The following is a 44,173-nucleotide window of genomic DNA, read 5'->3' on the forward strand; positions in this document are numbered from 1 at the left end:
TCGCAGGATAATTTCCCGGTCTGAGTACGAAGTGTAGTTGTAGGGGATTTCACGCAGGCGCGGCGTGTCGTTGTTGCGTGCCTGGGCAGCCAGGTGCTTGCTTGCAATGGGGGCGTTCATGGCGATAGTTGGCAAGGCCCGTCAAGGGCGGCTCAGCGAGGAGCAGATAGGCAAAAGACAAGTGTATACGAATCGTAGCCGGGCTGCCCCCTTACTACAGGGCCAAGTCAGGGTTAAGGGGGCGTTTGCGGCCAGTTTGCTGCAAATTACCAACCCAATTTGGGGAAAATCCACAGCAGACCAGCGGTCATGGTGATATAGCGCGCCAGTTTTCCCACCGCCATGTAAAACACGCTGGGCCAAAATGGCAGGCGTAGCCAACCGGCTACGGCACACAGGGGGTCGCCTACCACGGGTAGCCAGGACAAGAGCAGGGCGGGCGGTCCCATGCGGGTCAGCCAGCGCTGCCCCAGCTCGTGCCAGCGGCCTGCTGCCTTGTTCTTGGGAGTTGCGCCGTCTTCTGTGTGTTGCGGGTGCTTCTCGCGCCAGGCTTCGTAGGCTTTCTCGGCGCCCAGACCCATGGCATAGCTGATGGCCCCACCTGCCGTATTACCCACAGTGGCAACCAGCACGGCGGGCCAGAACATATGTGGAGCCAGATTGATATAGGCGAATACGGCGGGTTCCGAACCCAGGGGGAGCAGGGTAGCCGAGACCAGGCTGATGATGAAAATGGCGCTCAAGCCCACTTCGGGCAGAGAGAGGGCGGCCAAGAGCCACGAAATAAGATCAGAGATCCAGGCTTGCATAAGTAAAGTGGACGGGTTTTGTAGGGAATAATGGACGCCAGTTAGGGCATCCGCCTATGGTATTCTGTTTTTCTTTTCCGGTGAGCGGTCTCAGGCAGGGGCCTGCGGCTGGCCTTGGTGGCAAAACCGGTTGTTATTAAAAGCTGAGTCATGTCGAACGATTACCTAAAGCGCATTCTGACCTCGAAAGTGTACGATGTTGCCATCGAAACACCACTTGAACCCGCTCCCCAGGTATCGGCACGAATTAGTAACACGGTCCTGCTCAAGCGCGAAGACTATCAACCTGTTTTTAGCTTCAAGCTGCGCGGTGCCTATAACAAGATGGCCAATCTGTCGGCCGCGGAATTAAAACGGGGTGTATTGGCCGCTTCGGCGGGTAACCACGCGCAAGGCGTGGCCATGGCAGCGCGCAAGCTGGGTTGCCGTGCCGTTATCGTCATGCCAACCACCACCCCGCAAGTGAAAATTGATGGTGTACGTAATCTGGGCGGCGAAGTGGTCCTGGTGGGCGAGAGCTATTCGGATTCCTACCAGCACGCTCTGGAACTGCAAAAGAACGAAGGCCTGACTTTTGTGCACCCTTTTGACGATCCTGATGTGATTGCCGGGCAGGGCACCGTGGCCATGGAAATTCTGCAACAGCACCCCGGTCCGATTGAAGCGGTCTTTGTCGCGATTGGCGGCGGCGGTCTGGCGGCGGGCGTGGCCACATACATCAAGTCCTTGCGTCCTGAAATCAAAGTGATCGGCGTACAGACCGAAGATTCCTGTGCCATGGTGCGCAGTATCAAGGCCGGGCGTCGTGTGAATTTGTCGGACGTGGGCCTGTTCTCTGACGGTACTGCCGTCAAGCAGGTGGGCTCCGAAACTTTCCGTCTGGTGCGTCAGTATGTGGATGATTTTGTCATCGTGGATACGGACGCGATTTGTGCGGCTATCAAAGATGTGTTTCAGGACTCGCGTAGCGTGCTGGAACCGGCGGGTGCCCTGGCTTTGGCGGGTGCCAAGCGCTACGCTGCTCAAAACAAGCTCAAGAACAAGACCCTGATTGCGGTCACGTCCGGCGCGAACATGAACTTTGACCGTATGCGCATGGTGGCGGATCGTGCAGATGTGGGTCAGGCTCGTGAAGCTTTGTTCGCCCTGACGATCCCCGAGGCAAAAGGCAGCTTCCGCCGCCTGTGCGATGCCCTGGGCACTCGCTCGGTGACGGAGTTCAACTACCGCATGTCCAATCCTGAAAAGGCGCATGTCTTTGTGGGTATGTCGATTTCCTCGGAAGCGGAGATCGAAAAGCTGGAAGAGCGTTTCGTGAAGAAAGGCTTTGGTACCTTGAACCTGACGGGCAACGAACTGGCCAAGACCCACGTACGTCATATGGTGGGTGGGGTGTCCAGCCAGGCTACGGACGAAGTCCTGCTGCGGTTCGAGTTTCCAGAGCGCCCCGGTGCTTTGCGTAAATTCCTGTCCAGCATGAACCAGGACTGGAATATCAGCTTGTTCCACTACCGGAATCAGGGTGATGACTACGGTCGTATTCTGATTGGAATCCAGGTGCCGCCTTCCGATAAAAAGGAATTCAAGGCTTTCCTGGGCAATCTGGGTTACCCGCACTGGGACGAAACGGATAACCCGGCTTACAAGCTGTTTTTGTAAGTCTATGGACGGCGCACGGCATTCGCTGTCTTGCGTCAGACCAAATGAAAACACCTCGCTTGAAAAAGCGAGGTGTTTTTTATTGGGGCTTGAATGTGGTGGCTGTCGTTGGAGCCGTATTGAGCCTGGGAGCCAAGAGCAGTGGGTGTTTGCTCCTGAGTTCGTCATGGGGGATTGGTTCAAGCCGCCTTACTGCCTTTGCGGCCTGATGGCCTGTTTGGCCATACGAATGTGCGATAAGGCCAGATGCCCGTTAGTACGGTGGTGTCTTAACACGCTCTATGCCACACACTGTTTTAGAGCCTGCCGCAAAGGTTCCAGGCTGTCATTCAGACGTGCAAAAGCCTGCTCCTGACGGGCAGCCAGTGCATGGGCCTGTTCTACCGTCACCACTTCAAAACTCAGATTCTGACCGGGCAAGCGCTGGGCAACTTGAGCCAGATCCACGCTGATGACTTGTCCGATGCGTGGATAGCCGCCTGTAGTTTGCCGGTCTGCCATCAACACAATGGGCTGGCCATCGTTGGGGACTTGAATCGTGCCAAAGCAGGTGGGGGCGGACAGCAGTTCTTTTGGCGACTTGCGCTGCAAGGGCTGGCCTTCCAGGCGATAGCCCATGCGTTCTGAAGCCGGGCTGATGCGGTAGTTTTGGCTTTGGAACAGTTCCAGTGATTCGTCGGTAAACAAATCGGCCTGATCCAGCATGACGCGCAGGCGTTCCCGTGGAGCCAGGGCCAGGGCGGCGGGCATGTAAATGCGCAGCTCATCCAGCTCGGCTTGCAGACGGTTCAAGGTCGTTTCGTCATTGGGTAGTGGTCGAGCCAATGCGATCTGGTCGCCTTTCTTCAAGGCGCGGCCTTCAAAGCCGCCCAAACCGACTCGCATATGCGTGCTTTGACTGCCCAGCAAGGATTCGACCTGAAAGCCGCCGTAAACAGACAGGTAGCTACGGGCACCTTGGCCGGGTTTGGCGGACTGCATCGTCAGGGTTTGTCCGGCACGCGCCAGAGTAGGGCGCAGGACCGCCACGGGCTGGCCGTCCAGGCTGGCGTTCATGTCCGCGCCCGTCAGGACAAACAGGGCGGGTTCTGCAAAGCTCAGGCTGGGGCCTTGCACCGTGATTTCCAGGCTGGCCAGATCCTGCTCTGCGGCATTGCCTGCCAGCAAATGGGCCAGTCGGTGGGCACGTTCGTCCATGGCACCGCTGGGCGAAACCCCCAGGTGCTGATGTCCATAACGGCCTCGGTCTTGCAGGCTGCTCATCATGCCTGGTTTGAGGATATGCACCGTCATGCGGGTGTCCAGTGATCAAACTGCTCGTGAGGCAGAGGCACAAAGCGCACTTGGTCGCCGGGGGCGAGCAGGGCGGCGGGCGAGCGCCGGGCATCGAATAAATTAACCGGCGAGCGGCCAATCAGATGCCAGCCGCCGGGGGATTCGTTGGGGTAAATAATGGTTTGCTGGTTCGCAATGGCGACCGAGCCTTTGGGCAGCACGGTACGTGGTGTGGCGCGGCGCGGCACATTCAGTTGCTCGGGCAAGATGCCCATATAGGGAGCGCCGGGGGCAAAGCCCACCATGAATACCAGTTGCACCTGGCTGCTGTGCAGTTCGATGACTTGTTCCTGGCTTAGCCCCAATTGCTCGGCAATGGCAGGCAGGTCCGGACCGAAGAGGCCGCCGTAGCACACGGGAACATCTACCAGTGCGCCGGGAGCGGCCTGGTCCTGGCTGGCATCCAGCTCGGCCAGGGCTTGATGAACATAGTCGTGCAAACGAGCAAGCTGGTCGCTGCTGCCATCCGGGTAAAAGTGGATGGCGACTGCGGTAAAGCTGGGGACCAGATCACGGACACAGGCGGGGGCGTGGTCGCGCAGCAAGCGGGCGGCGCGAGTACAGCGCAAACCGGTGTCCAGAGAAAGCGTGCCGCTGAACTGCACTAGCAGACAGCGGTCGCCTTGCTCGTTAAGTTGCCAGGATTTGTGCATCTTTATTTGGCGAAAAGCGAATCCAGGCTATTGAAGGCCTTGAACTCCAAGGCGTTGCCCGAAGGGTCCATGAAGAACATGGTGGCCTGTTCGCCGGGCTCGCCCTTGAAACGGATATAAGGTTCGATAACGAATTTGGTGCCAGCGGCAACCAGCTTGTCAGCCAGGGTCTGCCAGGTGGGCATGTCCAGCACGACGCCAAAGTGGCGCACGGGCACATTATGGGCATCCACCGCGCTGGTGGCGTTGCTGCCACACTCTGAAGGGGCCAGATGAGCCACGATCTGGTGGCCGTAGAAGTTGAAGTCAATCCACTGATCCGAGGATCGGCCTTCGGGACAGCCCAGTGTCTGTCCGTAGAACTGGCGTGCAACGGCCAGATCATGGACCGGAAAAGCCAGGTGGAAAGGGCGCAGCTCGTTGGTATGGGACATGCTTGGCTCCTGTGCGGCATAAGGCCGCCAACGTGGTCTTCAGAGCCGTTTATTGTAGGGCCAATATGGCCCCACATGTTCTAGCTGTCCTGGAGTCGAACCCGGCTCTTGGGGAAACGCAACATAAACACGCTGCCCACACCCAGACGGCTCTGGATTTGCAGGTCGGCGTTATGTCGCACGATGATGTGTTTGGTGATGGCCAGGCCCAGACCCGTACCGCCAGTGGAGCGGGAACGGCCCTTGTCTACGCGGTAAAAGCGTTCGGTCAGGCGGGGAATATCCTGGGCGGCAATACCGATGCCCGTGTCTTGCACCGAATAACAGGCCTCACCATTGTCATTCAGATACCAGCGCACGGTGATGGTGCCATCCTTTGGGGTATAGCGCACCGCGTTGGTAATCAGGTTGGAGACAGCCGAGCTCAGTTCGGTTTCCATGCCCTGAATGGCAATGCGAGGGTCCAGATCTGTGACAAAGCTATGCTGGCCGCCAGAAATAGCCTCGCCTTGTTTCAGCGCGCTTTCAATCAACTGGCTGACCTGTACTGTCTCCCCTTCCACTGTGGGTGAGGATTCCAGCGTGGATAAGGTCAGCAAGTCGGACACAATCGACTGCATGTGGCGGGTCTGCTCCAGCATCATCTGCTCGTAGCGTTGACGCTGTTCCAAAGGCAAGCTTTCGGGCGGCATGTCCTGCAGAGTTTCCAGAAAACCCAGCAAGACGGTAAGTGGTGTGCGCAGTTCATGGGAGACATTGGCCACAAAGTCCTTGCGGGTGGTCTCCAGCATTTCCACCTGGGTGACATCACGCGTCACGATCAGGAACTGGCCCAGGCCATAAGGGGTTAATTGCAGCAGCAAGGAGCGCTCACGTCCGTCTTTGCTCAGATGCAGCAGCAAAGGTCCATCCCATTGAGGCTGACGGGCGTAACGAGAAAACTCGGGTTCGCGCAGGATATTGAAGATGCTGTGATGGCGGTCCGTGGCCAGATTCAGGCCTATGTGCTCACAGGCGGTCTGGTTGCACCATTGCAGTTCCATCTCCCCATTCAGGGTAATGGCACCGTCGGGCAGGGCCTCGGCGGCCATCATGATGCCGTCTACGTAACGATTCAGATCCTGAATTTCCTGGCGATCACGGCGCAGTTGGCGGTAGATGGGAGCCAGAATGGCGTCCCAGGGGCCAACCGCGGGGGGCGGAGGATCATTCAGGTTGCGGGTCCAGCGTTCAACGCGGGAAAGCTGCAGGGTGCTGATGACAACCAGCAATAACAGGCCACCACAAAACAAGGCCAGACCGGTGAATGGCCCTAGCCACCAGCCGATCAAGCTGCCCAACAGGGCCCAGATAACAATAGACGTAAATATGCTGAACATGGGATCAGGCGGTCGGCGCCTTTTCCAGTGGGGAAAGGGCAAAACGATAGCCCGAGCCACGAATCGTTTCAATATGTTTGTCGTGTCCGCTCGGTTCCAGCGCCTTGCGCAAGCGACGAATGTGCACGTCTACTGTACGTTCTTCCACAAATACGTGGTCGCCCCACACCTGGTCCAGCAACTGGGAGCGGGTGAATACGCGTTCGGTGTGTGTCATGAAGAAATGCAGCAGACGGAACTCGGTAGGCCCGATGGTCAGCGCCATGCCCTGGCTGGACAGACGGTGCGTGCTGGGGTCCAACTGCAGGTTGCCAATGGAGATCACATCGTCAGTTAGCTGGGGAGCGCGGCGGCGCAACACGGCCTTGATGCGGGCAATCAGTTCTTTGGGCGAGAAAGGCTTGGTGATGTAATCGTCCGCACCGGCTTCCAGGCCATCGACCTTGTCCTGTTCCGAGCCTTTGGCGGTCAGCATGATGACCGGAATATGACGGGTACGTTCGTCCGAGCGCAGTTTGCGGGCCAGATTGATGCCCGAGGAGCCGGGCAGCATCCAGTCCACCAGAATCAAATCAGGCAGTTCCGCGCGAATGAGGATCTGGGCTTGTTCGGCATCGAAGGCGCGCAGCACTTTATGGCCGGCAAAAGACAGATTGACAGAGATCAGTTCCTGGATCGCAGGCTCATCTTCCACGACTAATATGCTTGTACTCATTGTTAGCTTCAGACTGGTCCGATAAAAAATAATAGAGGGTCAGGCTGGCTGTCTGTATTGTGCTTGGGCGCGGGGCCTGCTGTTGCCATCAGGCGGCTCAAGGGCAATACGGCAGGCGCTTCAAATCCCTGACTGCACGTAATAGCGCCATCATATGGCGTTAATGTTTCAGGTTTGTGAACGTGTAAAAAAGGGGAGCACCCAGCGAGCCGGATTTTCGTTTCTGTACCGGGAAATCTGCGTTACGATTATGCACTATGGAAAAACAGCGTCCTCAAACCTCCTCCGCCCAGAACGCCGATACGCACTTCGGTTTTCAAACCGTGGCCGAAAACGAAAAAGCGGGCAAAGTAGCCCAGGTTTTTCATTCGGTGGCTAACAACTACGACATTATGAACGATCTGATGTCGGGCGGCCTGCACCGTATCTGGAAAGCCTTCACGATCGGTCGCGCAGCAGTGCGTCCCGGCATGAAAGTGCTGGATATTGCCGCGGGTACGGGTGATTTGACCAAGACTTTTGCGCGTCAGGCTGGTGCGGACGGCGAGGTCTGGCATACCGATATCAATAGTTCCATGTTGCGCGTGGGTCGTGATCGTCTGCAGGACAAGGGCATCATCACGCCCGTTACGGTCTGTGATGCCGAGCACCTGCCTTTTCCTGACGGCTATTTTGATCGTGTCTCGGTGGCCTTTGGTTTGCGCAATATGACGCACAAAGACCGCGCGCTGGCTGAAATGAAGCGGGTGTTGCGTCCGGGCGGCAAATTGCTGGTGCTGGAGTTTTCCCGCGTGGCCAAGCCCTTGCAGGCCCCGTATGACTGGTATTCCTTCAATATCCTGCCCCGTATTGGCAAGTTTGTGGCCAAGGACGAGGAAAGCTACCGCTATCTGGCTGAATCCATTCGCATGCACCCCGATCAGGAAACCCTGGCCGACATGATGCGCGAAGTGGGCCTGGAGCGCGTGCAGTATTTCAATCTGACAGCCGGCGTGGCCGCGCTGCATGAAGGCATCCGCCTGGATTGATGCCGGGCGTTCCCTCTCTATATACAGCGGCACCTTTAGGTGCCGTTCGTTTTTTGTCTGTAATGAACGGTAAAAAAAACATGGTGCATGAGAACTTGTCATGTTAATGTTCAGCTTATCGTAAGTTTTCTTGAATAATCGACTGGGATGGCATGGCCGGGGGCGTCAAAACCCTGTGTGTTAAACGCTTGTTCTGGTCAGGAGTTTGTGACTATGTCTGGACGGCTTTCTCGTTATTTCATGGCCGCTGTATTGGCTTTTAGCACCGGCGCCTTGCTGACCGTTTCTTATGATGCGGAAGCACGACGCATGGGTGGTGGCTCCAGTTTTGGCCGCCAATCCTCCAACATCACCAGCAACCGCTCGGCAGCGACGCCTCCTGCTGCAGCGAATAACGCGACTCGCTCGGCTACGCCTGCTGCGGGTGCCGCTGCTGCCGGTACGGCTGCGGCTGGTACCGCTGCCAAGTCGGGCATGTCCCGCTTCCTGGGCCCGATCGCCGGCATCGCCGCTGGTCTGGGTATTGCCGCCTTGCTGTCCAGCATGGGTCTGGGCGGTGCTTTCCTGGAAATGATGTCCAGCCTCTTGCTGATCGGTCTGGTGATCTTCGCCGTTCTGTTCATCGTGCGTCGTCTGCGTGGCTCGGCCGCTCGTCCTGCCATGCAACAGGCCGGTGGCCAGTCCATGATGCGCAATGCTGATCCTGCTCCCAGCCCATGGAAGCAGCCCCAAGCTGCGCCAGCCCCTATGCCTGCTGCCGCTCCAGCTGCTCAGCCTGCTGCCGCCGCCGCTGTTCCAGCGCCGCCTGTAGACGAAAGCTGGTTCATCCCCGGTGATTTCGACACGCCTACGTTCCTGGCCAATGCCAAGACCCAGTTCGTGGAAATCCAGAAACTGTGGGACAAGGGCGACGTGGAACAACTGCGTACCTTCCTGACCGACGACCTGCTCAAGGAAGCCGCTCCTCAAATCGCTCAGCGCCAAGGCGAGAACGTGACTCAAGTGGTACTGCTCAATGCAGAGCTGCTGGGTATCGAAAAAGTAGCCGACGGCCACCTGGCCAGCGTGCGCTACTCCGGTATGCTGCGTGAAGAAGTGGGTGCAGAGGCTTTCCGCTTTGAGGAAGTCTGGAATCTGTTCAAGGCCGACGGCGCAGGCTGGCTGCTGGCTGGTATTCAGCAGATCCCGGTTGACCCCAACGCTTGATCTCTATCTATACAGACAGCCGCCTTCTTACCCAGGCGGCTGTTCTGTTATGAGCGCACCCGTTTCGCTGTGATCCCATCTGCCCGTGTTCCTGTCGCCCTGTACATCCGGCCGTGTCTGTGTCGGGTTAAACTGGCTGTTTTAATTGGACTGGTTTACTCGCCCCGGCAGTAGACTTGCATGGACATGCTTGGTATCCCTTCATTCCTAGAACCTGGCGCCGTGGGCGTGCGTTTGCTCAATGCCTTGCTTGATCGCGAGGATTGGGCGCGTGAGCGTTTGTGCAGCCATGCAGGCAAAACCGTGTCGCTGATTGTGGGCCGTTTGCAACTGGTCTACACCATCAGCTCTCAAGGAAAGCTGGAGCAAGGCCATCCTGCCGTCGTGCCGGATGTCACGTTGACACTGCCTCAGGACAAGCTGCCTGAACTGCCACAAATTCTTCAAGATGGCGATTTCAGTCGTGTCGCCCAGTTAATGCATGTGCAAGGCGAGGCCGGCCTGGCCAATCTGGTGTCGGACCTGGCGGCCAATCTGCGCTGGGATGCCGAACACGATCTGGCCAGAATCGTGGGTGATGTCATGGCGGTGCGCCTGTTCAGCGGGGCGCGTCGGGCCTTTTCCGGGTTAAGGGATCTGGGCCAGCGTCTGGCAGGTAATGCCAGCGAATACCTGACTGAAGAAAGCGCCTTGCTGGTTACCCGCCCCGAACTGGAACGGATGCGCGAGCAATCGGCTGGTTTGGTCCAACGCCTGGACGAACTGGACCAGCGTTTGAAACGTCTTGACGCGCGTCGGCGGGAGTCCTGAGCATGTTCTCCTTGTGTCGTCTGCTGACCATTTTGCTGGTTGTATTCCGTTATCGCCTGGACGAGCTGGTGCTATCGAGCATCCGCCACCCTTGGGCATCACGTATGTTGCGCATTGTGCGCCTGGGTCGCAAACCCAAGCTGCCACGTGGCGTACGTTTACGGTTGGCCCTGGAAAGTCTGGGGCCCATCTTCGTTAAATTCGGCCAGGTGCTCTCCACTCGCCGGGATTTGATCCCGCTGGATATTGCCGAGCAACTGGCGTTGCTGCAGGACCGCGTGCCGCCATTCCCTTCGGAGGTGGCGGAAGCCACAATTCAGAAGGCCCTGGGTGCTTCGCCTTACGAACTGTTCCAGAAGTTTGATCGCGAACCCATCGCTTCGGCGTCGATTGCGCAGGTTCACTTTGCCGAGCTGCATAATGGCCGCGAAGTAGCCGTGAAGGTGTTGCGCCCTGGCATGCGCGAGGTCATCCATAAAGACTTGCGTCTGATGCGCGTGCTGGCTGCGTTCATGGAACGGCTGGGCCCGGATGCCCGTCGCCTGAAACCGCGCGAAGTGGTGGCCGAGTTCGACAAGTACCTGAACGACGAGCTGGACCTGATACGCGAAGCCTCCAACTGCAGTCAGCTACGCCGCAACTTCACCAAAGATGTAGAGCGTACCCAGCTGTTGATCGTGCCTGAAGTGCATTGGGACTATTGCGCCTCGACCGTGTTCACCATGGACCGCATGAAGGGCATCCCGGTCAACCAGATTGATCGCCTGCGCGCCGCCAATGTGGATTTGAAGGATCTGGCCCGCAAAGGGGTAGAAATTTTCTTCACCCAGGTGTTTACCGACGGTTTTTTCCATGCCGACATGCACCCCGGCAATATTTATGTCTCGGATGCACCGGAGAGCTTGGGCCGTTATATTGCCCTGGACTTTGGCATTGTGGGTTCGCTGTCCGAGTTCGACAAAAACTATCTGGCGCAAAACTTCCTGGCTTTTTTCCGGCGCGATTACCGCCGGGTGGCTCAATTGCACATCGAGTCCGGCTGGGTGCCACCTGAAACCCGTGAAGAGGAGCTGGAAGGCTCGGTACGCGCGGTATGTGAACCGTATTTTGATCGGCCCTTGTCCGAGATCTCCCTGGGGCAAGTGCTGTTGCGCCTGTTCCAGACCTCGCGCCGGTTCAATGTAGAAATTCAGCCGCAGCTGGTGCTGCTGCAGAAAACCCTTCTGAATGTGGAAGGGATGGGGCGGGATCTGGATCCGGAGCTGGATCTGTGGGATACCGCCAAACCTTATCTGGAAAAGTGGATGTACCAGCGTATTGGTCCATCGGGCTTTTATTCGCGTTTGAAACAGGAAGCAGGGCAGTGGGCCCAGATCATGCCGCAGCTTCCGCGTCTGGTGTATTCCGCTTTGAATAGGCCAGAGACAGGGCAGGCGTTGAACCAGGAACTCAAGCTGCTGCGCCAGTCGCAGCAGCAGACCAACCGATTATTGACTGCCTTATGTGCTGTATTGGCGGTTGCGGTCGGGGTGGCCATCTGGGCTTTGGTGGGGCGATAAGTGTGACGACCCCGCAACGCGTCAGTTTTTTTGTGGCTGACATATTTCTGATAACTGCAGGTTCTACGATAGACGCAGGTCCGCCAGCTGATTGCTAAGCTGGCGCTTTCCGGCGCCTTCCGGACGGTGAATGGCCGCCCTCAAGGAACCGCTTGATTCTTTTTAGGAATCGTTATGCTTTACCATGACTTATTTAAATCCATGGAAGCGGTGCGCTGGAATTTTGCGCATGACATACCGTGGGATGACTTTGATGGCAGCAAGCTTACAGACGAGCAAGCCTACACCATCAAAATGAACGCCATTACCGAGTGGGCAGCCTTGCCTGCTACCGAAATGTTCCTGCGTGACAATAAAGATGACAGCGATTTTTGCGCCTTTATGTCCGTGTGGTTCTTTGAAGAACAAAAGCACTCGCTGGTTCTGATCGAATACCTGCGCCGTTTCCGCCCCGAGCTGATGCCTACCGAAGAAGAACTGCACAAGGTGCGTTTTGACTTCGATCCGGCCCCGGCCATGGAAACGCTGATGCTGCACTTTTGCGGCGAAGTGCGCCTGAACCACTGGTACCGCCGTGCTGCCGACTGGCATACCGAGCCGGTGATCAAGGCCATCTACAAGATCGTGGCTCAGGACGAGGCTCGTCACGCCGGTGCTTACTTGCGCTACATGAAGCGTGCCCTGGTGCACAAGGGCCAGGAATTTGGCCTGCAAGCCCGTCTGGCTTTCTCCAAGATTGGCGTTCTGATGGCTTCGGCCCATCGCACCGCTCAGGCGCTGCATCCCACCAACTTGCACGTGAACAAAGCCATGTTCCCCGAAGATACCGTGCAGTCCAAGCTGCCATCGCCCGGCTGGCTGGAAAACTGGCTGGATACGCAGATTCGTTTCGACAAGGAATGGGAGCACAAGGTCAGCTCGCGCATCTTGCACAATATGTCGCTGCTGATGGGGAGCTCGTTCGAGACCGTGCAGGAACTGAACCGCTACCGCAAGGATCTGGCACGTCAGGTCGGCTCTGATTCGACGTTGGTGCAGGCTTGATATGAGCGCACGTTTCGAGGCCAAGGTGATGGGTCTGGATGCCTTGCGTGAAGCGGTGGAGCAGGGGCGCCTGGCGCGCCCGCTGGTCTTTACCAACGGTGTGTTTGATATTTTGCACCGTGGGCATGTCAGCTACCTGGACGAGGCTGCCCAATTGGGTGCCTCGCTGATTGTCGGTGTGAATACCGATGCCTCGGTGCGCCGTCTGAACAAGGGGCCGGAGCGCCCCATCAATCCCGAGCAGGATCGCGCTGCCTTGCTGGCTGCGCTGGCCTGCGTGGATGCGGTGGTCTTGTTTGACGAGGATACGCCCGAAGCCCTGATCGCAGCACTGCGCCCGGACCTGATCGTCAAGGGTGGCGACTACGATATGGAAGCCTTGCCTGAAACGGCCTTGGTGCGTAGCTGGGGTGGTGATGCTGTCGCAATTCCCTTCGAGTTCCAGCGTTCCACGACAGCACTGGTCAAGAAGCTGCGCGACTAAAAGCACAGGACAAATTGATGTGTTGAATCCCGGCTTGGTCCGGGATTTTTTTTGCTTCTAAGTCGTGAGCTCGAGGTTCTGCTGATGCCCAGGATTGCATGGCGTTTGAGATATGCCGGGGCATTGGGCCCAAGCCAGACCGGGTTGCTAATGCCACTGTCAGTGCCCGGACCAGGTTTGATGTGACCCTCTTGCTTGATCGGGCTTGCTTGGCGTGTCTGTCTCAGAGGCAGATATTGAGCATATTTCGGAGATACTAAATCTGGCTGGAGAGGTCTCGCTTTAAAGGCCAGATTGCGGTGCCTAGTCTGTATTTTTTGCCAGCGCAGGCTTCAGGATGCCGGTTCAAGCAGATCGTTGACAGCACGCAGATCGTTTTCGTTCAAGGTGCCGCTGGCTGCTTTCAGGCGCAGGCTGTTCATCAGAACTTCGTAACGCGCTTGGGCCAAGCTACGTTGCGCTTCATACAACTGCTGTTGGGCATTGAGTACATCGATGTTTACACGTACACCGACCTCGTAAGCCAGCTTGTTGGCCTCCAGGGCGTCCTGACTGGATTTGGTGGCTGCTTCCAGTGCCTGCACACGGACCAGACCTGTGGTGACGCCAGAGAAGTACTGGCGCGTCTGCTGGATGGATTGCTGAATAGCGAACTGATGATCGTAGCGGGCCTGTTGCAGGCGCGAGCTTTGTTCGCGTACTTGCGAGCTGGTTTCACCACCACGGAAAATCGGGATGCTTAACTCCAGACCTAAAGCGCTGTTCAGCGAACGTGGGCCACCGCCCGCTTGGCCAAACAGAGTCTGGTCGCTACCGCTGCCGGTTTGGGCTTTCAGGGCCAGGGTGGGTTCGTGCAGGGCCTGGGTGCTTTTCAACTGCTCTTCGGCAGCACGGGCCTTGATATCAGCCAGTGCCACGGTCAAGCCGGATTGGCTGGACTGATCCAGCCAGTCTTGCAAATTCGCAGGCTGCGGGGCGGGAAGGCGTAAAGGCTCACGCAGGCGCGCCAGCGTGTCATAACGCTCCAGCGTCAGCGCAGCCAGCTTGTCCTGAGCCACCTGCAGGGCATTTTCAGCCTGCAAGACGCCAGCCCGGGTCAGGTCCAGGCGCGATTTGGCTTCGTAGGTATCGGTAATCGTGGTGCCACCCAGCTGAAAGTTCTGATCAGCAGCACGTAATTGCGCGTCAATGGCGGCTTGCTGGGCTTTCAGGGTAGACAGCGTATCTTGCGCAGCCAGCACATCAAAATAGCTTTGGCTGACGCGCAGCATCAAATCTTGCCGATCCAGCGTCAGTTGAATATCCGCGCCCTGCGCCAGTAATTGGGCGCGTTCGTAACGGGCCCAGGCATTACGGTTGTACACGGGTTGGCTCAGCGTCAAGGTCCAGGCAGCTCGGTCACTGGAATGCTGATTGGACAGCTTGCTGGTTTGACGACGCTCCTGCAGTTCGGCTGTGCCGATGGCGCTGATCTGTGGCAACAGCTGTGCCCGGCTTTGGGGTACTTGTTCCTGATCGGCTTGATGCGCAGCTTGCGCAGCGCCAAACTGCGGTTCATGTGCCAGGGCCTGGTTCCAGGCCTGCAGCAGATCTTGCGACTGGGCGGTGCTACTTAAGGCAAGCAGCGAAAGCAATGCCAGGCGCAAGGGAGTCATGAACCGCATATGTGCTTAAAAGCGGAATTGCGAAACGGCGGTGCCGCGCAACGGTTTGATCCAGGTGTCGAACAGGGGTGTAGTCTCGAAGCTGGCCGCGCTGGTGCGAGTAATACGTACAGCCGTCATGACCGGGTTTTGACCGACCACTACAACCAGACGGCCGCCGATACAGAGCTGGTACTTCAAAGCATCAGGAATGGTGGGCACGGAGCCGGTGACCAGAATGGCGTCGTATTCGGTGGTGCCCCAGCCTGCGTGCGCGTCACCCACTTCAACCTTGACGTTGCGCACATTGTTGCGCTGCAGGTTTTCCTGGGCGAAAGCGGCCAGTTTGCTGTCAATTTCGATGGAGGTAACTTGTTGGGACAGGTGAGCCAGCAAAGCAGCCTGGTAGCCCGAGCCGGTACCAATTTCGAGCACACCGTCGCTAGGCTGCAGCAGCAGCTCTTGAGCCAGACGGGCTTCGACTTTGGGCGAGAGCATGGTCTCGTGCGTGTCCACGGCATTGATGATCAGTGGCAGCTCGGTGTCCGAAAAGGCCGAAGGGCGCAAGGACGAGGGAACAAAGCGTTCGCGCTGGACCTCGACCAATGCTTGCAGCACTTTTTCGTCGGATACGTTCCAGGGACGGATTTGTTGTTCCACCATGTAGTAACGGGCACGTTCGAGTTCAGACAGCGCAAAATGGTTCATAGCTTCCAGAAAACTAAAGGCTTGGGTAGGGTAGGAACGATCCATTGCTGGATCATCCCCCCCTAAGAACCGGACTTGCGACTTTCACCGCATCCGGCTCAAGCACAACACGTCCAGCAGAAAAAGGATTTTCAGATTATATCTCTGATCACCTTTTCCGTCTGGATTCGAAGCCCTTATCGGGCCGGTTTCGCTACCTGCAAACCAAGGGTATGCACCCGTATGTGACAGACCGGGTGCAAAAGCACTCGGTTCGAGAGGGCGTCTGACCCACCATCCATCCGATAAACCAGGTGGTGGTCATGCCATCCGCTTTCGTAGTCCAGAGGTTCCCCGCACAAGGCGCAGCGCCCTGCTTGGGACACATATAGTTTTGCAGTCTCGGTTCGATAGGCGATGCGTTTAAGCAGTCGCTTCGTCCTTAACTGTTCACCATAGACCTCCCACGATGAATCAAACGGGTTGTACTCTCCCTTGATCTTCTCGTGCCTCACGATCTCTGTATCAGCGAGCCTCAACAGGGTGATCGGGAAGGAGCCTTCTTCTGTCCATATTGTTGCAGCAAACTCGTTCCGACCTGCGATGCTTTGCCAGTAACGGCGGTGGCACCAGGGTCGAGACTTATTCGGATGTCGTCGTCTCGTCCAGCGCACGAGGCGCCAGTAGATCAGATTATCCATCCGACTAAAGGTTTCTTTCGCCACCACCGGTTGGTGGTACTGCGCCCAGCCCCGTAAAACGGGGTTGAGCTTGGCAATGAGATCCTCCTGTTTCACCATCAAGTGCGTTTTTACGATCTCTCTGACCTTACGGTAGAACGCTTGCACGTTCTTCTTGCTGGGCTTGATGAGCAACTTTCCTTTGTACTTGCGAAAGTTCCATCCCAGAAAGTCAAAGCCTTCGTCTATGTGTACGACTTTCGTCTTTTCCGGCGATAGTCGCAGTCCTCGTTGTGCAAGGAAGGTTTCTATCCACGGCCTGATTTCAGCCTCCAGCAATTCTTTCGAATTGCCGGTGATCACAAAATCGTCGGCGTACCGGATCACATTGACTTTCAGCTTCGTGGCTTTCGTCTTTCCATATTGCGCACCGAGGTACGCTTTCAGGTCTGATTCGAGCCCGTTTAAACACACATTTGCCAACGTGGGCGAGATGATTCCGCCTTGCGGCGTCCCTTCTTCGGTTGGCGAGAGGCGGCCCTTGTGGACAACCCCGGCTTTCAACCACTTGCGCAGGACGACCTTGTTCATGGGAACATGGTCAACCAGCCATTGGTGGTTAATGTGGTCAAAACAGCCTTGAATATCCGCCTCCAATACCCATTGGGCCGAAGCCTTTTTGGATGTGCAGACAAATATCTGTCCCATTGCATCCGCCGTTGAGCGTTGTTTCCGAAAGCCGTAGCTGTTCGGGTCGCTCGTGGTTTCTGCCACGGGTTCAAGCCCCAGCAAATGCAAAGCCTGCATTGCCCGGTCGAACAGCGTGGGAATGCCCAAGGGGCGTTCTTTACCGTTCGCTTTGGGGATATAGACCCGCCGCAAGGGAAGAGGCTTATAGCCTCTTTGCTGCCTTAACCTGCCTATCGCCGCCCGTTTCAGGGCAGGAGTTTCCCAAAGCTGACGATCGACACCGGCCGTTCGCTTGCCTTGGTTTTCAGTAACCCGTCTTACCGCCAAGGCTCTGGCGGAAAACGAGTGGGTTAAAGAGCGTTGCAGGGCCTTGACCCTGCGCCAATCATTATCCCGCGTCGCCTTCGCGATACGTTGCTGCGTTGTTCGCACGAATTGCTCGACTCGACGCCAGTCAATGGCGTGCCAGTCTTGCGGCTCGTGTGAGGACGCAGAACCACGGGGAGTGGTCTTTCTCATGCTTTCCTCTTTCCGGTTATCCCGTTAAAAGGACGCACAACGTCCCCGAAGGGATGGTGTACATCCCCTCGGGGTGGTTTGAACGTTTGCAGTCGTCTTGCGACGGTTGCACCTAGTGGAAGTGGGCGTGCTTTCGCACCGGAGCAGAGCCCTATGCCACCCATTACAGGCGGCCATTCGCTTTTTCCACTTTCCCATACCCCCTCATCCAACAGCTCTCCTTGCGGTTTGCCTGCCAAGGGTGTTTACACACCTTGGCGGATAGTGGGGCTTACCACGTTCCCTGATCTACCGACTGATTACGATTTACATCGCAGTCGGACTCTCCGTTTAGGGCTCATCTCTCCTGGGACTGCTTTATTGACGACGTGTGGGAATCTTTGACTTCCACAGCCAGCAGCACACCTTTTGGTTATGGCTTGTCAGCAGATTTAGCCATTCAATCGTTACCCAGGTTCAAGCGATGATTCACATTACGTTGCCCATGCGGAACTAGCCTAGCCCCTTAACCGCCTTTCTGCTGGCAGTGTCCACCCTGACCCTCACAGGTCAGAAGTGCCGCTTACGCGGGGGTACGTTGTCTGGTGAGCTTCGCACCCGCCCATTACTGGTCGAGCACGTCACCGTAGGCTACGTGTGGTCGTACACACGGTTATGGCACTTCCTTTCAGAAGGCATAACAAGGCAGATCAGAGCTTGCGCTCTGCGGTTTCACGTTATCCAAGTCAGCTAGTTTTACGCACACAAAGAGTTCCATTCGGTATCGCAAGGATGCCGTATGGATTACTCGGGTTTGGAGTGTCTAGTTACCCAGTTGGGCAGTCTAGGGGGCGTAAGAATACGGACGAGCGTTTGATAAACGTCGCCGTAAGGCAGAGTCTCTTCCGTAGAAGTGTTTCTATCGTTTGAGACACCAGCCAAGGCTGGGTCGTTGACTTGTGTCAGGCACCGGGGTGCGCTGACTGATAGCAGTGAAGTAATACCCTGAACCTGCTCCTTGGGGGAGTAGGTCGTTCGGTTCTCAAGGGTTGAACCGACGCAGAAGCGACATCTACGTGTCGCACCAAAGAGCCGATTATAAGCCAGCACATCGATAAAGATGCGCAGTTGGGCTTAGCAGGACGGCACCATTGCATGGAGCAAGGTGCTGGCGTTGTTGACGGCAATGGGCAAGAAGGTATCAAAATCCATGTGCGCTTCACTGTTAGCATTGTCTGAAATACTGCGTATGCAGACAAAAGGTACCTTGTTCAGATAGCACACCTGGGCAATGGCGCCACTTTCCATTTCGCAGGCTAAAGCGTTGAAGGTGGCGCTTAACCACTGTATTTTATCGTTACATGCGATAAATTGGTCGCCGGTAACAATTCGGCCCGTATGAACCTGGTGGCCTTCGATCTGCTGGGCGGCGGTTTGAGCCACGGTCAGCAGGGCGGGATCGGCGGGGAAATCGAAGGTATCCAGACGGAAAACCTGTCCCGGCGCCAGACCCAGGGCTTTCAGTTCCACATCGTGCTGGACCAGGGTATCGGCAATGACGATATCGCCCGGCCGGATGCTGGGCTCAACCGCACCCGCAATGCCGATATTGATAATGCTGCCCACGGCAAATTCCGAGATCAGCATCTGGGTGCAGGCGGCGGCGTTGACCTTGCCCACGCCGCAAACCACGGCCACAACGGGCTTGCCCAGATAGCTGCCGCGATGAAAATCCATGCCGGCGCGCTGGATGGTCTGGGGCTCTTGCAAGCGCTCCAGCACAATCTCCAGCTCTTCGCGCATGGCGACAATAATTCCAAGTGTAGACATAAGACAGGGGCCTTCAAGCGGCCCGATCAAACGGCACGTATCAGGACGATGGCCACAGTTTATGGAAGTGATGCACCGGACCGTGTCCGCTGCCCACTGTCAGTTCACCCGAACGGGCAATGGCTTCGTACAAGTACTTTTTGGCAGCCAGAGCAGCGTCAGGCACATTGCTGTATTGGGGTAGCAGGGCGGCCAGCGCAGCCGACAAGGTGCAGCCGGTGCCGTGCGTATTGGCAGTATCAATACGCTTGGCGGGCATTTCGATCATCTTGTCGCCATCGTGTAGCAAGTCTATGCAGTCCGAACCGGGCAGGTGACCGCCTTTCAGGAAGACCCAGCGTTGATCGCTGTGATTCATCAGGCGACGCAGACGCTCGGCAGCCTGACGCATTTCCTTGACGGTTTCTACCGGGCGGGCGTCCAAAAGGACACCGGCTTCGGGCAGATTGGGCGTGATCATGGTGCACTGGGGCACTAACTGTTCACGCAGGGCATGGACGGCCGACTTTTCCAGCAGATGATCGCCGCTTTTGGCGATCATTACCGGGTCCAGCACCAGATGCCTGGGTTTGAAGTGAGCCATGCGCTCGGCCACCACGGTGGTGACGGCCTCCTGGCCCAACATGCCGATCTTGACACCATCAATGCGCACATCGGCAAACAGCGTATCAATCTGCTGGCGCACAAAGTCGGCAGGAACCGGGCTGATACCGGTTACCCCTTGAGTATTTTGTGCCGTCAAAGCGGCAATCACAGCGGTGGCATAAGCACCCAGGGCGCTCATGGCTTTGACATCAGCCAGAATACCGGCGCCGCCGGAGGGGTCAACCCCGGCAATGGTCAGCGTGTTGGGAATCATGTCTCAATCAGGTACGGGAGTGAATCAGCCCTTCAGTGGGGGAGCTGGGGTCGGCATCGTAGTATTTGCGGGGCACACGGCCAGCCAGATAAGCCTGACGACCGGCTTGTACAGCCAGGTTCATGGCGCTGGCCATCATCACAGGCTGGCGGGCACCGGCAATCGCGGTGTTCATCAGGACACCATCACAGCCCAGTTCCATGGCAATAGCCGCATCCGAGGCTGTACCGACACCGGCATCGACCAGCACAGGCACCTTGCTCTGATCGATGATCAGGCGCAGGTTCCAGGGGTTGATGATGCCCATGCCCGAACCGATCAGGGAGGCCAAGGGCATGATGGCTACACAGCCAATATCTTCCAGCATACGGGCCTGGATAGGATCGTCGGCGCAATACACCATCACATCAAAGCCTTCATCCACCAGGGTTTTGGCGGCTTTCAAGGTTTCGGGCATATTGGGGAACAGATTGCCGGAGTCGCCCAGCACTTCTAGTTTGACCAGTTTGTGGCCGTCCAGCAGTTCGCGGGCCAGACGCAAGGTACGCACGGCGTCCTCGGCGGTATAGCAACCTGCGGTGTTGGGCAGCAGGGTGTATTTGGAGGGGGGCAGGTAATCGAGCAGATTGGGCTCGTTGGCGTTCTGGCCGATATTGGTGCGGCGAATGGCCACCGTCACAATTTCAGCGCCGCTGGCTTCAATAGCCTGACGAGTTTCATCAAAATCTTTGTATTTACCGGTGCCTACCAATAGCCGGGATTGGTAGCTGGTTCCGGCCAGGATAAAGGGATCGTTGTTCACTGTTTGGGTCATGGTGGTGCTTTGTTGCGCATCCGTCTTTGTTGACGGATAAAGAATTGGTTTTTTGCTGGGCAAACACTGCAAGAATAATCCATTTGGCCGGTGCCCGCAGGAAAACCCGTATGCCGGCTTGCTGGTGTGCGGTAGGGATTTGGCTCGGGCAGGGGGCTGGCCACGGATGCGAGCCTGATTGGCCTGTGGCTGTGGCAAATATATACCTTGGCATATTCGCCTTATGTTTAAGGCCATGCGCAAGGCCCCAATGCAGGCTGGCCCTGCCAGAGTTGCGATGCGAAAATTCTGTTGTTCCTCAAGAACGGGATTTTTCTTGAGGGATCCGTAGATTTCATCCGTTCTTTCTGTTTTATCGCTCGGACACAAGCCTCAGGTGCTGATGTACCTGGGGCTTGAGTTCGATTGGCATTGTTTGATTGTTAAAGGAGCACGTTCTTGGGCCCTGACCCTGAATCTGAAAGACGCACATTTGCGTTGCGCCCCGCGTTTCATGTCCGCATGAAACCCCATTGCGAATTGAGCACCGGCTCCAGGTTCCTCACGGTCTAAGACGTGTGGGGCGCTTCTGTGGCCGTGTGCCCAGGAGAATCTCATGCTGTTTTCCCGCCCCCACGATAGCTTGCAGCGCGCTTTGCGTATGGCTGTCGCCACTTACCGCCCTGTCGCCGTGTGCGACTTGCTGGCCTCGCACGGCACCCTGGCTTTTGCCCAGGCCTTGCCCGAGCTTTCGGCTCGTGTCCGCGCCGATGTTCTGGCCATGCTTCCCGAGTTTGATCGCAGTCAGGTCTACAACGCCATGCATACCGGCGTGCGAGTAGGGCATTTGGGTCGCCGCCGCACTCATGGCCCGTCGCCCAGCCTGTTCACCCTGTTCCCGCACCGCTACGGCACGCAGGACTGGCTGCGTGAGTATCGCCAGCCCCAGCGCTCTTGAGCACTGGACCCTACCCCTTTTCTGTTCAACCTGTCACAGCAGACCAGCCCATGCGGGGTTCGCACCGTCATGGACGGCTGCTGTGGCTTTCATCAACCCAAAAGAGTGCTATGCCGCAAACCATTCCCTCTTCCTTGAGCAGCAAACCGTATCAGGACAACTCGCTGGCCGCCCAGGTCTGGACCCGCTCGGCGCGTCGCCCCAGTGTTGCACCGCTCAAGGGTCGCAAGCGTTGGTCGCGCTACGAGCGTCTGTCCTTTTCCATGCTGCTGTCTTCGTGGGGCATTTTGATTGTGGTGGTGAGCTGGCTGTTTTTCAGCAACTCGCACCTGGAAACCCGGACCAGTTCTACCTCCGGCTCGCATTCCAGCTTTTACATGGGTACCACGACGCCGTCGCCCGATGCGTCCAGCACCCAAGAGACCCGTTCTGATGGAGATCAACAATGACGGACCAAGGTAAAACGCCGCCGCTCTTTGGCAACGACGGCCAGCCCAATAACTGGATGCGCATCAGCATCCATGCCACCGAGCAGATCAGTGGCCTTCGTAAAAAGCTGGGCGTGGAAATTCCACAGACCTTGCAGAACAGTCCCACACAGGAAGGCCCCTTCAGCTTTGTGCCTGTGACGTTTCTGAACGTGGACAAGGGTCAGAAGAAAGCCAGCCGTGTGGTGTTCATCCTGAGCCGCGAAGCCTTGGTGTCCATTGAACCTGATCCCAGCCCCAAGCCACTGGCCCAGGCCCTGCAGCGCTTGCAGCGTGATGGTCGCGAGAACGACGCCTTTGAAAGCTTTGCGGTGATTTTGCAATCCATTAACGATGCCACCGATGAACTGCTGGACTCCCTGAGCCACGATCTGGGCAAGGTGCTGACTCAGACCAACGCCGTGCTCAACAGCCTGGAAACCAAGGACCGGGACTTTGGCGTCAGTGATGTGGTCTCCACCCAGATGGATTTGAGCGAAGTAGAAGAACTCTTGTCCGACTGCCTGGAAAGCCAATTGCAGCTGGCCATGGCTGCTCGTCATGCCCTGGCGCGTTTACCCGCAGATCAGGAAAAACTGAAGCCTGTTTTTCATACCCTGATCGACGACATCGAGGCCGTGGAAAAGCAGGTGAACTTTGTGCACGATCGCGTCCGCCTTTTGCAGACCACCAACAATATGGCGCTGAACGTGAAGCAGAACCAGATTGTGAAAGTGTTCTCGGTGGTGACCGCCGTGTTCCTGCCCGCCATGCTGATTTCAACCTACTACAGCATGAACTTTGCCTATATGCCGATTCTGCAATGGGAGCACGCCGAGATAGTGGGGATTATTTCCACCGCCTTGTTCTCCATGTTGCCGCTGATCTATGTGAAACACCGGGGCTGGCTGCGCTAGAGCGCGCTGCCTTTGATACTTAAATGAATGGGAAGAATTTCGTATGTTGAACACACTGAAAAGCAGTACCGAGGTGGCATCGGCAGGCTCGGATAAATTACGCGGACTGGTTTGGAATGAAGACTTGAGCCTGCAGTCGGACTCCAACGCGGCCGTCCAGCAGCGCCGTCAGGCCATTGACCGGGCGCGTGCCAACCGCCCACGCACCGCGCATATCGAGCGCGAAATCATGATTGCGGTGGTGGTGCTGTACATCCTGATTCTGGGCAGTTTTGCCGGTCTGCATTTGTATGGCCACTACATGGTTTCCCCGGAAGCGGAACAGGTACAAAGTGAGGACTAAGCCATGACTGAAAAAAAACAGGGGGGCGCGGTGGTGTCCAGCCTGAGCGACAAGCGCGGGCAAAAAACGGCATGGTTGCAGCTGTCGGCCAGCCGGCACGATGAACTGGCCGAGGCGCAAGCCAAACTGGGCCTGGACCTGAGCGTCAAACGGGGCCGTGCTGCCGCGGAAGAAGCGGGCTTTATTCTGATTCCCGTGGAGATGGTGATACGTCAGGGCCAGCAGTACCGCGAAACCAGCCTGCTGTTCGCCTTGAGCAAGGACCGCCTGATCAGCGTGGAGCAGGACGTGCGGGTTGATACTTTGGAGCGAGTCAGCCAGCAGTTGAACGCCAGGGCAGAGGCCGGACAAGCTGCGCCCAGCCCCGCGTCAATTCTGTTCATGATCCTGCAGGCTCTGAACGACCAGGCTCGTGCCACGATTTCCGATATTGCCGGGCGTCTGGACGAGCGCAGCGATACGGTGGCGGCAGCCAGTGGCGGCTTTGATACCTCCGGCCGTCAGGCCGGGGTAGCGGATATTGCCAGTACCGCTATCGGTCTGGGTGAGGCCGAGGAACTGGTCGCCAAAACCGTGGAAGGGCAATTGATGCTGGCTCGCGCAGGTCGTTGGCTGCGTCGTACGCCCGGTGGCGAAAGCGCAGAGAACCTGTCCATGTTGCTCTCGGATATTCAAAGCTTGCGTCGCTATGCCCGCTTTCAGCACGACAAGATCCGCAACTTGCAGCAGTCCTTGATGACCACGCTGGATTTGAAGCAGAACCAGGTGATCAAGGTCTTTACAGTGGTTACTGCGGTGTTCTTGCCGCCTACGCTGATCGCGGCGTTTTACGGCCAGAACTTTGCCAATATGCCCGAGCTGGAAATTATCGGTGGCGAGTGGCTGGTTATGGGCATGACCGCCGTATTTGCCTTGGCTCCCTTGGCCTATGTAAAGCGTAAAGGGTGGATGCGATGACGGCCCGTTTCAAGGATATGGCTTCCTGGCGGCGCTTGCAGGCCCCTGACCGTCAGGCGCTGGAAGATCTGGGCAAGTTGTATCGCGTGGATTTGCTGCCACAAGCCCAGGCCAGCCTGGGGATGGCCACACGCATACGCTGTGTGCGAGTGAGTGACGAACAGATGCAGGTGTCTGACCTGATCTGGTGTTTGGGGCAGGACAATCAGCCTTTGTATACCGTGGAAACTGGCCATCGTCTGCTGCGTCCCGGCCAGGCTCTGGAGCGCTTGAGTGCCCAGGAAATGTCCTTGGCCAGCTCCCATGCCCTGGCTTTGACTTTGCTGTATCAATTGCTGGCGCAGACCTCGCAAGTGCTGGACCGTATTGATCAGGGCCTGAGTGTCTCGACCCTGTCCTTGCGCGGCTTTCTGTCCAATGTCGGCACGGACTATTCGCGCGGTGCCGAGGACATGATTGATCTGGACAGCCATATGGCAACCCTGCACAAACCGCTGTCTCATGTGATGCATTCCATTGACGATCTGGAGCAGGCCGCACAACGCTTGCGCCGCTGGGTGTATCAGGAAAAAAGCCTGGAGTTGAGCCGAGTGGACGAGCTGATTGCCGCCATTGAAGGCATGCAGCGCCGTGCGCATTTCGCCATTGAACGCCAGCGTTTTCATTGGCGTGCCGCCGGAGAGTCCGTGGCCATGAGCGACCTGAACGTGACCAAGGTCTTTACGGTGCTGTGGGCCTTGCTGGTGCCCGGTACAGCCTTGATCAACTGGTACGGTCAGAACTTCCATGTCATGCCCGAGTTATCTTGGGAGGGCACCATGTGGGTGCAGTTGGTGACCGTGTTGGTGTTGACGGCGGTACCGATCTGGACAATCAAGAAATCGGGCGCGTTGCGTTAAGGGGGAGTGCTGTGTGCTGGCCCGGTTAGGCGCTAACTCCTACCCGAATCAATTCGCGATTTTTGTCTTTCCACTGCGACGGTAAACACATCCTTAGCTTTTCAGAGCGGGGTGGCCGTCCCTGTACCAATGTGTAGAGGTCCCCATGAATGCAAGCCGGTTTTTCCATCCCGATCACAGCGCCGTCGTACACCAGAGCCCGGTGCGTCTGGTACGCCGCGCCCACTGTGCGCTGAGCTACTACGCCACCCGCAGCGTGCCACAAGTGTTGCAAGCCTTGAGTACCCAGCGCCATGGCCTGGCCTTTGATGAAGTGTTGCGCCGTCTTATACAGAACGGCCCCAATCAAGTACGGGTACTGCGTTCCAGCCCTGCTGATCTGACCCAAGTGGTCCAAACCATGAAAAAACAAACCTGTCAGGTGCGCCGCGATTTGACCATGTACGATCTGGCACGGGATCACCAGTCCCGCGTGCCGGCTCGTATGCTGGTGACTGGCGATATCGTGCTGTTGTCTGCCGGTGATTACGTGCCGGCGGATCTGCGCTTGATCCATCAGGATCACCTGATTCTGAACCGCGCCATTTTGCAGGCTGCTCCCGATACATGCGCCATGGGCGACCAGGTTGTGGCCGGGACCGCACAAGGTGTGGTGGTGGCGACGGGTAATCAAACCTTGTTAGGAGTTCTGATGCGTGAACCTGTTCCTGTGGCCTGCGGCTGGCGTCGTGTGCTGGAGTGCAGTCCTTTTCAATTGAGCAAAGCCGCTTCTTTGGCAACTGGCGTGGCCCTGTTTGGTCTTGCAGGAGCGCTTATGATGCCCAGCCACAGCCATGCTGAAACCTCGGTGCAGCTCTATGGCACTTTGGATGCCGGTTTGGGTTGGACTCGCGTGAGCGGTGAAGGCTCGCAGCGCGACGTATTAAGCGGTGGGCAGACGGACTCGCTGTGGGGGATTCGCGGCCATGAGGATCTGGGCGATGGGCTGCGTGCCACCTTCAATCTGGAAAGCGGTATTGATCTGGCTACAGGCCGGGCCGAGGATTCCGGGCGTCTGTTCAACTATCAGGCCTGGCTGGGTCTGGGCAGTGATAACTGGGGCGAGCTGCGTTTTGGACGCCAGTACACCGTGGGCCAGGAATTTGTCTCTGCCATTGAAGTAGGTTCCTGGAAAGACTTTGGCATGGGCGCTTTGATGCGTGCCTCGGACAACTACCAGATCTCCAATCAGTTCAGCTGGCGCAGCCCGGAATGGGCGGGTATGCAGTTAGGCGCCAGCTATAGCGCGGATGTGGGCGAGCAGGGCCTGGGAGGGTCTCGCAGCAAACTCTATAGCCTCGCTTTGCGCTATGAGGACGGCCCCTGGCTGTTGGGGGCCAGTTACGAGAGCTTGAGTCGTGTCGAGTCCCGTCGTCCTACGGCCTGGCAATTGGGTGCGAGCTATGACTTTGAGGTAGCCCGTCTTGCAACTGGCTGGAGCCGTCAGAGCAATGGCTTTGTGGGCCTGAATGGTGATGATGGTCCTGCCCATCTGCAAGACAAGGGCTTGGAAGGCTTGGGCCCGGCGGAGTTCATCAACGGTGGCCGACTGGACACCTGGTATGTGGGCACGGCGATTCCTGTAGGCAAGGGCGAGTTCCAGCTGCAATGGTCTTTGGGCCGTCCGAACTGGACCTGGGAGGATACCGATGAGCGCGCACGTCGCATTCAGGTGATGTCTGTGGGCTACGTGCATGCCTTGTCGCCCCGAACCAGCGTCTATGCCTTTGCGGCTCAAGGACGTCGCTTTGATATGGAAACGGCAGCCAGTGCCAGCGAACCGCGTAGCAGCCGTGTGGCTTTGGGTGTGACGCATCACTTCTAATGAAATGGCCGGTTTCCTGCACCTGAGTCCGTGTTCTCACTGGCCCTGGCGCAGGAAGGTCGGGCAGGGCTGAGTGCTTGTGGGGACGGTTCAGGAGACATATCCCTAAGTATAAATTTGATGTCTGCAAGGCGATGGAACGTGTGCCAATGCCTGGCGGACAAGCCCACACTCAGATGCGAAAATACTGTTGGTGCAAAAACCGTTGCACCTTCTTTTTTAACTACTCACGTTTAAAAGTAAATGGACCCTGATCCTTCTTTATGGCTTTGTTCCTGTAAAGGACAAGCCTCCTTAATGACCAGTCAATTGGACACTGGACCACAAAGCGGGCCCCTCTGATGAGGTGAGCACTCTTTCTGGACCCCTGTGTCCGAAGGAGAATGCTATGTTCCGCCTCAACCTGTTTCGTTCCACCCCACACAACAACGCTCTGCAAGACGCTCTGCGCCTGGCCGCATCCCGCCAGCGTCAAGGCTACCTGCTGGAGCTGCTGCAAACCCACGGTGCTCGCGAGTTTGCTTACGCACTTAATGACCTGTCCGGTCGCACCATCGAAAACGCACTGTCCACACTGCCCACCGTGGAGCGCAGCCAAGTCCTCAAGCATCTGTCCCGTCGTGCCAAAGCCCGTCTGAACGATGTAGAAGGCTTTCGCTACCAGCCCACTCATGCCGTGCTGACACTGCCTTCTTTTGTGATGTAAGAGCTTGGCAGATGCCCCTGACATTCGGGGCGTACTCCGGCGCCGCGGCAATGATCTGTGCAGAGATCGTTGGGCGGGCATGGCTTTATAGCTATGCCCGCCTTTTTGATTGCAGCCTGAACGCACTTCTTTTTTTTACGGCCCTGCAGGGCGAACAGTTGTTTTCATCGATGATCTGTCGTGAGCAGACGACGCTTGCGACGCTCGCAATCAGAATCCCTGCCTTTTCATGTCATAATTTTGGAATGAGAATGATTATTGATTAGTTTAATCAGGGTCTATGGACTATTCGTCAGCGCCCATAGGGATGGGAGATTTCTATCAAGATCACCGTAGCTGGTTGTTGCGGTGGTTGCGCGCGCGTCTGCATTGCAGCTTTACGGCGGAAGATCTGGTGCAGGACACCTTTGTGCGTCTGCTGTTGGCCCCCTCTACCGTTCATCATTTACGTCATCCTCGTGCGTTTCTGGCTACCACGGCCAGAAGGCTGTTAATTGATCGCAGCCGACGCATGGCTGTTGAGCAAGCCTATCTGGAAGCCTTGGAGGCGACCTTGGCCGAAGGGGCGCAAGCACCCTCGGCAGAGCAGTGCGCCCAAACCCTGGAGGCGCTGGCCTTGTTGGCTCAGGCTTTGGACGAGTTGCCCGCGCGGGCTCGCATGGTGTTCCTGAGCTGCTATCTGGATGGGGAAACGCAATCAAGCGTGGCCAAGAGCTTGGGGGTTAGCGAACGCACTGTGCGTAATGATCTGGTGCAGGCTTTGCTCCATGTTCAGACCTTGATTCCAGCTTGAGCCCCATGTCCAACGAGGAGATAGAGCGACAGGCCGCCCAATGGGTTGTGCTCTTGTCTGATCCCGAACAATTCACCGAACAGGCCCAAGCCGAATTCATGGCCTGGCGTGCGCAGGACCCGCGTCACGAAGCGGCGGCTGCAGGTATGGAAGCGGTCTTGGGCAGAGTCAGAAAACTGGCGGTACAGGCCAATACCACCCCTGGCCGTAGTGCGCTGGATGCAGGATTGTCGGCGCGTCCCAAGCTGTTGCGTGATTGGCGTCAGGGCATGATGCTGCTGCTCTGGGCTGTGGTGTTTATCTTGCCGATTCTGGCCTTTGTATTGCCCTGGTCCAATCAGTCCGTACAGACCGCTGCCGGAGAATGGCGCAGTGTGGTGCTGGAGGATGGCACTCGTTTGGAGTTGGCCGGAGCATCAAAGGTCAAGATTTTGTATAGCAAGCAGTACCGGGATATTGAGCTGCTGGAAGGGCAGGTCCGGGTGGTGGTAGCCAAGCAGCCGGATCGACCCTTGCGGGTCTTGAGCAGCCAGGCGGTATCGCAAGCCTTGGGAACTGAATTTATTGTGCAGGAACAGCCGCAAGGCACGCTGTTGACGGTGCTATCTTCTCGGGTGCTGGTTTATCCGCGCCCCCAGGGCCCGCAAGCCGCTCGCGAGTTGGGGCCAGGCGATCAGGTGCAGATCAATGCGCAAGGCCTGGGGGCGAACCGCCAGACCGATGTAAGCCGTGTCATGCGCACTTGGGACCAGCGGCAGTTGCTTCTGGAGCATGTGCCTTTGACGCAGGCTCTGGAGCAGATCACTCGCCAGTACTCCGGCAAAACACAGATCAAGCCGCAAGGCATGGAAGGCTTGACGGTCAGCGCTGTCTTGCCTGCCGACAAGCCCTTGTCGGCTCTGGCTTTGCTAAAGGACTTGTATCCCCGATTGCAGGTGCAGAACATATCAGACCAGGGATTGATGATTAATTTCAGGCCTTGATTGCCGCTTTTTTGAGCTCGTGCGTCTTTAATAGATAGACCTTGCCAAAGAAGGAGAGATTTCATGGTCCCGAAGAATGCGCCGCCTTTGGCGCTTGTGAAGACGCCGTTCATGCCCAATACCTGCCGCCGCCTGCTGGGCTTGGCCTTTGTAGGGGCCTTGATGCTGAGCGTGGCGCCGGCTTCGGCCCAGACGACCCAAGCCTACGCGCTGGAGGCCGGGGATCTGGCCAGCCGCTTGAGCCAGTTCGCTCAACAGGCCGGGGTAGCGCTGGTGATGGATTCCTCCCGATTGCAAGGTTTGCGCGCTCCGCGCTTGCAGGGACAGTATTCCGTGCAGGAAGGCTTTGCCGCCTTGCTGGCTGGGCAGCCGTTTCAGGTGCAAAGCCGGGATCAGGGCTATGTCTTGATTGCCTTGCCCGATAGCGACACCTTGGCGGACGACGCCAGTGTGCAGTCTTTGGCCAGTATTGAAGTGCGTCGCAATGCGCTGGGCGACATTACCGAAGGTTCAGGCACGTATGCAGCGGGCACGATTGCCACGGCAACCCGCTTGCGTCTGACTCCGCGTCAGACGCCGCAGGCCATCAGCGTGACTACACGCAAGAAGATGGACGACTTCAACCTGACCAGTATTGATGACGTGGTGCGCCATACGCCGGGCGTCAGCATCATTACTTACGATAGCGAGCGTACCGCCTACGAGGCCCGTGGCTTCGATATCAAGAACTTCCAGTACGACGGTATCCCCACCTTGCGGGATTCGCCTTACTCCGCCGGTAATACGTTAAGCGATATGGCGATTTATGACCGCGTTGAAGTCTTGAAAGGGGCCTCTGGTCTGTTGACCGGCAGTGGCAACCCCGGCGCCACGATCAATATGATTCGCAAAAAACCGACGCAAGAGTTTCAGGGCCACGCCAGCGCGGGTGCGGGGACGTGGGACAACTATCGTGGTGAAGTGGATTTCTCCGGTCCTTTGAACGAGACAGGGTCTATACGTGGCCGCATGGTCGGTGCCTATCAGGACAAGAAAAGCCAGCTGGACCACTACCAACGTCAGACTTTGGTGCTGTACGGCATTATGGAAGCCGACCTGACTCCAGACACCCGCCTGACGCTGGGGGCGGATTTGCAGGATAACGACCCCAAAGGCTCGACCTGGGGCGGCATCCCGATTTATGACGCGCAAGGCAACTTCAACGATATGGACCGTTCTTTTAATAACGGTACGCGCTGGAGTCGCTGGAACCAGTACACCCGTTCGGCCTTTGCCACTTTGGAGCATGAGTTCGACAGTGGCTGGATGGCCAAGGTGCAGCTCAATCACCTGATCAACGGTTATGACTCCGAATTGGCGGCGGTGGCGGCTGGCAATCCCGATCCTTTGACGGGCAAAGGCACCTCCTTATGGTCCGGGCGCTACGTGGGCAAGACGGTCTCGAACACGGCGGACTTCTATGCGACCGGCCCCTTTGAACTGTTCGGACGCGAGCATGAGTTGGTGGTTGGAGGCGGCGTATCGCGTCGTCGCTGGACCAATGCGTCTTACGGTGAAAACAGTAATACCGATGTCTCGAATTACTACGAATGGGATGGTCGCTGGCCGCGCATGAACTGGAAGCACCTGGGCGACGATCGTGAAGTGACACGAGAAAATGGCTTGTACGTCAGCACGCGCCTGAACCTGCGTGATGACTTGAAGCTGCTGCTGGGTACACGCTATGCCAACTACAACAAGCTGGATATGCGCGAGACAGGTGTATGGGTGCCTTACTTTGGGGCTGTGTATGACCTGAACGACAACTTCTCGGTCTATGCCAGCTACACCAATATCTTCCAGCCCCAAGATTTGCAAGACGAGGGCGGCCGTACTCTGGACCCCTTGCGCGGCGATAACTACGAGGTCGGTGTCAAAGGCGAATTCATGGGCGGCCGTTTGACGTCCAGCCTGGCTTACTTCCAGCTGCGTCAGGATAACTTTGGCAAGGAAACGGGGGGGCGCACACCGTCGGGGGGTATCGCTTATGAGGCCACTCAAGGTGTGCGTACTCATGGCGTAGAACTGGAAGTGGCTGGTCAATTAACGCCGCAATGGCAGATGCATGCAGGCTATGCCTACAAGCTGTCGCGCCGCGATGGTGAAAAGGTGTCGACCTTATCACCTGAACATCAATTCAATATCTACACCACCTACGACTTTGAGGGCGACCTGAATGGTCTGACCTTGGGCGGTGGTGCACGTTGGCAAAGCAAGACCTGGGGGGATGTCAGTCGACCTGGATCGCCGGGTAAGGTGCGGCATACGGTCTCGGGGTACTGGCTGGTAGATGCGATGGCGCGCTATCGCTTCAACAAAAATTTGTCGGCCACTTTTACCGTCAATAACTTGTTCGACAAGCGCTATTACTCCATGTTCTCCTGGTATAGCACCTATACCTGGGGCGAACCGCGCAACATGATGCTGGCGGTGAAGTATCAGTTCTAAGCCGAAGTAGGAAACCGCTCAGGATACCTGGGCTCGATAGCGATCCAGTTGCTCGCATAGTTCGCGAGTCGCCTCTATCAGCCTGGGGCCGGGGCGGTACAGCGCATCCGGGTTCAGGTTCAGCAAGGCGTGGGGACTTAGCCCCAGATGCTTTTCCCAGAACAGGTGGCGGGCGCGTAGTTGGGCCGGATCACGGTAGGCCATGATGACCACTTGCGGGCGCTTGTGCAGCACGTCTTCCAGACTGATGGTGGGGGCGACGGCAGCATGGCGAGCGTAGATGTTTTGCGCTTTGCAGGTGGTTAGCACATCTTGAATCAATGGATCGCGCGCCAAGGTGTACAAAGGCTCGGAGCCGATTTCCAGAAACACGCTGACCGTCTCGCCCAAGCGGCTGTTCTGGCGCAGGGCGGCAATCTGATTGTCCAGCAAAGCAGCCATCGGCACGGCCACCTCCGCCGTATCCAGGCTGTCTCCTGCCAGACGGACAAAGGCGGGAATATCGTCCAGTTTTTCAGGGGCGGCAAAGATCAGGCTGATATGGGTTTGCTGTAGCTGGCGCTGTAATTCAGGGCCGATCTGGTTGGCTTGCCAGGCCCAGACCTGATCAGGCTTTAGCTCCAGCAGCCGTTCCGGGTTTACGCGCAAGGCGTCCCCAATGCGGGGCAAATCCTTGGCGGCAGGCGGGTAGTCACTGGAACTGTCTACGGCGATCAAGTGCTCTTGGGCACCGGCGGCAAACAGAATTTCAGTGATGTGAGGGGCCAGACTAATCGCGCGGGCTGGAGCGACAGTTTGTGGGGGTTGGACTGCTTGCTCTGTCGCGGCTTTTTGTATTGTTTTATCTTGCTGCTTGCTCTGTACTTCTTGAGTGCTTTGCTCTGTGCTTGTCTGTGTCTGTGTCTGTGTCTGTGTCTGTGTCTGTGTCTCGGGCTGTGCTTGAGTCTGCGCCTGTGACAGCAGCGGGTCTTGCTCCTGCGCTTGCGTCAAGATGGGCAATCCCAAAAGCAGGGCGAACAGGCAAAGCAAACCCCATAGCCCCAATCCGCTCCAGACAGAGAGCTTTGAGTGCTGAAGACGACAAGTCGCAGGCAAAGAGGGCATCGTGCGCCTTTAAGTAAATGGCGCGGCTCTTGTGCAGATCCGCGCCAAAATCAAGCAAAGCTGATTTTACTGATTACATGCGCCAGGCAAAGTTCAGGAACACGCTGGAGCCGGCGTTGTTATAGCCCAGACGAGCCAGGGTGTAGTCCTTGTCCAGCACGTTGTTCCAACGCAGTTGGGCTTCCAAGCTGGAGGTCAGCGGGTAGCTGGCGGTCAGGTTCAACAGGCCGTAACTGCCCAAGCGTTCAGTGTTGTCGCTGTTTGCAAAGCGGTGTGAGGCGAATAAATATTCCGCCCCAGTTTTCAGCGCTCCAAACTTTTGCTCCACGGCCACTTTGTAGTTTTGCTTGGCACGGCGCACCAATTGCTTGTCGGTGTTTCTATCTTTTGGGTTAGTGAAGTCAGCACTGGCGCTCAGTGTGGTATCGCCCAGTTGTGTCATAGCCGTTAAGGTCAGGCCAGTGATACGTGCTTTTTCAGTGTTTGTCGTCGTGCAGTCGAAATTGGCATCACAGGCATAGGTATTGATCAGGTCGTTGATGCGGTTTTGGTAGACCACCAAACCCAGTTCAGTGGTGTCATCCGTGTAGCGGATATGACCTTCCACGTTGCGGGATTTTTCCGGTTTGAGGTTGGGGTTGCCCGAAAAACTACCGACCGTATATGCCGCGTAAGGGGTGTAGAGGTCTGCAAAAGTTGGTGCACGAAAACCTGTGTTAGCGGCCAGACCCACTGTCCAGTTGTTGGTGATATCCAGGTCGTAGCCCAGACCACCTGTTACTTTATGGCCATATCCGCTGATATTGTCATTACGTACGCTAGCTTGCAGGTGGTGTTGATTAATATCTCCACGGTAAATCAGAGCAAACGCGTTGGTGTTGCGCTGGTCATTATTGTGTACGGAGGTGTGTGTCATGCGCTCTTCCAGACGCTCGGCCAGCAAGGAGACAGTGTGACCTTGCGCAAACATTAGGTCATTCTGCCAGCTGTATTGGCGTTGCAGTGTGGAGTAGCGAGCAGCATAGGCGCGGTTTTCTACCGTCTCTTTGCTCAGTGAGGCGCTTAGACGGCTGGTCCACAGTTCAGTCAATTTGTTCGTGCTAGTCAGGCCGTAGGCTTGCTGACGTGTTTGGGTGCTAGGGGTGCGGGAAGTGAACGTCCCGTTGTCAAACTGGCCGTCCATGTAGCTGTTGATAGCGGTTAGGCCCAGATGCTGGCCTTGTGCCCACTCGTAACCCAAGGAACCGCTGAGCCCGTGTTGGGTGTAGCCGTTTTTGTCTGGGTTGTAGGTGTAAATACCTGCAAGTGGATTAGTAGCATTAAAGCCATCGCTTGTGCCGTAGCTGGAGGCCAGGCTGTAGTCCCAACCTTGAGACGCACCCGAAAACCCGGCGCTCGCTTTGAAGGTGTCTTGCGACCCAATGCCAACATTCCCCCAGGCGCTCAAGGCACGGTCACCGCCACCTTTTTTGGTGATGATGTTAATGACACCACCAATAGCATCTGCGCCATACAGGCTGCTACCTGCTCCACGCACAATTTCAATACGTTCGATTAACGCTGGGTCCAAGGCTTGCCAGTTCACCGAACCACTGGTGGAACTATTGATGCGCATACCGTCTATCATGACGCGCGTATGTTGTGGGTTGGTGCCGCGTAAATAGACCCCACTAACGGTTTGAGGGCCGCCCTCGGTGTAAATCTCCACCCCAGGCTGACGCTGCAAAATTTCGGCCACACTGCTTTGACCCGCTTTCTGCAAGGTTTCCTGATCAATCACCGTCACGTCACCCACCACGTTTTTCAGTGGCTGAGCCATGCGGCTAGGGGTAACAACAATTTGATCCAGTTTGGCGACAGGGGCAGTTTGGGCCGTGGCGATCAAAGGCAGGGCGCCCGCCAGGGCGACCATCAAAGGTCTGATGGACAGTAGTGTCATGGAGATTCCTGTGAGATGTGCGTCCCCGCACATCAGTAAGCGAAGCCGCCCACCGTGGGACGGCCATGAATTCAGGGTCGAGAAGCAGGCTGGTGTCGGGCTTTGCGCGTAGCAGGTACCGTTGCGGGGGCAGCACGTTTGGCAGTTCCGGGGCGGAACCGCTCACGTTTCCCATTTGACTTTCCCAGGCCCAAGGCTGCATGGGCCGGAAAGCACCTCTTTCCGAGCGGAAAATGTTACATGCCGCCGGGGCAAAGGTTAAGTGTTTAGGGTGGATTCGCTGTACAAAGCGCTACAATTGTGGCGCCAATCCACCATTCTCGCGGCTCTTGCTGTCAGATGCCGTCAACGTCCCGTTTCGTGTTACGGAGCTTTTAGTGTCCTATCCTGCTTTGCCTTATCCGATCTCTGCCTATACGCGTGGTACCGAGTTTGCGCGCCGTTTGGGGCAGCAAATTCTGATTCTGGATGGTGCAATGGGCACCATGATTCAGCGTTACAAATTGGGCGAGGCCGATTTCCGGGGCGAGCGCTTCGCGAATCACCATAAGGACGTCAAAGGCAATAACGAATTGCTGTCGCTGGTACGCCCTGACATCATTCGTGAAATTCACGAGAAATATCTGTCTGCCGGTGCCGACGTCATCAGCACCAACACGTTTGGTGCAACGGATATTGCCCAGGGTGACTACGATTTGCAGGGCATCAGCTATGACCTGAACCTGGCTTCTGCCCAACTAGCCTGTCAGGCGCGCGATGCCTTCAGTACACCCGAGTGGCCGCGTTTTGTAGCCGGTGCCTTGGGCCCGCAGCCCAAGACGGCTTCTATTTCCCCGGATGTGAATGACCCGGCCGCCCGTAACGTCACCTTTGAGCAACTGCGTGTAGCGTATACGGAGCAGGTTCGAGCCTTGCTGGATGGTGGCGTCGATATTCTGCTGATCGAAACCGTCTTTGACACGTTGAATGCCAAGGCGGCTGTTTTTGCTCTGGAAACGGTCTTTGATGAACGCGGCGAGCGCGTTCCGGTGATGGTGTCGGGCACGGTCACGGATGCCTCGGGCCGTATCTTGTCTGGTCAGACCGTGGAGGCCTTCTGGAACTCCATGCGTCATGCCCGTCCTATTACGATTGGCCTGAACTGTGCCTTGGGCGCTGCCTTGATGCGCCCTTACGTGGCCGAGCTGTCCAAGATTTGTGACACCTATGTGTGTGTCTACCCCAACGCCGGTTTGCCCAACCCCATGGCGGAGACCGGCTTTGACGAGACGCCTGCCGATACCTCCAGCCTGCTGCAAGAATTCACGCAAGCCGGTTTGGTGAATATGGTGGGTGGCTGCTGTGGCACAACGCCAGAGCACATTGCCGCCATTGCCGAGCTGTGCCGCAAGCTGCCTCCCCGCATTGTTCCTGAAGTTCCTGTCAAAACCCGTTTGTCGGGTCTGGAACCACTGAATATTGACGAAGAAACCCTGTTTGTGAACGTGGGTGAACGTACCAACGTCACGGGCAGCAAGGCTTTCTTGCGCCTGATTCAGCAAGAAAACTACGAAGAAGCCTTGTCGGTGGCCCGTCAGCAGGTGGAAAACGGTGCACAGATTATCGACATCAATATGGACGAAGGCATGCTGGACTCGGCAGCCTGTATGCATCGTTTCCTGAACATGATTGCCTCCGAGCCGGATATTGCCCGCGTGCCCATCATGATCGACAGCTCCAAGTGGGATGTGATCGAAACGGGTTTGCGTTGCGTTCAAGGCAAGGCCATCGTGAACTCCATTTCCATGAAAGAGGGCATTGAGCCTTTCCTGGAACATGCCCGTCTGTGTCGTAAATACGGTGCCGCCATTGTTGTGATGGCGTTTGATGAGCAAGGTCAGGCTGATAGTTACGAGCGCCGGGTGGAGATTTGTGAGCGCGCTTATCGCTTGCTGGTGGACGAAGTCGGTTTCCCACCTGAAGACATTATTTTCGACCCCAACGTCTTTGCTGTTGCAACCGGCATGGACGAACATGCGACTTACGGTCTGGACTTTATTCGCGGTGTTGGCTGGATTCACAAGAATCTGCCGCATGCACGCTTGTCCGGTGGTATTTCCAACGTCAGTTTCTCCTTCCGCGGCAACGAAGCCATGCGCGAGGCTATTCACACCGTCTTCCTGTACTACGCTATTCAGGAAGGTCTGACCATGGGTATTGTGAATGCCGGTCAGTTGGGTGTGTACGCCGATATCGAACCGCATCTGCGCGACTTGATCGAAGACGTGATCCTGAATCGGGCCGAGCCCAAAGGGAAAACCGATCCGGCTGACGAACGCACCCCCACCGAGCGTCTGGTGGAAATGGCCGAGAGCGTCAAAGGCTCCGGCGCCAAGAAAGAGGAAGACCTGAGCTGGCGTGAAACCACCGTCGAACAGCGTCTGATCCACTCTTTGGTGCATGGCATTACCAGCTTCATCGTGGAAGATACGGAAGAAGTTCGTCAGAAGATCGATGCCCAGGGTGGTCGCCCCATCAGCGTGATTGAAGGCCCCTTGATGGACGGCATGAACGTGGTGGGCGACCTGTTCGGTCAGGGCAAGATGTTTCTGCCGCAGGTGGTGAAATCCGCGCGTGTAATGAAACAGGCCGTGGCCCACCTGATTCCCTTTATCGAAGAAGAAAAGCGCCAGATCGAGGCCGCAGGTGGTGATGTGCGCTCCAAAGGCCGCATGGTGATTGCCACGGTGAAGGGCGACGTCCATGACATTGGCAAGAACATTGTGTCCGTGGTGATGCAGTGCAATAACTTTGAAGTGGTCAATATGGGCGTGATGGTGCCTTGTGCCGAGATCCTCGCCAAGGCCAAAGAAGTGGAGGCCGATATCGTGGGTTTGTCCGGCCTGATTACTCCCAGCCTGGAAGAAATGGCCTATGTCGCTTCCGAGATGCAGCGCGACCCGTACTTCCGTGAGCGCAATATTCCTTTGATGATTGGTGGCGCAACCACCAGCCGCGTGCATACGGCGGTGAAGATCGCCCCGCATTACGACGGCCCGGTTATCTATACTCCGGACGCCAGCCGCTGCGTGGGTGTGGCTACCCAACTGGTGTCGGACAATGTGGAAGAGTTTTTGGCTGAAGTGCGCGAGGAATACGAGCAAGTGCGCCAGCGCCATGCCAATCGCAAAGCCACGCCTTTGATCTCGCTGGAAAAAGCGCGCGAAGACAAGCCTGCCATTGACTGGTCCACTTACGTACCGCCACGCCCCAAATTCATTGGCCGCCGCACTTTCAAAAACTACGACTTGGCCGATATTGCCCAGTTCATCGATTGGACGCCGTTTTTCCAGACTTGGAGCTTGTTCGGCAAGTATCCGGCCATTCTGGAAGACAAGGTGGTGGGCGAGCAGGCCAAGACGCTTTTTGCCGAAGGGCAGGCCATGTTGAAGAAAGTCATTGAAGGACGCTGGTTGACGGCAAACGGTGTGATTGCGTTCTACCCCGCCAACACCGTCAATGGCGAAGATATCGAGGTCTACTCGGACGAATCACGCAGCGAAGTCCTGTTCACCTGGCGCAACCTGCGTCAGCAAGGCGTCAAGCGTGAAGGCGTGGATAGCAAGTGTCTGGCTGACTACATTGCTCCGAAAGAAAGCGGTGTGGCCGATTACATCGGCATGTTTGCGGTTACAGGCGGGATTGGCGTAGACAAACTGTCCGAGCGCTTTCAGGCTGCCGGCGACGATTACTCGGACTTGATGATCAAGGCACTGGGCGACCGTTTTGCCGAGGGCTTTGCCGAGTGTCTGCATGCTCGCGTACGTACCGACTTGTGGGGCTATGTCACCGACGAGCGCCTCTCCAACGAAGAGCTGATCGACGAGAAATACCAGGGCATTCGTCCTGCACCCGGCTATCCGGCTTGCCCGGAACACGTGGTCAAGCACGATATGTTCCGTGTCCTGCAGTGTGAAGACATCGAGATGTTCATCACCGACAGCTACGCCATGATTCCGGCTTCCAGTGTGTCGGGCTTCTACTTCAGCCACCCGCAGTCCAAGTACTTCAACGTGGGCAATATTGGTGAAGACCAGTTGCAAGACTATATCCAGCGCAGTGGTCGTACGGAAGAAGACGTACGCCGCAGCTTGTCGGGCGTATTAGGCTGATATGGGAACGACGGGGCCAACAGGGGCTAATCCGGGCGGCGCCGAGAGCGCCTCTCAAACCCGGCGTCAGGCTTTGGGACGATTTTTGCGTAATGCACGCGAGCGTATCCAGCCTGTAGACCTGGGGCTGGCCCCCGGTGTGCGCCGTCGCACTCCTGGTTTGCGTCGCGAAGAAGTGGCGCAGCTGTGCGATATCAGCACCACCTGGTACACCTGGATCGAGCAGGGTCGCGACGTTACCGTGTCCCCCACGGTCTGCGCCCGCCTGGCGACTGTCCTGAAACTGGCCAGAGCCGAGCGCCACTACCTGTTTGAACTGGCCGACTGCGCCGATCCCGAGCATTGGCAGGGCGATATTCAACCTTTGCCGCAAGGCCTGAGCGCATGCGTCGATAGCATCTCCGCCCCGGCTTACATTCTGGACCGCAGCTGGAACGTACTGGCCCGCAACGAAGCCTTGCTGGGCTTGTTTGACGGCTGGCCCGACCGTAGCGAGCAGCCCAATCTGCTGCGTTATATCTTCCTGGACCCCGCAGCGCGGGAGCTGGTGGTGGACTGGGAGCAGCGCGCCAGCCGCGTCGTGGCCGAGTTCCGTGCTGACGTAGGCGCCCATGCGGACGAGGCCGATATACAGGCTTTGATCCAGGAGTTGGCGCAGCAAAGTCAGGTATTCGCTTTCTGGTGGGGACGCCAGACCGTGGTGGAGCGGGAGGGCGGCTTGCGGGATTTCCGGCACCCCAGCCAGGGAGTGCGCCGCTTTCAGCAATTTACCTTTCGCCTGGCGATACGGCCGGATTGCAAGCTGGTGATGTTGCTGGAGGATGAGGATAAGCCGGCGTAAGCGCAGCTTGAGCAAGACAGCAGCTTGAGCCGCTGCGTGCCTTGCTCCTTCAGTCTTGCTGGCCTACTTCTTCTGCAAAGACTCACCATCACTGGCTGACAGTCGGGCAAAGGACAGGCTGGAGATGGCGGTAATCGCACCCAGGATCAGAAAGGCCCAGATCGTATCCTGGGTCTCCACGCTGCTGGCTCCGCGCAATGCCATGCTGACATTCAGGGTGACCGCCGCACACGCTACGCCCAGACTGATAGCCAGTTGCTGCGCCATGGCAGCAAAACTGCTGGCCTGGCTCATGGCCTCAGAATCCAGGTCGGCGTAGGTCAGGGTGTTGACTGCGGTGAACTGCAGGGAGCGGAAAAAACCGCCTGCGGTCAGGACGGCAATCATGAGCCACATGGGCGTGGTGGCCTGGAACATGGCGCATAGGGCAATGAACAGGCCCGTCAGCCAGGCGTTGACGATCAGGACTTTGCGAAAACCGTAACGCCGGATGATGGGTGGGGCCACCAGTTTCATGCCCAAGGCACCAATGGCACCGGTAAAGGTGATCAGGCCTGCTGATAATGCGCTCATGCCAAAGTTGGTTTGCAGCATGATGGCCAAAAGAAATGGCGCAGCGCCCAGCGAGAAACGACACAGATTGCCGCCCAGCACGGAAATGGCAAAGGTTTTGGTGCGCAGCAAGGACAAATCAATTATTGGGTAGGCAACTTGCCGGGAGTGCCAGACGTACCATGCGCCAGCGACCAGACCGGCCAGTGTCAGCCAGCCCAAGGTATCCCAGCCCAGCGTGCCATGGCCTACGTTCTCGAAGCTGGTCACCAGAGTGGCCAGACAGATGGCGCTCAAGATAAAGCCCAGCCAGTCCAGGGGCGGGCGCTCTGTGGGGTAGTCCTCGCGGATATAGCGCAGCACCAGGGCAATGCCCAGTATGCCAACGGGGATGTTGATCAGGAAAATCCAGTGCCAGCTGGCGTACGTGACTAAAAAACCACCCACGGGCGGGCCGATGATGGGGCCGAGCAAGGCAGGCAAGGTCAGCACCGCCATGGCGCTTAAAAGCTCATCTTTAGGGACGCGCCGCAGTAAGATAATGCGTCCCACCGGCACCATCATGGCTCCGGCCATGCCTTGTATCACGCGGGAAATGATCAGTTGTGACAGGGTCTGGGACAGGGCACATGCAACAGAACTGGCGGTAAAGAGTAGAATGGCGGCCAGGAACACCTTGCGAGCACCAAAGCGGTCTGCAGCCCATCCACTGATTGGAACGAATACCGCCACGGCCAGCAGGTAGCTGGTAATGATGGTATTCATGCGGATGACGCTGGTATCCAGCGACAAGGCCATCGTGGGCAGGGCAGTGGCTACAACCGTAGAGTCCAGCATTTGCATGAACAATGCACATCCCACAATGTAGGGAATAATGCGTATGGCTCGACGCTCTTGAGGGGACATGGTCGCCGGTTTGGCGGCTTCGGTCTGTTCAGATGCCATGCGGCGAACTCTCTGGTGTGCGGTGCAGTAAACTCAAACTTTTCTGTTATCCAATTTATTTAGGCGTACAGGTATTATGGCAAAGAATTTCGAATCCGAAATTACCCAGTTTCTTAAACAGTATAAAGAGCAGAACGCGGATACCGAAGCACGGCAGCGTGAAGGCCGTTATCGTCTGTGGGACAAGCAGATTGACCAGGAACTGCAAGACGGTTACAAGGCTGCTCGCACGCCTCAGAAACCTTACGTGTACTACGAAAACAACTAAATCTGTACACCTGCGCCTGTGACTGAGATCGCACAGCAGACTGTTGTGGATACGCCAGCTCCTCAGCCCGAGGATGTGCTGGCGCGTCTTTATGGTGAGCCGCTGTTTGCGATCCCTCAGGATCTGTATATTCCGCCTGATGCGCTGGAAGTATTTCTGGACGCCTTTGAAGGCCCGCTGGATCTGTTGCTGTATCTGATCCGCAAGCAGAACTTCAATGTGCTGGATATTCCGATGGCCCAGGTCACCGGGCAGTATCTGGCCTATGTGGAGCAGATCCGCGCCACCAATCTGGAGCTGGCGGGGGAGTATCTCTTGATGGCCGCGCTGCTGATCGAGATTAAATCCCGCATGTTGCTGCCAGTGCGGCGCGCTGACACGGGCGAAGAGGTGGATGATCCGCGTGCCGAGCTTGTACGCCGGCTGCTGGAATACGAGCGCATGAAGGAAGGCGCGCGTCGTCTGGACGAGCTACCCTTGATGGGGCGCGACTATCTGCTGGCCAATGCCCAGGCCGAACTGGTTATTGAGGCCATTCCGCCGGAAGTGAATGCGGATGATTTGCGCGAGGCCTGGCTGGGCATCTTGAAGCGTGCCAAGCTCAATGCCAGTCATAAGATTACGCGTGAGCAGTTGTCGGTGCGGGATCACATGAGCCAGATTCTGCGACGTTTGCAGCATGTGCGCTTCATGGAGTTTACAGAGCTGTTTAATGAACGCCTGGATCAGGGTGATCCGGCGGCGGTGCTTGTCGTGCATTTTCTGGCGATGCTGGAATTGGCACGAGAGTCACTGCTTGAAATCACGCAGGCCGAGCCCTACGCTCCTATTTATTTGCGCCTGACTTATATTCGAGCGCAGGCCGATGGGCCTGATCTTATTCCGTAGCGGAGAATTTTTTGAAAGTCGTCCATAACATCCAAGAACTGCGCGATCAGCTCCAGGGCCAGACACGCGTGGCATTTGTTCCAACCATGGGGAATCTGCATCGAGCTCACCTGGACTTGATGAAGTTGGCTCGTCAGCATGGCGATCCGGTGGTGGCCAGTATTTTTGTGAACCGCCTGCAGTTTGGCCCTAACGAGGATTTTGATCGTTACCCGCGCACTTTGCAGGAAGATGCGGCCAAGATGGAGCAGGAGCGCGATGTGTATGTTTTGTTTGCTCCTTCGGAGCGCGAGATGTACCCCGAGCCACAGAGTTTTCGCGTCAGCCCGCCTGATCATTTGGGTCGCATTCTGGAAGGCCACTTCCGTCCCGACTTCTTTGAAGGCGTGTGTACGGTTGTGTTGAAGCTGTTTTCCTGTGTGCAGCCGCGTGTGGCCGTGTTCGGGAAGAAGGATTATCAGCAGTTGATGGTGGTGCGTCAGATGGTGCGCCAGTTCCAGTTGCCGGTAGAGATTCTGGCTCATGAGACGGTGCGGGAAGAGGATGGCTTGGCCATGTCTTCGCGTAATCGCTATTTGAGTCCCGAGGAACGCGCTCAGGCTCCGCAGATTTATTACGCACTGCAGGAAATGAATGAGCGTTTGCAGCAAGGTCAAAGCCGCGAGGAGATCGAGGCTTATGCGACCAAGAAGATGACCGACCTGGGCTGGAAGGTGGACTATATGGCCTTGCGTCGTCAGTCGGATTTGCTGGAACCGACGCCAGAGCAAATTGCAGCTGGTGAACCGTTGGTGGCATTGGCTGCTGCCAAATTGGGCGCGACGCGTTTGATCGACAACCTGGAAATGGTTAAAGCCTGATTTCTTGTGTTGTTTGGTGAGAAAAGCACAGTTTTTACTGTGCTTTTTTTATATCTGCGTGGTTTATTTTTGCAGTCTTTGTCTTTGTCTTTGTCTTTGTCTTTGTCTGGTTCTTTGATTGGGGGGCAGTTCAGGCCCATTCATGCCAGGGAGGGACTCAGTAAGACGCCACTCTGACGCGCAGCTCTGGGGGGCGGCTGACTACTTGCCGGTGCTGCGCACCGGTGCCCTTGTCGAGAGATAGCTACGGGCGCACCCTGAACTCACCCGGTACTTGGTCCCCCGGACCAAGTACAAGCGTCGGGTTCAAACAGCAGGGTGCTTGCATCCCTGCGCTATCTCCCGCCGGCGGCAAGCAGTCTGAATCGCCGCCCCCCAGAGCTGCGCGTCAGAGTGGCTCATGGCCGTGAATGCTCATCTCTGCTGGCAGTTTATGGGGCCGGGTTTGTTGCGTTG

At 57.0% G+C, this 44,173-nt stretch carries 40 protein-coding genes and 1 riboswitch (1 of these 41 only partly in view); of the genes, 24 read left to right on the plus strand and 16 right to left on the minus strand.

Annotation, left to right across the window (positions count from 1 at the left end):
- Positions 1-120, minus strand: the start of a protein-coding gene (locus KOE80_RS11425; RefSeq protein WP_226349178.1) for a DUF3683 domain-containing protein. 3,822 nt of this gene lie to the left of the window's left edge; the window shows 120 of its 3,942 coding nt (coding positions 1-120); the start codon lies at positions 118-120; the stop codon falls past the left edge of the window.
- 146 nt (positions 121-266) lie between these two features.
- Positions 267-809 (minus strand): YqaA family protein, encoded by a 543-nt coding sequence (locus KOE80_RS11430; protein ID WP_035270318.1) that lies wholly within the window; start codon positions 807-809, stop codon positions 267-269.
- A 150-nt stretch (positions 810-959) separates the two neighbouring features.
- Here KOE80_RS11430 and ilvA point away from each other — a divergent pair, with 150 nt between their 5' ends.
- Complete coding sequence (ilvA, locus tag KOE80_RS11435; protein WP_035270321.1) at positions 960-2,468, plus strand: threonine ammonia-lyase, biosynthetic; 1,509 nt, start codon at positions 960-962, stop codon at positions 2,466-2,468.
- A gap of 279 nt (positions 2,469-2,747) precedes the next feature.
- Here the strand turns inward: ilvA and KOE80_RS11440 are convergent, their stop codons facing one another.
- From KOE80_RS11440 to phoB, 5 genes are all read right to left on the minus strand, one after another.
- The gene (locus tag KOE80_RS11440; protein WP_226349179.1) at positions 2,748-3,761 is read right to left on the minus strand and encodes a biotin-dependent carboxyltransferase family protein; all 1,014 of its coding nucleotides are present in this window, start codon (positions 3,759-3,761) and stop codon (positions 2,748-2,750) included.
- Positions 3,758-4,456 (minus strand): 5-oxoprolinase subunit PxpB, encoded by a 699-nt coding sequence (gene pxpB, locus KOE80_RS11445; protein WP_035270325.1) that lies wholly within the window; start codon positions 4,454-4,456, stop codon positions 3,758-3,760. Before pxpB ends, KOE80_RS11440 begins: the two co-directional genes overlap by 4 nt.
- 2 nt (positions 4,457-4,458) lie before the next feature.
- Complete coding sequence (locus KOE80_RS11450) at positions 4,459-4,890, minus strand: VOC family protein (protein ID WP_022983640.1); 432 nt, start codon at positions 4,888-4,890, stop codon at positions 4,459-4,461.
- A gap of 80 nt (positions 4,891-4,970) precedes the next feature.
- Complete coding sequence (gene phoR, locus KOE80_RS11455) at positions 4,971-6,269, minus strand: phosphate regulon sensor histidine kinase PhoR (RefSeq protein WP_009458690.1); 1,299 nt, start codon at positions 6,267-6,269, stop codon at positions 4,971-4,973.
- A 4-nt stretch (positions 6,270-6,273) separates the two neighbouring features.
- On the minus strand, positions 6,274-6,984 hold the full coding sequence (gene phoB / locus KOE80_RS11460) for a phosphate regulon transcriptional regulator PhoB (protein WP_035270329.1): 711 nt from the start codon (positions 6,982-6,984) through the stop codon (positions 6,274-6,276).
- A 257-nt stretch (positions 6,985-7,241) separates the two neighbouring features.
- Between phoB and ubiE the strand changes: the two genes are divergently transcribed.
- The 6 genes from ubiE to rfaE2 all read left to right on the plus strand — a co-directional run bounded on the left by ubiE (position 7,242) and on the right by rfaE2 (position 13,115).
- Positions 7,242-8,012, plus strand: coding sequence for a bifunctional demethylmenaquinone methyltransferase/2-methoxy-6-polyprenyl-1,4-benzoquinol methylase UbiE (gene ubiE, locus KOE80_RS11465; protein WP_026484476.1), 771 nt, complete (start codon positions 7,242-7,244; stop codon positions 8,010-8,012).
- 213 nt (positions 8,013-8,225) lie between these two features.
- The gene (locus KOE80_RS11470) at positions 8,226-9,218 is read left to right on the plus strand and encodes a Tim44 domain-containing protein (protein WP_026484475.1); all 993 of its coding nucleotides are present in this window, start codon (positions 8,226-8,228) and stop codon (positions 9,216-9,218) included.
- Positions 9,219-9,398: 180 nt separating this feature from the next.
- Positions 9,399-10,028, plus strand: a complete 630-nt coding sequence (locus tag KOE80_RS11475) for an SCP2 domain-containing protein (RefSeq protein ID WP_226349180.1) — start codon at positions 9,399-9,401, stop codon at positions 10,026-10,028.
- Between the two features lie 2 nt (positions 10,029-10,030).
- Entirely contained in the window at positions 10,031-11,587 is a 1,557-nt protein-coding gene (gene ubiB, locus KOE80_RS11480; protein ID WP_022983639.1) for a ubiquinone biosynthesis regulatory protein kinase UbiB, read from the plus strand.
- Between the two features lie 174 nt (positions 11,588-11,761).
- Positions 11,762-12,631, plus strand: a complete 870-nt coding sequence (locus KOE80_RS11485) for a ferritin (protein WP_026484472.1) — start codon at positions 11,762-11,764, stop codon at positions 12,629-12,631.
- A 1-nt stretch (position 12,632) separates the two neighbouring features.
- Positions 12,633-13,115: a D-glycero-beta-D-manno-heptose 1-phosphate adenylyltransferase gene (rfaE2, locus tag KOE80_RS11490; protein WP_009458698.1), complete on the plus strand. Its 483-nt coding sequence runs from the start codon at positions 12,633-12,635 to the stop codon at positions 13,113-13,115.
- 332 nt (positions 13,116-13,447) lie between these two features.
- Here the strand turns inward: rfaE2 and KOE80_RS11495 are convergent, their stop codons facing one another.
- The 6 genes from KOE80_RS11495 to KOE80_RS11520 form a co-directional block, all read right to left on the minus strand.
- Complete coding sequence (locus KOE80_RS11495) at positions 13,448-14,770, minus strand: TolC family outer membrane protein (protein WP_226349181.1); 1,323 nt, start codon at positions 14,768-14,770, stop codon at positions 13,448-13,450.
- 15 nt (positions 14,771-14,785) lie between these two features.
- Positions 14,786-15,466, minus strand: coding sequence for a protein-L-isoaspartate O-methyltransferase family protein (locus tag KOE80_RS11500; protein ID WP_035270341.1), 681 nt, complete (start codon positions 15,464-15,466; stop codon positions 14,786-14,788).
- Between the two features lie 176 nt (positions 15,467-15,642).
- Positions 15,643-17,334 carry a group II intron reverse transcriptase/maturase gene (gene ltrA / locus KOE80_RS11505; RefSeq protein ID WP_226349182.1) on the minus strand — a complete coding sequence of 564 codons (1,692 nt, stop codon included), beginning with the start codon at positions 17,332-17,334 and terminating at the stop codon, positions 15,643-15,645.
- A gap of 1,113 nt (positions 17,335-18,447) precedes the next feature.
- On the minus strand, positions 18,448-19,143 hold the full coding sequence (locus KOE80_RS11510; RefSeq protein ID WP_035270343.1) for a 5'-methylthioadenosine/adenosylhomocysteine nucleosidase: 696 nt from the start codon (positions 19,141-19,143) through the stop codon (positions 18,448-18,450).
- Positions 19,144-19,183: 40 nt separating this feature from the next.
- On the minus strand, positions 19,184-20,002 hold the full coding sequence (gene thiD, locus KOE80_RS11515) for a bifunctional hydroxymethylpyrimidine kinase/phosphomethylpyrimidine kinase (RefSeq protein WP_022983636.1): 819 nt from the start codon (positions 20,000-20,002) through the stop codon (positions 19,184-19,186).
- Positions 20,003-20,009: 7 nt separating this feature from the next.
- On the minus strand, positions 20,010-20,816 hold the full coding sequence (locus KOE80_RS11520; protein WP_009458704.1) for a thiazole synthase: 807 nt from the start codon (positions 20,814-20,816) through the stop codon (positions 20,010-20,012).
- A gap of 595 nt (positions 20,817-21,411) precedes the next feature.
- On the opposite strand from KOE80_RS11520, the gene KOE80_RS11525 reads away from it, so the two are divergent.
- The 12 genes from KOE80_RS11525 (at position 21,412) to KOE80_RS11580 (ending at position 32,169) form a co-directional block, all read left to right on the plus strand.
- On the plus strand, positions 21,412-21,753 hold the full coding sequence (locus tag KOE80_RS11525; protein WP_009458705.1) for a hypothetical protein: 342 nt from the start codon (positions 21,412-21,414) through the stop codon (positions 21,751-21,753).
- Between the two features lie 110 nt (positions 21,754-21,863).
- Positions 21,864-22,202, plus strand: a complete 339-nt coding sequence (locus KOE80_RS11530; protein ID WP_179136473.1) for a hypothetical protein — start codon at positions 21,864-21,866, stop codon at positions 22,200-22,202.
- Positions 22,199-23,137, plus strand: a complete 939-nt coding sequence (locus KOE80_RS11535; protein WP_009458707.1) for a CorA family divalent cation transporter — start codon at positions 22,199-22,201, stop codon at positions 23,135-23,137. Before KOE80_RS11530 ends, KOE80_RS11535 begins: the two co-directional genes overlap by 4 nt.
- 43 nt (positions 23,138-23,180) lie before the next feature.
- Positions 23,181-23,480 carry a hypothetical protein gene (locus KOE80_RS11540; RefSeq protein WP_226349183.1) on the plus strand — a complete coding sequence of 100 codons (300 nt, stop codon included), beginning with the start codon at positions 23,181-23,183 and terminating at the stop codon, positions 23,478-23,480.
- Positions 23,481-23,483: 3 nt separating this feature from the next.
- Positions 23,484-24,437: a CorA family divalent cation transporter gene (locus tag KOE80_RS11545; RefSeq protein WP_115634437.1), complete on the plus strand. Its 954-nt coding sequence runs from the start codon at positions 23,484-23,486 to the stop codon at positions 24,435-24,437.
- Positions 24,434-25,336 (plus strand): CorA family divalent cation transporter, encoded by a 903-nt coding sequence (locus tag KOE80_RS11550; protein ID WP_226349184.1) that lies wholly within the window; start codon positions 24,434-24,436, stop codon positions 25,334-25,336. The genes KOE80_RS11545 and KOE80_RS11550 overlap by 4 nt, the downstream gene beginning before the upstream one ends.
- A gap of 145 nt (positions 25,337-25,481) precedes the next feature.
- Positions 25,482-27,200: a porin gene (locus KOE80_RS11555; RefSeq protein ID WP_226349185.1), complete on the plus strand. Its 1,719-nt coding sequence runs from the start codon at positions 25,482-25,484 to the stop codon at positions 27,198-27,200.
- 388 nt (positions 27,201-27,588) lie between these two features.
- Positions 27,589-27,906: a hypothetical protein gene (locus KOE80_RS11560; RefSeq protein WP_035270349.1), complete on the plus strand. Its 318-nt coding sequence runs from the start codon at positions 27,589-27,591 to the stop codon at positions 27,904-27,906.
- Positions 27,907-27,917: 11 nt separating this feature from the next.
- Positions 27,918-28,172: a hypothetical protein gene (locus KOE80_RS11565; RefSeq protein WP_226349186.1), complete on the plus strand. Its 255-nt coding sequence runs from the start codon at positions 27,918-27,920 to the stop codon at positions 28,170-28,172.
- 14 nt (positions 28,173-28,186) lie between these two features.
- Complete coding sequence (locus tag KOE80_RS11570) at positions 28,187-28,699, plus strand: sigma-70 family RNA polymerase sigma factor (protein WP_035270353.1); 513 nt, start codon at positions 28,187-28,189, stop codon at positions 28,697-28,699.
- A 5-nt stretch (positions 28,700-28,704) separates the two neighbouring features.
- Complete coding sequence (locus KOE80_RS11575; RefSeq protein ID WP_226349187.1) at positions 28,705-29,682, plus strand: FecR family protein; 978 nt, start codon at positions 28,705-28,707, stop codon at positions 29,680-29,682.
- Positions 29,683-29,745: 63 nt separating this feature from the next.
- Positions 29,746-32,169 (plus strand): TonB-dependent siderophore receptor, encoded by a 2,424-nt coding sequence (locus KOE80_RS11580; RefSeq protein WP_226349188.1) that lies wholly within the window; start codon positions 29,746-29,748, stop codon positions 32,167-32,169.
- Positions 32,170-32,187: 18 nt separating this feature from the next.
- Here KOE80_RS11580 and KOE80_RS11585 read toward each other — a convergent pair whose 3' ends face one another.
- Both KOE80_RS11585 and KOE80_RS11590 read right to left on the minus strand, forming a co-directional pair.
- Positions 32,188-33,159 (minus strand): ABC transporter substrate-binding protein, encoded by a 972-nt coding sequence (locus KOE80_RS11585; RefSeq protein ID WP_226349189.1) that lies wholly within the window; start codon positions 33,157-33,159, stop codon positions 32,188-32,190.
- 187 nt (positions 33,160-33,346) lie between these two features.
- A complete protein-coding gene (locus KOE80_RS11590; RefSeq protein ID WP_226349190.1) occupies positions 33,347-35,212 on the minus strand; it encodes a TonB-dependent receptor domain-containing protein in 1,866 nt (621 codons plus the stop codon).
- Between the two features lie 69 nt (positions 35,213-35,281).
- Positions 35,282-35,447, minus strand: a riboswitch (cobalamin riboswitch).
- 142 nt (positions 35,448-35,589) lie between these two features.
- On the opposite strand from KOE80_RS11590, the gene metH reads away from it, so the two are divergent.
- Together metH and KOE80_RS11600 are read left to right on the plus strand one after the other, a co-directional pair.
- Entirely contained in the window at positions 35,590-39,363 is a 3,774-nt protein-coding gene (metH, locus tag KOE80_RS11595) for a methionine synthase (protein ID WP_022983630.1), read from the plus strand.
- Between the two features lies 1 nt (position 39,364).
- Positions 39,365-40,204: a helix-turn-helix transcriptional regulator gene (locus tag KOE80_RS11600; protein WP_060185322.1), complete on the plus strand. Its 840-nt coding sequence runs from the start codon at positions 39,365-39,367 to the stop codon at positions 40,202-40,204.
- 63 nt (positions 40,205-40,267) lie between these two features.
- Here KOE80_RS11600 and KOE80_RS11605 read toward each other — a convergent pair whose 3' ends face one another.
- Positions 40,268-41,701 (minus strand): DHA2 family efflux MFS transporter permease subunit, encoded by a 1,434-nt coding sequence (locus KOE80_RS11605; protein ID WP_035270372.1) that lies wholly within the window; start codon positions 41,699-41,701, stop codon positions 40,268-40,270.
- Between the two features lie 76 nt (positions 41,702-41,777).
- On the opposite strand from KOE80_RS11605, the gene KOE80_RS11610 reads away from it, so the two are divergent.
- The 3 genes from KOE80_RS11610 to panC are packed head-to-tail and all read left to right on the plus strand — an operon-like array spanning position 41,778 to position 43,717.
- Positions 41,778-41,969: a DUF3460 family protein gene (locus tag KOE80_RS11610; protein ID WP_009458738.1), complete on the plus strand. Its 192-nt coding sequence runs from the start codon at positions 41,778-41,780 to the stop codon at positions 41,967-41,969.
- Between the two features lie 45 nt (positions 41,970-42,014).
- Positions 42,015-42,857 (plus strand): segregation and condensation protein A, encoded by an 843-nt coding sequence (locus KOE80_RS11615; RefSeq protein ID WP_009458739.1) that lies wholly within the window; start codon positions 42,015-42,017, stop codon positions 42,855-42,857.
- A gap of 11 nt (positions 42,858-42,868) precedes the next feature.
- Positions 42,869-43,717 carry a pantoate--beta-alanine ligase gene (panC, locus tag KOE80_RS11620; protein ID WP_009458740.1) on the plus strand — a complete coding sequence of 283 codons (849 nt, stop codon included), beginning with the start codon at positions 42,869-42,871 and terminating at the stop codon, positions 43,715-43,717.
- The last annotated feature ends 456 nt before the right edge of the window (positions 43,718-44,173 follow it).

This window comes from Alcaligenes sp. 13f, assembly GCF_020496585.1.
Lineage (GTDB): Bacteria > Pseudomonadota > Gammaproteobacteria > Burkholderiales > Burkholderiaceae_B > Alcaligenes > Alcaligenes phenolicus.

What these genes read in the sequence shown, in the direction of transcription:
- KOE80_RS11430 (WP_035270318.1), bottom strand. Translation starts at nt 809, where the DNA reads ATGCAAGCCTGGATCTCTGATCTTATTTCGTGGCTCTTGGCCGCCCTC.
- ilvA (WP_035270321.1), top strand. Translation starts at nt 960, where the DNA reads ATGTCGAACGATTACCTAAAGCGCATTCTGACCTCGAAAGTGTACGAT.
- KOE80_RS11440 (WP_226349179.1), bottom strand. Translation starts at nt 3,761, where the DNA reads ATGACGGTGCATATCCTCAAACCAGGCATGATGAGCAGCCTGCAAGAC.
- pxpB (WP_035270325.1), bottom strand. Translation starts at nt 4,456, where the DNA reads ATGCACAAATCCTGGCAACTTAACGAGCAAGGCGACCGCTGTCTGCTA.
- KOE80_RS11450 (WP_022983640.1), bottom strand. Translation starts at nt 4,890, where the DNA reads ATGTCCCATACCAACGAGCTGCGCCCTTTCCACCTGGCTTTTCCGGTC.
- phoR (WP_009458690.1), bottom strand. Translation starts at nt 6,269, where the DNA reads ATGTTCAGCATATTTACGTCTATTGTTATCTGGGCCCTGTTGGGCAGC.
- phoB (WP_035270329.1), bottom strand. Translation starts at nt 6,984, where the DNA reads ATGAGTACAAGCATATTAGTCGTGGAAGATGAGCCTGCGATCCAGGAA.
- ubiE (WP_026484476.1), top strand. Translation starts at nt 7,242, where the DNA reads ATGGAAAAACAGCGTCCTCAAACCTCCTCCGCCCAGAACGCCGATACG.
- KOE80_RS11470 (WP_026484475.1), top strand. Translation starts at nt 8,226, where the DNA reads ATGTCTGGACGGCTTTCTCGTTATTTCATGGCCGCTGTATTGGCTTTT.
- KOE80_RS11475 (WP_226349180.1), top strand. Translation starts at nt 9,399, where the DNA reads ATGGACATGCTTGGTATCCCTTCATTCCTAGAACCTGGCGCCGTGGGC.
- ubiB (WP_022983639.1), top strand. Translation starts at nt 10,031, where the DNA reads ATGTTCTCCTTGTGTCGTCTGCTGACCATTTTGCTGGTTGTATTCCGT.
- KOE80_RS11485 (WP_026484472.1), top strand. Translation starts at nt 11,762, where the DNA reads ATGCTTTACCATGACTTATTTAAATCCATGGAAGCGGTGCGCTGGAAT.
- rfaE2 (WP_009458698.1), top strand. Translation starts at nt 12,633, where the DNA reads ATGAGCGCACGTTTCGAGGCCAAGGTGATGGGTCTGGATGCCTTGCGT.
- KOE80_RS11495 (WP_226349181.1), bottom strand. Translation starts at nt 14,770, where the DNA reads ATGACTCCCTTGCGCCTGGCATTGCTTTCGCTGCTTGCCTTAAGTAGC.
- KOE80_RS11500 (WP_035270341.1), bottom strand. Translation starts at nt 15,466, where the DNA reads ATGAACCATTTTGCGCTGTCTGAACTCGAACGTGCCCGTTACTACATG.
- ltrA (WP_226349182.1), bottom strand. Translation starts at nt 17,334, where the DNA reads ATGAGAAAGACCACTCCCCGTGGTTCTGCGTCCTCACACGAGCCGCAA.
- KOE80_RS11510 (WP_035270343.1), bottom strand. Translation starts at nt 19,143, where the DNA reads ATGTCTACACTTGGAATTATTGTCGCCATGCGCGAAGAGCTGGAGATT.
- thiD (WP_022983636.1), bottom strand. Translation starts at nt 20,002, where the DNA reads ATGATTCCCAACACGCTGACCATTGCCGGGGTTGACCCCTCCGGCGGC.
- KOE80_RS11520 (WP_009458704.1), bottom strand. Translation starts at nt 20,816, where the DNA reads ATGACCCAAACAGTGAACAACGATCCCTTTATCCTGGCCGGAACCAGC.
- KOE80_RS11525 (WP_009458705.1), top strand. Translation starts at nt 21,412, where the DNA reads ATGCTGTTTTCCCGCCCCCACGATAGCTTGCAGCGCGCTTTGCGTATG.
- KOE80_RS11530 (WP_179136473.1), top strand. Translation starts at nt 21,864, where the DNA reads ATGCCGCAAACCATTCCCTCTTCCTTGAGCAGCAAACCGTATCAGGAC.
- KOE80_RS11535 (WP_009458707.1), top strand. Translation starts at nt 22,199, where the DNA reads ATGACGGACCAAGGTAAAACGCCGCCGCTCTTTGGCAACGACGGCCAG.
- KOE80_RS11540 (WP_226349183.1), top strand. Translation starts at nt 23,181, where the DNA reads ATGTTGAACACACTGAAAAGCAGTACCGAGGTGGCATCGGCAGGCTCG.
- KOE80_RS11545 (WP_115634437.1), top strand. Translation starts at nt 23,484, where the DNA reads ATGACTGAAAAAAAACAGGGGGGCGCGGTGGTGTCCAGCCTGAGCGAC.
- KOE80_RS11550 (WP_226349184.1), top strand. Translation starts at nt 24,434, where the DNA reads ATGACGGCCCGTTTCAAGGATATGGCTTCCTGGCGGCGCTTGCAGGCC.
- KOE80_RS11555 (WP_226349185.1), top strand. Translation starts at nt 25,482, where the DNA reads ATGAATGCAAGCCGGTTTTTCCATCCCGATCACAGCGCCGTCGTACAC.
- KOE80_RS11560 (WP_035270349.1), top strand. Translation starts at nt 27,589, where the DNA reads ATGTTCCGCCTCAACCTGTTTCGTTCCACCCCACACAACAACGCTCTG.
- KOE80_RS11565 (WP_226349186.1), top strand. Translation starts at nt 27,918, where the DNA reads ATGCCCCTGACATTCGGGGCGTACTCCGGCGCCGCGGCAATGATCTGT.
- KOE80_RS11570 (WP_035270353.1), top strand. Translation starts at nt 28,187, where the DNA reads ATGGACTATTCGTCAGCGCCCATAGGGATGGGAGATTTCTATCAAGAT.
- KOE80_RS11575 (WP_226349187.1), top strand. Translation starts at nt 28,705, where the DNA reads ATGTCCAACGAGGAGATAGAGCGACAGGCCGCCCAATGGGTTGTGCTC.
- KOE80_RS11580 (WP_226349188.1), top strand. Translation starts at nt 29,746, where the DNA reads ATGGTCCCGAAGAATGCGCCGCCTTTGGCGCTTGTGAAGACGCCGTTC.
- KOE80_RS11590 (WP_226349190.1), bottom strand. Translation starts at nt 35,212, where the DNA reads ATGACACTACTGTCCATCAGACCTTTGATGGTCGCCCTGGCGGGCGCC.
- KOE80_RS11600 (WP_060185322.1), top strand. Translation starts at nt 39,365, where the DNA reads ATGGGAACGACGGGGCCAACAGGGGCTAATCCGGGCGGCGCCGAGAGC.
- KOE80_RS11605 (WP_035270372.1), bottom strand. Translation starts at nt 41,701, where the DNA reads ATGGCATCTGAACAGACCGAAGCCGCCAAACCGGCGACCATGTCCCCT.
- KOE80_RS11610 (WP_009458738.1), top strand. Translation starts at nt 41,778, where the DNA reads ATGGCAAAGAATTTCGAATCCGAAATTACCCAGTTTCTTAAACAGTAT.